The sequence below is a fragment of the Streptomyces sp. NPDC056628 genome (assembly GCF_042792555.1).
Classification (GTDB): Bacteria; Actinomycetota; Actinomycetes; order Streptomycetales; family Streptomycetaceae; genus Streptomyces.
The window spans coordinates 54,737-111,041 of sequence record NZ_JBHTWG010000004.1 but is presented as its reverse complement, the minus strand read 5'-3'; the positions used below and the strand labels follow the sequence as shown (position 1 = coordinate 111,041).

The 56,305-nt window shown below is 71.5% G+C and carries 50 protein-coding genes, 2 tRNA genes, 1 pseudogene and 1 riboswitch (2 of these 54 cut by a window edge); of the genes and pseudogenes, 21 read left to right on the top strand and 32 right to left on the bottom strand.

What is annotated here, in order from left to right; all coding sequences use genetic code 11:
* Nucleotides 1–269 carry the 3' portion of an SsgA family sporulation/cell division regulator gene (locus ACFRAC_RS08090; protein WP_382922312.1) on the top strand. 169 nt of this gene lie to the left of the window's left edge, so the window shows 269 of its 438 coding nt (coding positions 170–438); its start codon lies beyond the left edge, outside the window; its stop codon occupies nucleotides 267–269.
* 73 nt (nucleotides 270–342) lie between these two features.
* Here the strand turns inward: ACFRAC_RS08090 and ACFRAC_RS08085 are convergent, their stop codons facing one another.
* A complete protein-coding gene (locus ACFRAC_RS08085) occupies nucleotides 343–1,845 on the bottom strand; it encodes a YibE/F family protein (RefSeq protein WP_382922310.1) in 1,503 nt (500 codons plus the stop codon).
* A 71-nt stretch (nucleotides 1,846–1,916) separates the two neighbouring features.
* Nucleotides 1,917–2,106, top strand: a riboswitch (TPP riboswitch).
* Between ACFRAC_RS08085 and thiC the strand changes: the two genes are divergently transcribed.
* Nucleotides 2,099–3,901, top strand: coding sequence for a phosphomethylpyrimidine synthase ThiC (gene thiC, locus ACFRAC_RS08080; protein WP_382922308.1), 1,803 nt, complete (start codon nucleotides 2,099–2,101; stop codon nucleotides 3,899–3,901). It overlaps the preceding riboswitch by 8 nt.
* A 273-nt stretch (nucleotides 3,902–4,174) precedes the next feature.
* Here thiC and ACFRAC_RS08075 read toward each other — a convergent pair whose 3' ends face one another.
* The 3 genes from ACFRAC_RS08075 to ACFRAC_RS08065 all read right to left on the bottom strand — a co-directional run bounded on the left by ACFRAC_RS08075 (nucleotide 4,175) and on the right by ACFRAC_RS08065 (nucleotide 7,684).
* Nucleotides 4,175–5,044 (bottom strand): hypothetical protein, encoded by an 870-nt coding sequence (locus ACFRAC_RS08075; RefSeq protein WP_382922306.1) that lies wholly within the window; start codon nucleotides 5,042–5,044, stop codon nucleotides 4,175–4,177.
* A 191-nt stretch (nucleotides 5,045–5,235) separates the two neighbouring features.
* Nucleotides 5,236–6,327: a metallophosphoesterase gene (locus tag ACFRAC_RS08070; RefSeq protein WP_382922305.1), complete on the bottom strand. Its 1,092-nt coding sequence runs from the start codon at nucleotides 6,325–6,327 to the stop codon at nucleotides 5,236–5,238.
* Between the two features lie 244 nt (nucleotides 6,328–6,571).
* The gene (locus tag ACFRAC_RS08065; RefSeq protein ID WP_079034052.1) at nucleotides 6,572–7,684 is read right to left on the bottom strand and encodes a LacI family DNA-binding transcriptional regulator; all 1,113 of its coding nucleotides are present in this window, start codon (nucleotides 7,682–7,684) and stop codon (nucleotides 6,572–6,574) included.
* Nucleotides 7,685–8,112: 428 nt separating this feature from the next.
* Between ACFRAC_RS08065 and hisC the strand changes: the two genes are divergently transcribed.
* The 5 genes from hisC to ACFRAC_RS08040 all read left to right on the top strand — a co-directional run bounded on the left by hisC (nucleotide 8,113) and on the right by ACFRAC_RS08040 (nucleotide 16,561).
* Nucleotides 8,113–9,192 (top strand): histidinol-phosphate transaminase, encoded by a 1,080-nt coding sequence (hisC, locus tag ACFRAC_RS08060; protein WP_382922304.1) that lies wholly within the window; start codon nucleotides 8,113–8,115, stop codon nucleotides 9,190–9,192.
* Nucleotides 9,193–9,341: 149 nt separating this feature from the next.
* A complete protein-coding gene (locus ACFRAC_RS08055; protein ID WP_382922302.1) occupies nucleotides 9,342–10,850 on the top strand; it encodes a cytochrome ubiquinol oxidase subunit I in 1,509 nt (502 codons plus the stop codon).
* A gap of 20 nt (nucleotides 10,851–10,870) precedes the next feature.
* Complete coding sequence (gene cydB / locus ACFRAC_RS08050; protein ID WP_382922300.1) at nucleotides 10,871–11,875, top strand: cytochrome d ubiquinol oxidase subunit II; 1,005 nt, start codon at nucleotides 10,871–10,873, stop codon at nucleotides 11,873–11,875.
* 12 nt (nucleotides 11,876–11,887) lie between these two features.
* Nucleotides 11,888–15,385 (top strand): thiol reductant ABC exporter subunit CydD, encoded by a 3,498-nt coding sequence (cydD, locus tag ACFRAC_RS08045; protein WP_382922298.1) that lies wholly within the window; start codon nucleotides 11,888–11,890, stop codon nucleotides 15,383–15,385.
* 102 nt (nucleotides 15,386–15,487) lie between these two features.
* Nucleotides 15,488–16,561 (top strand): peptidoglycan DD-metalloendopeptidase family protein, encoded by a 1,074-nt coding sequence (locus tag ACFRAC_RS08040; protein WP_382922296.1) that lies wholly within the window; start codon nucleotides 15,488–15,490, stop codon nucleotides 16,559–16,561.
* 6 nt (nucleotides 16,562–16,567) lie between these two features.
* Here ACFRAC_RS08040 and ACFRAC_RS08035 read toward each other — a convergent pair whose 3' ends face one another.
* The 5 genes from ACFRAC_RS08035 to ACFRAC_RS08015 form a co-directional block, all read right to left on the bottom strand.
* Nucleotides 16,568–17,476, bottom strand: a complete 909-nt coding sequence (locus ACFRAC_RS08035; protein WP_382922294.1) for an HAD hydrolase family protein — start codon at nucleotides 17,474–17,476, stop codon at nucleotides 16,568–16,570.
* 146 nt (nucleotides 17,477–17,622) lie between these two features.
* Nucleotides 17,623–18,525, bottom strand: a complete 903-nt coding sequence (locus ACFRAC_RS08030; protein ID WP_382922292.1) for an LLM class flavin-dependent oxidoreductase — start codon at nucleotides 18,523–18,525, stop codon at nucleotides 17,623–17,625.
* Nucleotides 18,526–18,566: 41 nt separating this feature from the next.
* Nucleotides 18,567–19,013 (bottom strand): hypothetical protein, encoded by a 447-nt coding sequence (locus tag ACFRAC_RS08025; RefSeq protein WP_382922290.1) that lies wholly within the window; start codon nucleotides 19,011–19,013, stop codon nucleotides 18,567–18,569.
* 47 nt (nucleotides 19,014–19,060) lie between these two features.
* The gene (locus tag ACFRAC_RS08020; RefSeq protein WP_382922288.1) at nucleotides 19,061–19,609 is read right to left on the bottom strand and encodes an RNA 2'-phosphotransferase; all 549 of its coding nucleotides are present in this window, start codon (nucleotides 19,607–19,609) and stop codon (nucleotides 19,061–19,063) included.
* A gap of 158 nt (nucleotides 19,610–19,767) precedes the next feature.
* Nucleotides 19,768–21,525, bottom strand: a complete 1,758-nt coding sequence (locus ACFRAC_RS08015) for an SDR family oxidoreductase (RefSeq protein WP_382922286.1) — start codon at nucleotides 21,523–21,525, stop codon at nucleotides 19,768–19,770.
* 317 nt (nucleotides 21,526–21,842) lie between these two features.
* Here ACFRAC_RS08015 and ACFRAC_RS08010 point away from each other — a divergent pair, with 317 nt between their 5' ends.
* The 5 genes from ACFRAC_RS08010 to ACFRAC_RS07990 all read left to right on the top strand — a co-directional run bounded on the left by ACFRAC_RS08010 (nucleotide 21,843) and on the right by ACFRAC_RS07990 (nucleotide 25,727).
* Nucleotides 21,843–22,820 carry an ABC transporter ATP-binding protein gene (locus tag ACFRAC_RS08010; protein WP_382922703.1) on the top strand — a complete coding sequence of 326 codons (978 nt, stop codon included), beginning with the start codon at nucleotides 21,843–21,845 and terminating at the stop codon, nucleotides 22,818–22,820.
* A complete protein-coding gene (locus ACFRAC_RS08005) occupies nucleotides 22,810–23,742 on the top strand; it encodes an ABC transporter permease (RefSeq protein ID WP_382922284.1) in 933 nt (310 codons plus the stop codon). Before ACFRAC_RS08010 ends, ACFRAC_RS08005 begins: the two co-directional genes overlap by 11 nt.
* Nucleotides 23,739–24,650, top strand: a complete 912-nt coding sequence (locus ACFRAC_RS08000) for an ABC transporter ATP-binding protein (protein WP_382922282.1) — start codon at nucleotides 23,739–23,741, stop codon at nucleotides 24,648–24,650. The genes ACFRAC_RS08005 and ACFRAC_RS08000 overlap by 4 nt, the downstream gene beginning before the upstream one ends.
* A 9-nt stretch (nucleotides 24,651–24,659) precedes the next feature.
* Entirely contained in the window at nucleotides 24,660–25,379 is a 720-nt protein-coding gene (locus ACFRAC_RS07995; protein WP_361347835.1) for an ABC transporter permease, read from the top strand.
* Nucleotides 25,380–25,642: 263 nt separating this feature from the next.
* Nucleotides 25,643–25,727, top strand: a tRNA-Ser gene (locus ACFRAC_RS07990).
* Nucleotides 25,728–25,776: 49 nt separating this feature from the next.
* On the opposite strand, the gene ACFRAC_RS07985 is transcribed toward ACFRAC_RS07990, so the two are convergent.
* From ACFRAC_RS07985 to ACFRAC_RS07945, 9 genes are all read right to left on the bottom strand, one after another.
* Nucleotides 25,777–26,568 carry an HAD family hydrolase gene (locus ACFRAC_RS07985; protein WP_382922701.1) on the bottom strand — a complete coding sequence of 264 codons (792 nt, stop codon included), beginning with the start codon at nucleotides 26,566–26,568 and terminating at the stop codon, nucleotides 25,777–25,779.
* Between the two features lie 65 nt (nucleotides 26,569–26,633).
* Entirely contained in the window at nucleotides 26,634–27,911 is a 1,278-nt protein-coding gene (gene serS, locus ACFRAC_RS07980; RefSeq protein WP_382922279.1) for a serine--tRNA ligase, read from the bottom strand.
* 564 nt (nucleotides 27,912–28,475) lie between these two features.
* Nucleotides 28,476–29,408, bottom strand: coding sequence for a prephenate dehydratase (gene pheA, locus ACFRAC_RS07975; RefSeq protein ID WP_382922277.1), 933 nt, complete (start codon nucleotides 29,406–29,408; stop codon nucleotides 28,476–28,478).
* A gap of 136 nt (nucleotides 29,409–29,544) precedes the next feature.
* Nucleotides 29,545–30,846: an iron uptake transporter deferrochelatase/peroxidase subunit gene (gene efeB, locus ACFRAC_RS07970; protein WP_382922276.1), complete on the bottom strand. Its 1,302-nt coding sequence runs from the start codon at nucleotides 30,844–30,846 to the stop codon at nucleotides 29,545–29,547.
* 8 nt (nucleotides 30,847–30,854) lie between these two features.
* On the bottom strand, nucleotides 30,855–32,819 hold the full coding sequence (locus ACFRAC_RS07965; RefSeq protein ID WP_382922274.1) for a copper resistance CopC/CopD family protein: 1,965 nt from the start codon (nucleotides 32,817–32,819) through the stop codon (nucleotides 30,855–30,857).
* A 13-nt stretch (nucleotides 32,820–32,832) separates the two neighbouring features.
* Nucleotides 32,833–33,279: a copper chaperone PCu(A)C gene (locus ACFRAC_RS07960; RefSeq protein WP_382922272.1), complete on the bottom strand. Its 447-nt coding sequence runs from the start codon at nucleotides 33,277–33,279 to the stop codon at nucleotides 32,833–32,835.
* Nucleotides 33,276–33,929 (bottom strand): SCO family protein, encoded by a 654-nt coding sequence (locus ACFRAC_RS07955; protein WP_382922270.1) that lies wholly within the window; start codon nucleotides 33,927–33,929, stop codon nucleotides 33,276–33,278. The genes ACFRAC_RS07960 and ACFRAC_RS07955 overlap by 4 nt, the downstream gene beginning before the upstream one ends.
* Nucleotides 33,930–34,019: 90 nt before the next feature.
* The gene (locus ACFRAC_RS07950; protein WP_382922268.1) at nucleotides 34,020–34,754 is read right to left on the bottom strand and encodes a YcnI family protein; all 735 of its coding nucleotides are present in this window, start codon (nucleotides 34,752–34,754) and stop codon (nucleotides 34,020–34,022) included.
* Nucleotides 34,755–34,967: 213 nt separating this feature from the next.
* Nucleotides 34,968–35,813, bottom strand: coding sequence for a hypothetical protein (locus ACFRAC_RS07945; protein WP_382922266.1), 846 nt, complete (start codon nucleotides 35,811–35,813; stop codon nucleotides 34,968–34,970).
* A 222-nt stretch (nucleotides 35,814–36,035) separates the two neighbouring features.
* Here ACFRAC_RS07945 and ACFRAC_RS07940 point away from each other — a divergent pair, with 222 nt between their 5' ends.
* Complete coding sequence (locus tag ACFRAC_RS07940; protein WP_382922264.1) at nucleotides 36,036–36,485, top strand: ATP-binding protein; 450 nt, start codon at nucleotides 36,036–36,038, stop codon at nucleotides 36,483–36,485.
* A gap of 9 nt (nucleotides 36,486–36,494) precedes the next feature.
* Here the strand turns inward: ACFRAC_RS07940 and ACFRAC_RS07935 are convergent, their stop codons facing one another.
* The 4 genes from ACFRAC_RS07935 to ACFRAC_RS07920 all read right to left on the bottom strand — a co-directional run bounded on the left by ACFRAC_RS07935 (nucleotide 36,495) and on the right by ACFRAC_RS07920 (nucleotide 42,324).
* Nucleotides 36,495–37,730 (bottom strand): MFS transporter, encoded by a 1,236-nt coding sequence (locus ACFRAC_RS07935; protein WP_382922262.1) that lies wholly within the window; start codon nucleotides 37,728–37,730, stop codon nucleotides 36,495–36,497.
* Between the two features lie 54 nt (nucleotides 37,731–37,784).
* Complete coding sequence (locus ACFRAC_RS07930) at nucleotides 37,785–39,131, bottom strand: PLP-dependent aminotransferase family protein (RefSeq protein WP_382922260.1); 1,347 nt, start codon at nucleotides 39,129–39,131, stop codon at nucleotides 37,785–37,787.
* A 77-nt stretch (nucleotides 39,132–39,208) separates the two neighbouring features.
* Nucleotides 39,209–40,666, bottom strand: a complete 1,458-nt coding sequence (locus ACFRAC_RS07925) for an aminopeptidase P family protein (protein WP_382922258.1) — start codon at nucleotides 40,664–40,666, stop codon at nucleotides 39,209–39,211.
* 146 nt (nucleotides 40,667–40,812) lie between these two features.
* Nucleotides 40,813–42,324, bottom strand: coding sequence for a PP2C family protein-serine/threonine phosphatase (locus ACFRAC_RS07920; RefSeq protein WP_382922698.1), 1,512 nt, complete (start codon nucleotides 42,322–42,324; stop codon nucleotides 40,813–40,815).
* A gap of 502 nt (nucleotides 42,325–42,826) precedes the next feature.
* On the opposite strand from ACFRAC_RS07920, the gene ACFRAC_RS07915 reads away from it, so the two are divergent.
* Both ACFRAC_RS07915 and ACFRAC_RS07910 read left to right on the top strand, forming a co-directional pair.
* Entirely contained in the window at nucleotides 42,827–43,486 is a 660-nt protein-coding gene (locus ACFRAC_RS07915) for a bifunctional DNA primase/polymerase (protein ID WP_382922256.1), read from the top strand.
* A gap of 55 nt (nucleotides 43,487–43,541) precedes the next feature.
* Nucleotides 43,542–44,192, top strand: a complete 651-nt coding sequence (locus ACFRAC_RS07910; RefSeq protein WP_382922254.1) for a hypothetical protein — start codon at nucleotides 43,542–43,544, stop codon at nucleotides 44,190–44,192.
* 242 nt (nucleotides 44,193–44,434) lie between these two features.
* Here ACFRAC_RS07910 and ACFRAC_RS07905 read toward each other — a convergent pair whose 3' ends face one another.
* The 3 genes from ACFRAC_RS07905 to ACFRAC_RS07895 form a co-directional block, all read right to left on the bottom strand.
* Nucleotides 44,435–45,400 carry a DUF5926 family protein gene (locus ACFRAC_RS07905; RefSeq protein ID WP_382922252.1) on the bottom strand — a complete coding sequence of 322 codons (966 nt, stop codon included), beginning with the start codon at nucleotides 45,398–45,400 and terminating at the stop codon, nucleotides 44,435–44,437.
* 137 nt (nucleotides 45,401–45,537) lie between these two features.
* Complete coding sequence (locus tag ACFRAC_RS07900) at nucleotides 45,538–46,176, bottom strand: ATP-binding protein (RefSeq protein WP_382922250.1); 639 nt, start codon at nucleotides 46,174–46,176, stop codon at nucleotides 45,538–45,540.
* Nucleotides 46,177–46,327: 151 nt separating this feature from the next.
* Complete coding sequence (locus ACFRAC_RS07895; RefSeq protein ID WP_382922248.1) at nucleotides 46,328–47,155, bottom strand: glycerophosphodiester phosphodiesterase; 828 nt, start codon at nucleotides 47,153–47,155, stop codon at nucleotides 46,328–46,330.
* 269 nt (nucleotides 47,156–47,424) lie between these two features.
* On the opposite strand from ACFRAC_RS07895, the gene ACFRAC_RS07890 reads away from it, so the two are divergent.
* The gene (locus ACFRAC_RS07890; RefSeq protein WP_382922246.1) at nucleotides 47,425–48,885 is read left to right on the top strand and encodes a S1C family serine protease; all 1,461 of its coding nucleotides are present in this window, start codon (nucleotides 47,425–47,427) and stop codon (nucleotides 48,883–48,885) included.
* A gap of 84 nt (nucleotides 48,886–48,969) precedes the next feature.
* Nucleotides 48,970–49,056: transfer RNA gene (locus ACFRAC_RS07885), tRNA-Ser, on the top strand.
* Between the two features lie 263 nt (nucleotides 49,057–49,319).
* Here the strand turns inward: ACFRAC_RS07885 and ACFRAC_RS07880 are convergent.
* The 3 genes from ACFRAC_RS07880 to ACFRAC_RS07870 form a co-directional block, all read right to left on the bottom strand.
* Nucleotides 49,320–49,409, bottom strand: a complete 90-nt coding sequence (locus ACFRAC_RS07880) for a hypothetical protein (protein ID WP_382922696.1) — start codon at nucleotides 49,407–49,409, stop codon at nucleotides 49,320–49,322.
* 124 nt (nucleotides 49,410–49,533) lie between these two features.
* Nucleotides 49,534–50,370: a hypothetical protein gene (locus ACFRAC_RS07875; RefSeq protein ID WP_382922244.1), complete on the bottom strand. Its 837-nt coding sequence runs from the start codon at nucleotides 50,368–50,370 to the stop codon at nucleotides 49,534–49,536.
* Nucleotides 50,371–50,996: 626 nt separating this feature from the next.
* Nucleotides 50,997–51,236, bottom strand: a complete 240-nt coding sequence (locus ACFRAC_RS07870) for a hypothetical protein (protein ID WP_382922242.1) — start codon at nucleotides 51,234–51,236, stop codon at nucleotides 50,997–50,999.
* Nucleotides 51,237–51,380: 144 nt separating this feature from the next.
* Here ACFRAC_RS07870 and ACFRAC_RS07865 point away from each other — a divergent pair, with 144 nt between their 5' ends.
* Complete coding sequence (locus ACFRAC_RS07865) at nucleotides 51,381–51,719, top strand: cyclic-phosphate processing receiver domain-containing protein (protein WP_382922240.1); 339 nt, start codon at nucleotides 51,381–51,383, stop codon at nucleotides 51,717–51,719.
* A 160-nt stretch (nucleotides 51,720–51,879) separates the two neighbouring features.
* Nucleotides 51,880–52,290: a carboxymuconolactone decarboxylase family protein gene (locus ACFRAC_RS07860; protein ID WP_382922238.1), complete on the top strand. Its 411-nt coding sequence runs from the start codon at nucleotides 51,880–51,882 to the stop codon at nucleotides 52,288–52,290.
* Nucleotides 52,291–52,498: 208 nt separating this feature from the next.
* On the opposite strand, the gene ACFRAC_RS07855 is transcribed toward ACFRAC_RS07860, so the two are convergent.
* From ACFRAC_RS07855 to ACFRAC_RS07840, 4 genes are read right to left on the bottom strand one after another with little or no spacing between them, the layout of a single operon-like run.
* The gene (locus ACFRAC_RS07855; RefSeq protein ID WP_382922236.1) at nucleotides 52,499–52,846 is read right to left on the bottom strand and encodes a MerR family transcriptional regulator; all 348 of its coding nucleotides are present in this window, start codon (nucleotides 52,844–52,846) and stop codon (nucleotides 52,499–52,501) included.
* A 25-nt stretch (nucleotides 52,847–52,871) separates the two neighbouring features.
* A complete protein-coding gene (locus tag ACFRAC_RS07850) occupies nucleotides 52,872–53,813 on the bottom strand; it encodes an aldo/keto reductase (protein WP_382922234.1) in 942 nt (313 codons plus the stop codon).
* A gap of 54 nt (nucleotides 53,814–53,867) precedes the next feature.
* The gene (locus tag ACFRAC_RS07845; protein WP_382922232.1) at nucleotides 53,868–54,299 is read right to left on the bottom strand and encodes a hypothetical protein; all 432 of its coding nucleotides are present in this window, start codon (nucleotides 54,297–54,299) and stop codon (nucleotides 53,868–53,870) included.
* Nucleotides 54,300–54,358: 59 nt separating this feature from the next.
* Nucleotides 54,359–55,225: a bifunctional DNA primase/polymerase gene (locus ACFRAC_RS07840; RefSeq protein WP_382922230.1), complete on the bottom strand. Its 867-nt coding sequence runs from the start codon at nucleotides 55,223–55,225 to the stop codon at nucleotides 54,359–54,361.
* 375 nt (nucleotides 55,226–55,600) lie between these two features.
* Here ACFRAC_RS07840 and ACFRAC_RS07835 point away from each other — a divergent pair, with 375 nt between their 5' ends.
* Nucleotides 55,601–55,927 (top strand): hypothetical protein, encoded by a 327-nt coding sequence (locus tag ACFRAC_RS07835; RefSeq protein WP_382922228.1) that lies wholly within the window; start codon nucleotides 55,601–55,603, stop codon nucleotides 55,925–55,927.
* A gap of 221 nt (nucleotides 55,928–56,148) precedes the next feature.
* Nucleotides 56,149–56,305: pseudogene (locus ACFRAC_RS07830) on the top strand (bifunctional MaoC family dehydratase N-terminal/OB-fold nucleic acid binding domain-containing protein); its annotated part runs 731 nt beyond the window's last position; the annotation flags it as partial.

The window sequence follows — 56,305 nt, the reverse complement described above, 5'->3', positions numbered from 1 at the left end:
TGCTGGTCGACGGCGTGGGCACGCCCTGCGGCGAGGGCGATGTACGGGTCTCGCCGGCCGGCTCCGACACCTTGGGCGACGTGCTGATCCGGCTCCAGGTCGGCCCGGACCAGGCGCTGTTCCGCTCCTCCGTCGCACCGCTCGTGGCGTTCCTGGACCGCACCGACAAGCTGGTGCCGCTCGGGCAGGAGGGGGCGCTCGCCGGCTTCGACGCGTATCTCGACGAGGCCCTGGACCGCATCCTCGCGGAGGAGCAGAGCGCGGGCTGAGGCGTCACGACGGCCGGGGGCGGGAGTGGCGTAACGCTTCAGCGGAGGTCGGGGGCGGCTCAGAGGCCCTGCCTCACCGCTTGCGCCGCCGCCCCCGCCCACCCCGCCCCGTGGCCGGTGCGGGGCCCGCCACGGCCGGACGGGCCCCCACGGGCGCCGTGCCGGGCTCGGGCCGGTCGGCCGACACCACCAGGGCCGCCAGGGCCGTCGTCACCGGCACGGAGGCGACGAGGCCGATGGAGCCCACCAGCGTCCGCACGATCTCCTCCGCCACCAGCTCGCTGTTGGCGACCGTGCCGACGCCGCTCTGGGCGATGGAGAAGAGCAGCAGCAGGGGCAGCGCGGCGCCCGCGTAGGCGAGGACGAGCGTGTTGACGACCGACGCGATGTGGTCGCGCCCGATGCGGATGCCCGCCCGGTACAGCCCGCGCCAGCCCATCGTCGGATTGGCCTCGTGCAGCTCCCAGACCGCGGACGTCTGGGTGACCGTCACGTCGTCGAGCACACCGAGCGAGCCGATGATGATCCCGGCCAGCAGCAGACCGCTCATGTCGATCGACGGGTACAGGCCGTGGATGAGGCCTGTGCTGTCGTCGGTGTTGCCGGTGAGCGCTGCCCAGTCGATGAACACCGAGCCCAGGAGCCCGATCAGCAGAAGCGAGGTGAGCGTGCCGAGGACCGCGACCGACGTACGTGCCGACGGGCCGTGACACAGGTAGAGCGCGATCAGCATGATGGCGCTCGCCCCCACCACCGCGACGACCAGCGGGTTCGAGCCCTGAAGGATCGCCGGCAGGATGAAGAAGTTGAGCAGCAGGAAGCTGATCGCCAGTGATACCAGGGCCATGACGCCCCGCAGCCGCCCGACGAGCACGACGGCGACGGCGAAGATCCCGGCGAGCGCCGAGAGCGGGACGCGCCGGTTGACGTCGGCGACGGCGTACTGGAGGTCCTTGGGGGCAGAGGGCTCGTAGGCGACCACGACCTCCTGACCTTCGCTCAACTGCCGTGACTGGTCGGGCTGGACGATCTCCGTGAACGTACGGCCCTTGTCCTTCCCCGTGTCGACGCGGATCGTCGCCTTCTTGCAGGTACCGCTCTCCTCCCGCGCCGCGGAGAAGCCCTCGCCGGTGGAGGAGCCTTCCGCGGCGGCGGTGTCCGCGGGCGGCGGGGCTCCGCCGGCGCCCACCTCCTTGCAGCTCAGCTCGACCACCTTCGTGACCGTGGCCTGCTGGGTCTGCCGGTCGAAGCCGACCCCGGTGCGCTCGTGCGCCGGGGCACCGCCCGGCCAGAGCACCGCGAGGCCGACCACCACGGCCGCGGCGAACGGGATCAGGACGGCCGCGATGACCTTGCGCAGATGCCGGGAGACAGGAGCGGCCGGACCGTGGGAATGGCTGTGGGAGTGCCCGTGCCCGGATCCATGCCCGTGTTCGTGCCCGCTGTCGGGCCCGTCCCCGGGCGCTCCCGAACCCCGCCGCTCGTCACGGTCGTTGTGCCGCGCGGGGCCGTTTCCCGGGCCTTGGCCGCGGCGCGGTTCGCGCGGCGGGTACGGAGGTTCATGCATCGTGGTCACCGATCGATCATCGCAAGAACGGAGAGGGCCCTCTGTTCAGCGCGCCCGAACTGGCGCTAGCGTGGAACCACCTTTGTACACGCGGGAGCTCGGAGCACCGGGCTGAGAGGGCGCTGACCTCCGTCCCAGCGATGTTTCACATGAAACATCACTCGTCACGAGTGACGTTCCACATGAAACGTCGGCAGACGGATACCGCTGCGTCGACCGCCGAACCTGTTACCGGGTAATGCCGGCGTAGGGAGTAGGTCTCATGACCATCAAGGACGCGCGCACGCCTGCCTCGAACCAGGACGAATCGCCCCTGCAGGGCGAAGTCTCCGCAGAGGCCGGGAAGTCCATCGGCTGGCACAAGGCGTACACCGAGGGCTCACGCCCCGATCTGCGGGTGCCGGTCCGCCAGGTGCACCTCACCAACGGGCAGTCGGTCCCGCTGTACGACACGTCGGGCCCGTACACCGATCCAGCCGCCGAGACCGACGTCCGCCGCGGGCTGCCCCCGCTGCGGGAGAACTGGATCGTCACCCGCGGGGACACCGAGGAGTACGCGGGCCGGCCCGTCCGGCCCGAGGACGACGGCATCAAGCACACAGCGCCGCGAGGGGGTCTGCGCAACCTCGACGCGGTGTTCCCGGGACGGCCGCGTCAGCCCCGGCGCGGCCGCGACGGACAGGCGGTCACCCAGCTCGCGTACGCCCGCCGCGGGGAGATCACCCCCGAGATGGAGTTCGTGGCGATCCGGGAGAACGTCGACCCCGAGGTGGTCCGTGCGGAGATCGCCGCGGGGCGGGCGGTCCTGCCCGCCAACGTCAACCACCCGGAGATCGAGCCGATGATCATCGGCAAGCGGTTCCTGGTGAAGGTCAACGCCAACATCGGCAACTCCGCCGTGACCTCCTCCATCGAGGAGGAGGTCGAGAAGATGACCTGGGCGACCCGCTGGGGCGCCGACACGGTCATGGACCTCTCCACCGGCCGCAACATCCACACCACGCGCGAGTGGGTGCTGCGCAACTCCCCCGTCCCCATCGGCACGGTGCCGCTCTACCAGGCGCTGGAGAAGGTCGACGGCAAGGCTGAGGAACTGACCTGGGAGATCTACAAGGACACGGTCATCGAGCAGGCCGAGCAGGGCGTGGACTACATGACCGTCCACGCGGGCGTGCGCCTGCCGTACGTGCCGCTCACGGCGAACCGCAAGACGGGCATCGTCTCCCGCGGCGGCTCGATCATGGCCGCGTGGTGCCTGGCGCACCACAAGGAGAGCTTCCTGTACGAGAACTTCGAGCAGCTCTGCGAGATCCTCGCCGCCTACGACGTCACCTACTCGCTGGGCGACGGCCTCAGGCCGGGGTCGATCGCGGACGCCAACGACGAGGCGCAGTTCGCGGAGTTGCGGACGCTCGGGGAACTCAACACCATCGCCAAGCGTTTCAACGTACAGACCATGATCGAAGGCCCGGGACACGTCCCGATGCACAAGATCAAGGAGAACATCGACCTTCAGCAGGAGATCTGCGATGAAGCTCCGTTCTATACGCTCGGCCCGCTGACCACGGACGTCGCGCCGGCGTACGACCACATCACGTCCGGCATCGGTGCCGCGATGATCGCCTGGTGGGGCACCGCCATGCTCTGCTACGTGACGCCCAAGGAGCACCTGGGCCTGCCCAACCGTGACGACGTCAAGACCGGCGTCATCACCTACAAGATCGCCGCGCATGCCGCGGACCTCGCCAAGGGCCACCCCGGGGCGCAGGAGTGGGACGACGCGCTGTCCGACGCCCGCTTCGAGTTCCGCTGGGAGGACCAGTTCAACCTGGCGCTCGACCCGGACACGGCCCGCGAGTTCCACGACGAGACCCTGCCGGCCGAGCCCGCCAAGACGGCCCACTTCTGCTCCATGTGCGGGCCGAAGTTCTGCTCCATGAAGATCTCCCAGGACATCCGCCGCAGGCACGGCGGCTCGCAGGAGGAGATCGAGGAGGGCATGGCTCAGAAGTCCAAGGAGTTCGCGGCGGCGGGCAACAGGGTGTACCTGCCGCTGGCGGACTGATCGGTACCTTCAGGGGGCGACCTGCGGCTGCTTCATGAGTCGCGGGTCGTCCAGGCCCGTGTGAGTAACGAGCGACTGGCCCGGCACATGGATGCGTCGGGAAGGAGCGCCCCGGACCTTCGTGCCGCGTCCCGTCGGGGGATGCACGAGGAACTCTCCCTGGAACCGCACGCTGTAGGGCTGCTCGGCTTGCGCCTCCCCCGAAAAGTCTGCCTCGGGGTCGTCGCAGGAGGTGCCTGTGAGGGCCTCGTGCGGCGGGGCGCAGGCCGGGGGTCACTCCGGCTGGTGTTCCGGGCCTCCGAAGTCCGGGCTGGTGTAGTCCGGGCTCGAGAAGCGCGGACGGTGGCCCCCGGCGGGGCCGTCGTCCGGGCTGCTGAACCCGGGGCGGCCGTAGCCGAGGTTCGGCATCCGGCCCGCCGGAGTCGACGGTGAGGTGGGGTGCAGGGCGGCGGCCGTGCCGGGGTCGGCCAGCGCTTCCCGCAGGAAGGGCAGGATGCCGCGTTCCAGCAGGGCCTCCCGCCAGGCCTCCCTGGCCAGGATCACTTCCTCGCTCAGCGCGCCGTAGGGCGCGCCGTCGAGGGCGGGCCGGTTGCGCAGGGCGGTCAGCAGGAGCCCGACGGCGGCGACCAGGATGGCCGCCGCAGCGATGGCACCGAACACCCATCCCGTGGTGAGCATGGTCTGGGCGAAGGCCTGCTCGGGATTGAACATCTTCAGGATGTATCCGACGAGCAGGAATATCGCCGCGGCGGTGCCGGCGAGGACGGGTGCCAGGACCGCGAGGACGGCGACGAGGCCGGGTCCCGCGGTCTCGGCGACCTCTCCCACGCTGGTGGCGAGTCCCATCGCGCCCCCGCCCGGCTCGCTGGAGCCGGTCTCACGGGACGACGACGGGCTGGACGGCGCCGGCTGGCGCAGTTCCTCACGGACCTTCACGTAGTGCTGGTACTCGGTCGCCGCGGCCGCCGTGATGAGCGCGGTGGCGTTCAGCGCCATGGTGCGCAGTTGTTCGGGGTTGAGCCGCTGTCCGACAGCGGCCAGTTCCGGGCGGTGTGGGGCGGAGCGCAGCGCCTCGTCGAGGGTCCGCTCGTACTCCTGGCGGTCCTCGCTGAGCAGGTGCTGCGGAACGCTGTTCATGTGCATCCCCCGATGCTCCGTAGGGCTTGGGGCTCGCATGCCAACGAGCCGTCGGGCAGAAACGGAGGGGAGCCTGCTACGGATAAGGCGATGGTAGAGCGGCGACGGCACACGGTGACAGGGGGTTTGCCAAAATTGGGCCCCGGCCCGCGCCTCTTTGCGCCCCCCGCGACCGGGGGACGCGCACCGGAGAACGGTCAGATCTGCAGGGGAAGTTGCTGGACCAACAGCTTTCCGGCCATGGTCACGCCGCCGTCCATCGCGATCGCGAGCCCGTCCGCGTAGACGTGCGGGCCCTCGACCAGCGGCCCGGAGTTGTCCTCGCCGTCCTCGGAGCCGACCTCGCCGAGCAGATACGGAATCGGGCTGTGGCCGTGAACGATGCGGGTGCCGCCGTACGTATCGAGCAGGGAGCGCACGGCCTGCGCGCCGCCCTCGTCACGGAAGGAGAAGCGCTTGGTGAACTTGCGGAACAGGTCCCAGACCTCGTCGGCGTCGTTGCGGGTCAGCGTCTCGCGGACGGTGTCGTTGACCTCCTCGATGGACCGGCCGTAGTCGAGATAGGCGGTGGTGTCGGAGTGCACCAGCAGATGCCCGTCCACCTCCTCGACGGCGTCGAGCCGGGACATCCACTGCAGGTGGTGGTCCTGGAGGCGGTCCATGTCGGTCTTCTGCCCGCCGTTGAGCAGCCAGGCCGCCTGGAAGGTGGCGGTGCCCGCGCCCGAGTTGACGGGGGTGTCGCCGAACCGCTTGGCGCCGAGCAGCAGCAGCTCGTGGTTGCCCATGAGGGCCTTGCAGTAGCCGCCGGAGGCGGCGGCCTCCGCGGACAGCCGCATCACCAGGTCGATGACGCCGATGCCGTCGGGGCCGCGATCGGTGAAGTCGCCGAGGAACCACAGTCGTGCGGTGCCCGCGCACCAGTTGCCTGCCGAGTCGATGAGGCCCTTCTCCTGGAGGGCGGCCGTCAGCTCGTCCAGGTAGCCGTGCACGTCACCGACGACGAACAGCGGCCCGGGACCGTCGGCGGACTGCTGGACCGGGACGGAGACGGGCTCGACCTGCACCTGGACCGTGTCGCCGCGCTGGATGACCGGCAGGTCCCGCTCGGTGGGCGTGTAGCCCTCGGGGCAGGTCTTCGGGTACGTCTCGGCGGGAGGCGGCGGCACCACCTCGCCGGGGTGCGTGCTGTGGACGTACGGACCGGTCTCGTGCACGTAAGCGGGCACCCGGAAGTCGCGCAACGTCGCCGTCCGCTCCACCTCGGGTCCCTGACCGGCCCCCTGAGTCATCAGACCCCTCCACCATCGCGCCGCAGCTGCACCGCTTCGGACTGCCTGGTCGCAGCGGCCCGCGGTGTCGTGGGCCCATCATAGGAATGCCGGTCGCGCCATGTGATGACCCAGGGGTGGTGAATCGGAGCAGGACTCCCGTCCGGTGCGGCTTTCGCCCCGATCGGGCAGGAAAACGCCTACTCGACGAACCGCCCCGGACGCGCCCCCCGGACCTGTGTACGACGTGACCTGGGGCGTGTTCCTATCGGTTCTCGGGGGACCTCGGCGGGCTGACCGTCGTGCGCGGCGGGCGGCGCTGGGACGAGGTGCGCACGATCAGCTCCGTCGGTATCACCTGCTCGACCGGCTGCTCCGAGTCGACTCCCTCGATGGCGTCGATGAGGAGCTGCACGACGGCCGTGCCGATGCGGCGCGGCTTGAGGGAGAGCGTGGTGATGGGCGGCTCGGTGTTCGCGTACACCGTTGATTCGCTGCAGCACACCAGAAGCAGGTCGTCCGGTACGCGCAGGCCGTAGCGACGGGCGGCGGCGAGCAGATCCGTGCCGTTCGGGTCGAACAGGCCGTAGACCGCGTCGGGCCGGTCCGGCCGGGCGAGCAGCCGGTCGGCGGCGACGGCGCCCGCGCACGGGTCGTGCGCCGGGTAGGCCTCGTACACGGGGTCCTGGCCGACCCGCTCGCACCAGCGCAGGTACGCGGTGGTCGACAGATGGGTGTACGTGTCCGTGGTCGTGCCGGTGAGCAGGCCGATGCGGCGGGCGCCGGCGTCGGCCAGGTGGTCGAGGATGCCGAGGACGGCGGCCTCGTGGTCGTTGTCGACCCAGGCGGTGACCGGCAGCGAACCGGCCGGACGGCCGTCGGAGACGACGGGCAGTCCCTGGCGCACCAGCTCGCTGACGACCGGGTCCTGGTCGGACGGGTCGATGACGACGGTGCCGTCCAGGGCGACGTTCGACCACACGTCGTGGCGCGAGGTCGCCGGGAGGATCACGAGGGCGTAGCCGCGGGCGAGTGCGGCCGAGGTGGCGGCTCGGGCCATCTCGGCGAAGTACGCGAACTCCGTGAAGGTGAAAGGTTCATCCCCGTACGTGGTCACGGTCAGGCCGATGAGGCCCGACTTGCCGGTACGGAGGGTGCGGGCGGCGGCCGACGGGCGGTAGCCCAGCCGGTCGGCGACCTCGCGGACATGGCGTCGGGTGGCGTCGGGGAGCCGGCCCTTGCCGTTGAGGGCGTCGGAGACGGTCGTGATGGAGACCCCGGCGGCGGCGGCCACGTCTCTGATACCCGCCCGGCTGGACCGGCCGCCCCGGCGAGAGGTTTCCGCGCGGCTCACCTGGTGCTTCCCTGCTGCTGTCATGGCGAGCCGATAGTAGGGCTCATCGGGTGGGGTAGTGCGGACGCATATGCACGCGTTGACAGACACGTTTCTGCATGGTCATCCGAGGTCAATCCCCTTGGAAAACAAGAGAGTTGAACGATCCAATAGTAGGACGTGACGTGTCGGCGGGTGTGGGCCTGCCCCATGCCCGATGTTTCGAAGAGGTCTCAACTCACCTGCACGAGGGATGCGCGCCACGGCGCGAGCTACCGGCGCATAGATATATGTGTGGCGCGCCCCTGGTTTCGTACGCCTTCGTACGACGATGCCCTGGATGCAGGTGCCGACGCGGCCGTCGGGCAGCCGGACCGGCTCACCTGTACGCATCGGAGCCGAATCCTCATAAGGTGAGGAGTATTGGAGCCGGCGGTGGTGATGGGCCGCCGGTGGTCGCGAGGAGGACTGCGGTGAGCGAGACGAGCCCCAAGCTGCGCGCCGAGCTGGAGGGGATCCCCACCTACAAGCCGGGCAAGCCCGCCGCGGCCGGTGGCCCGGTGGCCTACAAGCTGTCCTCCAACGAGAACCCTTATCCGCCCCTGCCCGGTGTGATGGAGACGGTGGCGGCCTGCGCCGCGTCGTTCAACCGCTACCCGGACATGATGTGCACCGGGCTCATGGACGAGCTGTCCGAGCGCTTCGCCGTGCCGGTGTCGCACCTGGCCACCGGCACCGGCTCGGTCGGTGTCGCCCAGCAGCTCCTCCAGGCCACCTCGGGACCCGGCGACGAGGTCGTCTACGCCTGGCGGTCCTTCGAGGCGTACCCGATCATCACGCGGATCAGCGGCGCCACGCCCGTCCAGGTGCCGCTGACGGCGGGCGACGTGCACGACCTGGACGCGATGGCCGACGCCGTCACCGACCGCACCCGGCTGATCTTCGTGTGCAACCCGAACAACCCGACCGGCACGGTCGTGAAGCGGGCCGAGCTCGAGCGGTTCCTCGACCGGGTTCCCCGGGATGTCCTGGTGGTACTGGACGAGGCGTACCGCGAGTTCATCCGCGACCCCGAGGTCCCGGACGGCGTGGAGATCTACCGCGACCGCCCGAACGTCTGCGTCCTGCGGACCTTCTCCAAGGCGTACGGCCTCGCCGGTCTGCGCGTCGGCTTCGCCATCGCCCGTGAGCCGGTCGCGGCGGCTCTGCGCAAGACGGCGGTCCCGTTCGGCGTCAGCCAGATCGCGCAGGAGGCCGCCATCGCCTCGCTGCGCGCGGAGGACGCCCTGATCGGCCGCGTGGGCTCGTTGGTGTGCGAGCGCAACCGCGTCGTCAACGGTCTGCGCGGGCAGGGCTGGACGGTGCCCGAGACCCAGGCCAACTTCGTCTGGCTGCGGCTGGGGGAGCGCACGGTCGAGTTCGCGCAGGCGTGCGAGCAGGCGGGCGTGGTGGTCCGGCCGTTCCCGGGCGAGGGTGTCCGGGTGACGGTCGGGGAGACCGAGGCGAACGACATCTTCCTGAAGGTGGCGGAAGACTTCCGCAAGGAGAAGTAGCGGCCGGAGGGCCTGGCCGGGCGGCTGCGCCTGGCCAGGCCCACGGGTTGACCGCGGGTAACAGGACCCCCCGATGAAAGGGAACACGCGTGCTGCATAATGGCTTGTGAATGTGAACGCTTTCACAAGCGTAGGTAAGGAGCGGCGACGTGAACCTGGCTCTGGCGCCGGAGACGCTGGCGCGATGGCAGTTCGGCATCACCACCGTCTACCACTTTCTGTTCGTCCCGCTGACGATCTCGCTGGCCGCTCTCACGGCCGGACTGCAGACCGCCTGGGTGCGCACGGAGAAGGAGAAGTACCTCAGGGCGACGAAGTTCTGGGGCAAGCTCTTTCTGATCAACATCGCGATGGGCGTCGTCACGGGCATCGTGCAGGAGTTCCAGTTCGGCATGAACTGGTCCGACTACTCACGCTTCGTCGGTGATGTCTTCGGCGCTCCCCTCGCGTTCGAGGCCCTGATCGCCTTCTTCTTCGAGTCCACCTTCATCGGGCTGTGGATCTTCGGCTGGGACAAGCTGCCGAAGAGGATCCACCTGGCCTGCATATGGATGGTCTCGATCGGCACGGTCCTGTCGGCGTACTTCATCCTGGCGGCCAACTCCTGGATGCAGCACCCCGTCGGCTACAAGATCAACGAGGCGAAGGGGCGGGCCGAGCTCACCGACTTCTGGCTCGTGCTGACCCAGAACACCGCGCTCGCCCAGGCCTTCCACACCCTGTCGGCGGCGTTCCTCACCGGTGGCGCCTTCATGGTCGGCATCTCCGCCTTCCATCTCCTGCGCAAGAAGCACATCCGCGAGATGAAGACCTCGCTGCGGCTCGGCCTGGTCACCGTCGCGATCGGCGGTCTGCTGACCGCCGTCAGCGGAGACGTGCTCGGCAAGATCATGTACGAGCAGCAGCCGATGAAGATGGCCGCGGCCGAGGCCCTGTGGGACGGTGAGCGGCCGGCGCCCTTCTCGGTCTTCGCCATCGGTGACGTCGACAAGGGCCACAACAAGGTCGCCGTGGAGATCCCGGGCCTGCTGTCCTTCCTGGCCAAGGACGACTTCACCTCGTACGTCCCGGGCATCAACGACATCAACAAGGCCGAGCAGGAGAAGTTCGGGCCGGGCGACTACCGGCCCAACATCCCGGTCGCCTACTGGGGCTTCCGCTGGATGATCGGCTTCGGCATGGCCTCGTTCACGATCGGCCTGGCCGGCCTCTGGCTGACCCGGAAGAAGTTCATGCTGCCGCAACACCTGCGGGTCGGTGACGACGAGGTGCCCCATCTGGTGCTGCTGCCCCACAAGGCGCTCAGCCCGAAGCTGGCCACCTGGTACTGGCGCATCGCGGTCTGGACGCTGGCCTTCCCGCTGATCGCCAACTCCTGGGGCTGGATCTTCACCGAAATGGGCCGCCAGCCGTGGGTGGTCTACGGCGTCCTGCGCACCCGTGACGCGGTCTCCCCCGGTGTCTCCCAGGGCGAGGTCCTCACGTCGATGATCGTCTTCACCGCCCTCTACGCCGTCCTCGCGGTCGTCGAGGTCAAGCTCCTCGCCAAGTACATCAAGGCCGGCCCGCCGGAGCTGACCGAGGCCGACCTGAACCCGCCCACGAAGATCGGCGGCGACTCCCGGGACGCCGACAAGCCGATGGCCTTCTCGTACTAGGCCGAGGGAGCTGCACAGTCATGGAACTGCACGACGTCTGGTTCGTCCTGATCGCCGTCCTGTGGATCGGCTACTTCTTCCTGGAGGGCTTCGACTTCGGGGTCGGCGTCCTCACCAAGCTGCTCGCCCGCGACCGGCCCGAACGACGGGTGCTGATCAACACGATCGGTCCCGTCTGGGACGGCAACGAGGTCTGGCTGCTCTCGGCGGGCGGCGCCACCTTCGCCGCCTTCCCCGAGTGGTACGCCACGCTCTTCTCCGGCTTCTATCTACCGCTGCTGCTGATCCTGGTCTGCCTGATCGTCCGGGGTGTCGCCTTCGAGTACCGGGCGAAGCGGCCCGAGGAGAACTGGCAGCGCAACTGGGAGCAGGCGATCTTCTGGTGCTCCCTGCTCCCGGCGTTCCTCTGGGGCGTGGCGTTCGGCAACATCGTGCGTGGCGTGAAGATCGACCAGGGGCATGAGTACGTCGGTGACGTCCTGGACCTGCTCAACCCGTACGCCCTGCTCGGCGGTCTGGTGACGCTGACCCTGTTCACCTTCCACGGTGCCGTGTTCACGGCGCTCAAGACCGTGGGGGAGATCCGGGAGCGGGCACGTGCCCTGGCCCTGCGGGTCGGTCTCGTGACCGCCGCGCTGGCCCTGGTCTTCCTGCTGTGGACGCAGGTCGAGAACGGGGACGGGCGGAGCCTGGTCGCGCTGGTCGTGGCCGTCGCCTCCCTGGTCGCCGCGCTCGTGGCCAACCAGGCGGGGCGCGAGGGATGGTCGTTCGCCCTCTCCGGCATCACGATCGTGGCCGCCGTGGCGATGCTCTTCCTGACGCTCTTCCCGAACGTCATGCCGTCGTCGCTGAACGGCGAGTGGAGCCTCACGGTCACCAACGCCTCGTCGAGCCCCTACACCCTGAAGATCATGACCTGGTGCGCGGTGATCGCCACGCCGCTCGTCATGCTCTACCAGGGCTGGACCTACTGGGTCTTCCGCAAGCGGATCGGTACGCAGCACATCGCCGAACCCGTGCACTGAGGTGTGTTTCACGTGAAACCAATCGACCCACGTCTTCTGCGGTACGCACGCGCCACCCGTCTGTTCCTGATCGCGGTCGTCGCGCTGGGTGCCGTGGGAGCGGGTCTGCTGATCGCCCAGGCGATGCTCATCGCCGAGATCGTGGTGGGCGCGTTCCAGCACGGTCTCCCGGCCGCCGAACTGCGCACTCCCCTGGCGCTGCTGGTGGCGGTCGCCGTCGGTCGTGCGGTGGTCGCCTGGCTCACCGAGCTCGCCGCCCACCGGGCGAGCGCGGCGGTGAAGTCGGAACTGCGGGCGCGGCTGCTGGAGCGGGCGACCGAGCTGGGACCCGGCTGGCTGGGCGGACAGCGGACCGGTTCGCTGGTCGCCCTGGCCACCCGTGGGGTCGACGCCCTCGACGACTACTTCTCCCGCTACCTCCCCCAGCTCGGGCTGGCGGTCGTCGTCCCGGTGGCGGTGCTGGCGCGGATCGTGACCGAGGACTGGGTGTCGGCGGCGATCATCGTCGGCACCCTGCCGCTCATCCCCGTCTTCATGATGCTGATCGGCTGGGCGACACAGTCCCGGATGGACCGTCAGTGGCAGTTGCTGTCGCGGCTGTCCGGCCACTTCCTGGACGTCGTCGCGGGTCTGCCCACCCTGAAGGTGTTCGGCCGGGCCAAGGCACAGGCCGAGTCGATCCAGCGGATCACCGGCGAGTACCGCCGCGCCACCATGCGGACGCTGCGGATCGCCTTCATCTCCTCCTTCGCCCTGGAACTGCTGTCGACGCTGTCGGTGGCCCTGGTCGCCGTGACCATCGGCATGCGGCTCGTGCACGGCGAGATGGACCTGTACGACGGCCTGCTCGTCTTGGTGCTGGCCCCCGAGGCCTATCTGCCGCTGCGTCAGGTGGGTACGCAGTACCACGCGGCGGCCGAGGGGCTGTCCGCCGCCGAGGAGATCTTCGCGGTCCTGGAGACCCCCGCGCCGGCCACGGGCGGAGCCGAGGTCCCGTCGGGCGCGGTGACCTTCGACGGCGTCCGCGTCCGCTACCCCGGCCGGTCCACGGACGCCGTGCCGGGCGCGTCCTTCACGATCGCGCCCGGCGAGACGGTGGCCCTGGTCGGGCCGAGCGGCGCGGGCAAGTCGACGCTGCTGAACGTCCTGCTGGGCTTCGTACGGCCCACCGAGGGCCGCGTCCTGGTCGGGGGAGCCGACCTCGCCGGACTCGACCTGGCGCAGTGGCACGCACACGTCGCCTGGGTGCCGCAGCGCCCGCACCTGTACGCCGGAACCGTCGCCGAGAACGTCCGGCTGGCCCGTCCCGACGCCGACGACGACGCCGTACGGCAGGCCCTGCGAGACGCCGGGGCGCTGGAGTTCGTCGACGCGCTCCCCCAGGGCGCCGCGACCCTGCTCGGAGAGGACGGGGCGGGGCTGTCCGCCGGGCAGCGGCAGCGGCTCGCGCTGGCGCGCGCCTTCCTCGCGGACCGGCCGGTGCTGCTGCTCGACGAGCCCACGGCGGCCCTGGACGGGGCCACCGAGGCCGGCATCGTGGAGGCCGTGCGCCGGCTCGCCGTGGGCCGGACGGTCCTCCTCGTGGTGCACCGCCCGGCGCTGCTCGGCGTGGCCGACCGGGTCGTGCGGCTGGCGGAGCCCGAGACGCCCGCCCGGACGGGCGGCCCGCACCAGGCGGCCGTCGGCGGTCCGGCCGAGCAGTCCCTCCCGGCGGTGTCCCGGGCCGCCGCCCCCGAGGCGCCCCGGGACACCGCCGTCGGGCGGGGCGTCCTCGGCCGGGTGCGCGCGATGTCCGGACCCCGGCGCGGCCGGCTGGCCCTCGCCGTGCTGCTGGGCAGCCTGGCGCTCGGCAGCGCCGTCGGGCTCATGGCCACCTCCGGCTGGCTCATCTCACGCGCCTCGCAGCAGCCGCCCGTGCTGTATCTGATGGTGGCGGTGACGGCGACGCGTGCCTTCGGCATCGGACGGGCCGTGTTCCGCTACGCGGAGCGGCTGGTGTCGCACGACGCGGTGCTGCGGATGCTCGCCGACACCCGGGTCGCCGTGTACCGGCGGCTGGAGCGCCTGGCGCCCGCCGGGCTGCGCCGCACCCGGCGCGGTGATCTGCTGTCCCGCCTGGTGGCGGACGTCGACGCGCTGCAGGACTACTGGCTGCGCTGGCTCCTCCCCGCGGGCGCGGCCGTGATCGTCTCCGTCGGAGCCGTCGGCTTCACGGCGTGGCTGCTGCCCGAGGCCGGTGCCGTGCTCGCGGCCGGCCTGCTCGCGGCCGGTGTGGGCGTCCCGCTCGTCACGGGCGCCGTGGCCCGCCGCGCCGAGCACCGGCTGGCCCCGGCCCGGGGCGTGTTCGCCACCCGCGTCACGGACCTGCTCACCGGCACCGCCGAACTGACCGTCGCCGGGGCGCTGCCCGGCCGCACCGCCGAGGCCCGCCGGGCGGACGGGGCGCTCACCCGGATCGCCTCGCGGGCCGCCACCGCGACCGCCCTCGGCGACGGGCTCACCGCGCTGGTCTGCGGCCTCACCGTCGCCGCCACCGCGCTCGTGGGCGCCCAGGCGGTCGCTGCCGGACGGCTGGGCGGAGTGACGATGGCCGTCGTCGTCCTCACACCGCTGGCCGCCTTCGAGGCCGTCCTCGGGCTGCCGCTCGCCGTGCAGTACCGGCAGCGGGTGGGCAGGAGCGCCGAGCGGGTCCTCGAGGTGCTGGACGCCCCGGAGCCGGTACGGGAACCGCGGGCGCCGCGGCAGGCGCCCGCCATGCCCTTCCCGGTCGTGCTCAGCGGCCTCGGCGCACGCCACGCGGGCCAGGAACGGGACGCGCTCACCGGCTTCGACCTCGTGCTCGAGGAAGGGCGCCGCGTCGCCGTCGTCGGCCCGTCAGGCTCGGGCAAGACGACGCTGGCGCAGGTGCTGCTGCGCTTCCTGGACGCGGACGCCGGCGCGTACACGCTGGGCGGCACCGACGCGGCCGCGCTGGACGGGGACGCCGTACGCCGGCTCGTCGGGCTGTGCGCCCAGGACGCGCACCTCTTCGACAGCTCCGTGCGGGAGAACCTGCTGCTGGCCCGGAAGGACGCCACGGAGGCCGACCTGCGGGACGCGCTGGAGCGGGCCCGGCTGCTCGACTGGGCCGACGGGCTGCCCGACGGCCTGGACACGCTCGTCGGTGAACACGGGGCGCGGCTGTCGGGCGGCCAGCGGCAGCGGCTCGCACTGGCCCGCGCGCTCCTCGCCGACTTCCCCGTCCTCGTCCTGGACGAGCCCGCCGAACACCTCGATCTGCCGACCGCCGACGCCCTCACCGCCGACCTGCTCGCCGCCACCCAGGACCGCACGACCGTGCTCATCACCCACCGGCTGGCCGGGCTCGACGCCGTCGACGAGGTCGTCGTCCTGGACGCGGGACGGGTGGTGCAGCGGGGGCCGTACGCGGAACTGGCGGCCGTGGACGGGCCGCTGCGGGCGATGGCCGAGCGGGAGGCGGCGGCCGACCTGCTCGTGGGAGCGGTGTAGCGCCGGGGCCGGCGTCCGGACTGCCCCGTACGCAGCAACGGGTCCCCCGGCCGGCGGACCTGAACAGGACCCGGCTCCGGCTGTGGGTCCAGGATCGCTGACATGCGTTCACATCGCCGTCGTCCCCGGGTCGTTCCGGTGCTGCTGTGCGCGCTCGTCCTGCTGATGTCCCGGCCCGCCGTCTCCGTCGCCGACGACAAGGACTCCCCGGGTGGTGACGGCCCCGGCGCGCTCGGGCTGAGCGCCCAGGTGGTGCGGCTGTACGAGGACGCGGCGCTGGCGACACGGCGGTACGAACGCGGACGGCAGGAGGCCGAGGCACACCGCGCCCAGGCGCTGCGGATCGAGAAACTGCTCGATCGTGAGCGGCGGGAGCTCGGTGTGCTGCGCGAGGACCTGGGGCGGATCGCACGGGCCCAGTACCGCAGCAGCGGCGGGATGTCGCTGACGGCGCAGATCGTCCTCGCGTCGAGCCCCGAGGAGCTGATGCGCGGTCAGCATGTGTTCTCACAGACCAATCTGGCCGTGAACAACGCCATCGAGAAGAGCCGGCGCGCCGAGCACCGGCTGGTGAAGGACGAGGCCAGGGCCGCCGCCGCGTGGGAGGGTCTGGAGAAGCGCAACACCGAGCTCGCCGAGCTGAAGAAGACGGTGGAGCGCACCCTGGACGAGGCGCGGTGGGAGTTGCAGGGGCAGGCGGACGCCGCCGTGGCGGCCGGGTCCTGCCCCGGCGCCGTGCGGCTCGACCAGAAGCGGAAGAAGCTCTCCACCGCGTGGGTCACCCCGGTCGAGTCCTACACCCTGTCGGCGTCCTTCGGCAGCGGCGGGCAGCGGTGGGCCCACCGGCACACCGGGCAGGACTTCGCCGTGCCGATCGGCACCCCGGTGCGGTCGGTCGCGGACGGCCGGGTGGTCAAGGTGTCGTGCGGTGGGGCCTTCGGCATGGAGGTCGTCGTCCTGCACACCGACGGCTACTACACGCAGTACGCGCACCTGGCCTCCGTCGCGGTCGACCAGGGCGAGCGCGTCGACGCGGGCCAGTGGATCGGGCAGTCGGGCACCACCGGCAACTCCACTGGACCGCACCTGCACTTCGAGGTGCGGATCACCCCGGAGCTGGGGTCGGCGGTGGACCCGGTGCCCTGGCTGCGGGAGCGGGGCGTGCGGCTCGGCTAGCGCGCGTCAGGCGTGTTCCGCCAGCAGCTGCTCGATGACGACGGCGACGCCGTCCTCGTTGTTGGCGACGGTCCGGCCGGAAGCGGCGGCGATCACGTCCGGGTGCGCGTTGCCCATCGCGTAGGAGCGGCCCGCCCAGGTCAGCATCTCGACGTCGTTCGGCATGTCCCCGAAGGCGACGACCTCCTCGTGCGAGATACCGCGCTCGGCGCAGCACAGCGCGAGGGTGCTGGCCTTGGAGACGTCGGGGCCGCTGATCTCCAGCAGGGCGCTGGGGCTGGAGCGGGTGACACCGGCCCGGTCCCCGATCGCGACCCGGGCGAGGGTCAGGAAGGCGTCGGGGTCCAGCGTGGGGTGGTAGGCGAGGATCTTCAGCACCGGCTCGGCGGCACCGGGGCCGTCCGGCGCCAGGATGTCCTCGGCCGGGGCCAGCGCGTCCGGGGTCTCCATGTGCAGCTTGGGGTAGTCCGGCTCCTGGTGGAAGCCGTAGGTCTGCTCGACCGCGTAGACCGTGCCCGGCGCCGCGTCCCGCAGCAGCCGTACGGCGTCCAGCGCGTTCTCCCGGGCCAGCTCGCGGACCTTCACGAACCGGTGGGTGCCGGGACCGCCGTGCAGGTCGACCACGGCGGCGCCGTTGCCGCAGATCGCCAGGCCGTGTCCGTGGACGTGGTCGCTGACGACGTCCATCCAGCGCGCGGGACGGCCGGTCACGAAGAACACCTCGACGCCCGCCTTCTCGGCGGCGGCCAGCGCGGCGACCGTGCGCGGGGAGACCGACTTGTCGTCCCGCAGCAGCGTGCCGTCCAGATCGGTGGCGATGAGCCGCGGGCGGACGACGGGCCCGCCGTCCTGCCCGAGCGAGGTCGAGAGCGCGGGGGACGCCGGGTTCTGGGGCTGTCGAGTCGCTGAGGTCACCTGGTCATTCTCCCGCATATGCCTGCACGCCCGTGCAGGAGTCCGCACATCTGATGCGGTACGTGAGGAGATACCGCCCCCGCGGGCACCGGCTGGACCGCCCGCACCCGCACTGTCGCCCGGCCGTGCGCCCTGGTCACCCGGCCTCACCGGAGCTGGGCCTCCGCCTCCATGGCGATCTGCTCGAAGACCTTCACGTCGGCCGCGAAGTCCGAGTCCGGGATCGGCCAGTGCACCACGATCTCCGTGAATCCCAGCTCCTGGTGGCGGCCAGCGAAGTCCACGAACGCGTCCAGCGACTCCAGCGGACGTGCCCGGTCCGGGGTGAACCCGGTCAGCAGCACCTTGTCGAGCCCGCCCGGGTCCCGGCCGGCCTCCGCGCACGCGTCGCCCAGCTTCTCGATCTGCCGGCGAATGGCTTGAACCGACTGTTCGGGAGTGCCGTGCTCGTACAGCTTCGGATCGCCCGTGGTGACCCACGCCTGCCCGTACCGCGCCGCCAGACGCAGCCCGCGCGGCCCGGTCGCGGCCACCGCGAAGGGCAGCCGGGGGCGCTGCACACAGCCCGGGATGTTGCGGGCTTCGTGCGCCGAGTAGAACTCGCCCCGGTACGACACCGAGTCCTCGGTGAGCAGCCGGTCCAGCAGCCCGACGAACTCGGCGAACCGGTCGGCGCGCTCGCGCGGGGTCCAAGGGTCCTGGCCCAGCGCGGTGGCGTCGAAACCGGTGCCGCCGGCGCCCACCCCGAGGGTGACCCGGCCGCCCGAGAGGTCGTCGAGGGAGATCAGCTCCTTGGCGAGGGTCACCGGGTGCCGGAAGTTCGGCGAGGTCACCAGCGTGCCCAGCCGGAGCCGGTCGGTGACGGCCGCGGCGGCGGTCAGCGTGGGCACGGCGCCGAACCACGGCCCGTCCCGGAAGCTGCGCCAGGACAGATGGTCGTAGGTGTAGGCCGCGTGGAAGCCGAGCTGCTCCGCCCGCTGCCATGCCTCGCGGCCCCCCTCGGACCAGCGGCGGTACGGGAGGATCACGGTGCTCAGGCGCAGACTCATGCCTCGAGCGTATGCGGCCTCATCGGTTTCACGTGAAACGGTCACCGCACGCGCGCGCTCAGCCACGGAGTGAGACCGAGCGGCGGCAGGAACTCCCGGTGCGTGCGGTCGCCGGGCAGAGGCACGATCAGGAAGTGTCCGGGCGGGAAGCGGCGGGCCCGGACATGGGCGAGGCCGTCGTAGAGGGACCGCACGAAGGCGGGCACGTCGTCGCGGGCGACGTCCGGGCAGTCGACGCCCTCGACGGTGACGAGCGCGTCGTCGTCCGGATAGAGCCGCACGCTCACGCGGGGGGAGCCACCCAACTCGACGTACGCCTCGTGCGGCAGCGATCCGTCCGGGTCCGTGGTCACGCCGACGCCGGCGGCACTGCGCCGGGAGGTCTGGTCGGCGCCGATGTCATGAGTCACCTCGATGGCACGGTCGTACGCGGCGGCGAGGGCGCGCAGCGCGGTCACGGCGGACTCGGTGGTGGGGAAGTGGCCCATACCACCGATCATGCAGGAGGAGCCGGCCGCGCGGGGGCGGGTCGGGGTCAGTGTGCCTCGGGGAACCGCAGGTACTCCGGCGGCACGGCCTTCGTCAGCCAGACCCCGTTGGCGCTGACGTGGAAGACGTGCCCCTCGCGGTGCATCGCGCCGGTGTCCACGGAGAGCACGACCGGGCGGCCGCGCCGGGCGCCGACGCGGGTGGCGGTGCCGCGGTCGGGCGACAGGTGCACGTCGTGCCGGTTCATGGGCCGCAGCCCCTCGGCGCGGATCGCGTCCAGGCGGTCGGCCACGGTGCCGTGGTAGAGGTACGGAGGTGGAGTCGCCGGGGGCAGCCCCAGGTCGACCTCGACGCTGTGTCCCTGGCTGGCGCGGATGCGGGCGCCGTCCACGGCGAAGCGCTTCTTGTCGTTGGCCGCCACGACGTGGTCCAGCTCTTCGCGGGTGAAGGGGAAGCCGTGCGCCCCCGCGGCGGCGATCAGCGTGTCGATCTCCACCCAGCCGCCCTCGTCCAGCGTGAGGCCGATCCGCTGCGGCTGGTGGCGCAGATGCTTCGACAGATACTTGGACACCTTCACGATGCGTCTTTCGTCCATGCCCACCAGCGTGCCGGGAACGAGACGAATCACGCGAACGATTTCGCGCAGGAGGTTTGGTCCACAACCAAGTGCGGTTATCCACAGCGGAATTGACGAAGCTGTGGAGAAACAACCGCCCGGACCGCAGGTGTGGGGAAGCGGAACCGGCCACCCGCCTACAGCCGCGGTTTCACGCGCGCGATCCTGCGCAGCGCCCTCGGGGCGAACCGCGCCAGCAGATACGTCCCCCGGGCCTCCGGCGTCACCGGGACCACCGCGTCACCCCGCACCACCGCCCGCAGGATCGCGTCCGCGACCTTCTCCGCCGGGTAGTTGCGCAGGCCGTACCAGCGCGCCGACCTCTTCCGGAGGCGCTGCTCCTCCTCGGCGTCCACCCCGGCGAAGCGCGCGGTCGAGGTGATCGGCGTGTTCACGAACCCCGGGCAGATCGCCGTCACGCCGATGTCCTGTCCCGCCAGCTCCGCGCGCAGGCACTCGCTCAGCATCAGCACGGCCGCCTTGGAGGTGCTGTAGGCGGGCAGCGCCCTCGACGGCTGGTAGGCGGCGGCGGAGGCGACGTTGACGATGTGGCCGCCCTGCCCCCGCTCGGCCATCTGCTTCCCGAACAGCCGGCAGCCGTGGATGACGCCCCACAGATTGACGTCCAGGACTCGCTTCCAGTCCTCCGGGGTCGTGTCGAAGAAGGAGCCCGCCAGCCCGATCCCGGCGTTGTTCACCAGGACGTCCACCACGCCGTACTCGGCGGCGACCTTCGCGGCCAGCTTCTCCATGGCCGGCCCGTCGGAGACGTCGGCCGTCTCCGCCCAGGACGCGGGCGCGCCCATCAGCCGGGCCGTCTCGGCGGTCGTCGCGGCGGACTCGGCGTCCCGGTCCACGGCCACCACGCGTGCGCCGGCCTCGGCGAACGCGAACGCCGTCGCCCGCCCGATGCCGCTGCCCGCGCCGGTGACCAGCACGAGCTGCCCGCCGAAGCGGTCGGCGTGCCGGCCGGTCGCCGGCACCGCCTTGGGCCGCCCGTCCTCCACCGACGTCACGAACTCCGTGATCCAGTCGGCCAGCCGGTCGGGGCGGGTGCGCGGTATCCAGTGCCGGGCGTCCAGGGTGCGCCGGGTCAGCCGCGGCACCCACTCCTCCAGGCCGTCGTACAGCCGCTCCGACAGGAAGGCGTCCCCGAGGGGCGTGATGAGCTGCACGGGCGCGTGCGCGTAGGCGTCCTCGCGCGGGCGGCGCAGCCGCGCCCGGACGTTGTCCCGGTACAGCCACGCCCCGTGGGCTGCGTCGGACGGCAGCGACGGGGTCGGGTAGCCGTCGCCGGAGACCTTCTCCAGGCGCTTCAGGATGCGCGGCCAGCGCCTGCCGAGGGGGCCGCGCCAGGCCAGCTCGGGCAGCATCGGTGTGTGCAGCGCGTACACGTACCAGGACTTGGCGCCCTGCCCGAGCAGCTGCCCGAGCCGGCGCGGGGTGGGACGGCGCAGACGCCGGTCGATCCAGTGGCCGAAGTGGTCCAGGGACGGCCCCGACATCGAGGTGAAGGACGCGATGCGGCCCTCGGTGCGCCCGGCGGTGGCGAACTCCCAGCCCTGCACCGAGCCCCAGTCGTGCCCCACCAGATGCACGGGCCGGTCCGGGCTGACCGCGTCCACGACGGCCAGGAAGTCGTCCGTCAGCTTCTCCAGCGTGAACCCGCCGCGCAGCGGACGCGGCGCCGTGGACCGGCCGTGGCCCCGGACGTCGTACAGCACGACGTGGAAGCGCTCGGCGAGCCGCACGGCGACCTCGGACCACACCTCCTTGCTGTCCGGGTAGCCGTGCACGAGGACCACCGTCGGCCGGGCGGGGTCGCCGAGCTCGGCGACGCACAGCTCGACCCCGCCGGTCGCCACCCGGCGCTCACGCGCGCCCTGAAGGGTCACTTCTCCTCCGCCCCGCGCCGCACCCGCGGCAGATCGTCGTCCGGCCCGCACGCCCCCGCGAGCCCGGCGGGAACGCACGCGGTCCCGGTCGCCGTACGTGCCCGTAACGTGACACCCGCGAATCTGACACCTGTTGGAGATCGCGTCAATAGCGCCGTCCGAGCCTGTGGAAAAGCCGCGCCTTGGGGAAAATCAGGGCTCGGGGCATTCGACCTCAGGGTGATCCCCAGGGCCGCGTAGTCCTGGAGTCTGACCCCGAAACAGCTCTGCGGGGTGACGACCGGCGTGGTGCGGGTCACTACCTTCGGGGTGTGACTGTGATCGCGACCGAAAGCCTGAGCAAGCGGTTCCCCCGGGTGACCGCGCTTGACCGGCTGACCATGGACATCGGGCCCGGGGTGACCGGACTCGTCGGGGCCAATGGAGCCGGCAAGTCCACCATGATCAAGATCCTGCTGGGTCTGTCCCCCGCGACCGAGGGCCGTGCCGAAGTGCTCGGACTCGACGTCGCGACCAAGGGCGCCGCCATCCGCGAGCGTGTCGGCTACATGCCCGAGCACGACTGCCTGCCCCCCGATGTGTCGGCCACCGAGTTCGTCGTGCACATGGCCCGCATGTCCGGCCTGCCGCCGACCGCCGCGCGCGAGCGCACCGCCGACACCCTGCGCCACGTCGGCCTGTACGAGGAGCGCTACCGCCCCATCGGCGGCTACTCGACGGGCATGAAGCAGCGGGTCAAGCTCGCGCAGGCACTCGTGCACGACCCGCAGCTGGTCTTCCTCGACGAGCCGACCAACGGCCTCGACCCGGTCGGCCGCGACGAGATGCTCGGGCTGATCCGGCGCATCCACACCGACTTCGGCATCTCGGTCCTGGTCACGTCCCACCTGCTGGGCGAGCTGGAACGCACCTGCGACCACGTCGTCGTCATCGACGGCGGCAAGCTTCTGCGCTCCAGCTCCACCACCGACTTCACCCAGACCACCACCACCCTCGCCATCGAGGTCACCGACAGCGACGAGCACCCGGACGGCACCCGCGCGGTGCGCGACGCGCTCCACGCGCGCGGGGTCGACGTCCTGGACGGCAGCGGCGGCCTCCCCGGCGCCGGGCACATCCTGCTGCTCACCGCGGCGGGCGAGGAGACGTACGACCTGGTGCGTGACGTGGTCGCCGACCTCGGCCTCGGACTGGTCCGCATGGAGCAGCGCCGGCACCACATCTCCGAGGTCTTCCAGGACGGCGACCAGGGCGCCGGCGAACAGCGGAAGGAGGCGGTCGGCCATGGCGGTTGAGCAGCCCATGCGGACATCGGCCCCGCAGCCGGGTGACCAGACCCGGATCCACAACATCGGCTACCGCAGCTACGACGGCCCGCGCCTCGGCCGCTCGTACGCCACCCGCTCGCTGTACTCGCAGTCCCTGCGCGGCGCCTACGGCCTCGGCCGCTCGGTGAAGTCCAAGGTGCTGCCGATGCTGCTGTTCGTGGTGATGTGCGTGCCCGCGGCCATCATGGTCGCCGTCGCGGTCGCCACCAAGGCCAAGGACCTGCCGGTCGACTACACGCGCTACGCGATCATCATGCAGGCCGTCATCAGTCTGTACGTCGCCTCGCAGGCACCCCAGTCCGTCTCCCGCGACCTGCGCTTCAAGACGGTGCCGCTGTACTTCTCGCGGCCCATCGAGACCGCCGACTACGTCCGGGCCAAGTTCGCGGCGCTGGCCTCCGCGCTGTTCCTGCTGACCGGCGCCCCGCTGATCGTGCTCTACGCGGGCGCGCTCCTGGCCAAGCTCGACTTCGCCGACCAGACCAAGGGATTCGCGCAGGGGCTGGTCTCCGTGGCACTGCTCTCGCTGCTGTTCGCCGGCATCGGCCTGGTCATCGCGTCGGTCACCCCGCGCCGCGGCTTCGGCATCGCCGCCGTGATCGCCGTCATGACCATCTCCTACGGCGCGGTCTCCACGCTCCAGGCCATCGCCGACGCCCAGAGCCTCGGCGAGGGCGGCCACAGCGAGGCCATCGCCTGGATCGGGCTGTTCTCGCCCGTCACGCTCATCGACGGCGTGCAGTCCGCCTTCCTGGGCGCGACCTCGGCGTTCCCGGGCGGGATCGGCCCCGGCACCGGGGAGGGCGTCGTCTACGTCGTCGTCGTCCTCGGCCTGATCGCCGCCAGCTACGGCCTCCTGATGCGCCGCTACAAGAAGGTGGGACTGTGACCACGCTCCAGATCGACCACGTCTCCCGCTGGTTCGGCAACGTGGTCGCCGTCAACGACATCACCATGACGATCGGCCCCGGCGTCACCGGCCTCCTCGGCCCGAACGGCGCCGGAAAGTCCACCCTCATCAACATGATGGGCGGCTTCCTCGCCCCCTCCAACGGCACCGTCACCCTCGACGGGCAGCCGGTCTGGCGCAACGAGGCCATCTACCGGCACATCGGCATCGTCCCCGAACGCGAGGCGATGTACGACTTCCTCACCGGCCGCGAGTTCGTCGTCGCCAACGCCGAACTGCACGGGCTGGGCGCCAAGGCCGCCCAGAAGGCGCTCGCCACGGTCGAGATGGAGTACGCGCAGGACCGCAAGATCCAGACGTACTCCAAGGGCATGCGCCAGCGCGTGAAGATGGCGAGCGCCCTCGTCCACGCCCCCTCGCTGCTGCTGCTCGACGAGCCGTTCAACGGCATGGACCCCCGTCAGCGCATGCAGCTGATGGACCTGCTGCGCCGCATGGGCGACGAGGGCCGCACCGTGCTGTTCTCCTCCCACATCCTCGAAGAGGTCGAGCAGCTCGCCTGGCACATCGAGGTCGTGGTGGCCGGACGGCACGCGGCCAGCGGCGACTTCCGCAAGATCCGCCGCCTGATGACCGATCGCCCGCACCGCTATCTGGTGCGCTCCAGCGACGACCGCACCCTCGCGGCCGCGCTGATCGCCGACCCGTCGACGTCCGGTATCGAGGTGGATCTGACCGAGGGCGCGCTGCACATCCAGGCCGTCGACTTCGGCCGGTTCACCGCCCTGCTGCCCAAGGTGGCGCGCGACCACGGCATCCGCCTGCTCACGGTCTCGCCGTCCGACGAGTCCCTCGAGTCCGTCTTCTCGTATCTGGTCGCGGCGTAGGAGGCCAAGATGTACGACCCCACAGTCGCCCGGCTCACCTATCGAGCCCTGCTCGGCCGGCGCCGGGCCCTCATCCTGGGTGCTCTGCCGCTCCTGCTCATCGTGATCGCCGTGGCTGTCCGCGGTCTCGCGGGAGCGGACGACCAGACCGCGTCCGACCTGCTGGGCGGGCTCGCGCTCGCCACCATGGTGCCGATCATCGGCGTGATCGCCGGCACCGGCGCCATCGGCCCGGAGATCGACGACGGCTCGGTGGTGTACCTGCTGTCCAAGCCGGTGAAGCGGCCCACGATCATCTTCACCAAGCTGATCGTGGCGATCGCCGTGACGATGGTGTTCTCGGCCCTGCCGACGTTCATCGCGGGCTTCATCCTCAACGGCAACGGCCAGCAGATCGCCGTCGCGTACACGGTGGCCGCGCTCGTCGCCTCCATCGCCTACGCCGCGCTGTTCCTGCTCCTCGGCACGGTCTCCCGGCACGCCGTGGTCTTCGGCCTCGTCTACGCGCTCGTCTGGGAGGCGCTGTTCGGTTCCCTGGTGCCGGGTGCGCGCACCCTGAGCGTCCAGCAGTGGTCACTGGCGGTGGCGGAGAAGGTCGCCGGCGGCGAGATGGTCACCTCGGACGTCGGCCTGACGACGGCCACGGTGCTGCTGGCGCTGGTGACCGTGCTGGCCACCTGGTACGCGGGCCAGAAGCTGCGCTCCCTGACCCTCGCCGGCGAGGAGTGAGCGCGTCCCGCGGCTTATTCGGTGGCGCCCGGGTCGGCGTCCCGGCACGATAGTGGTGCCGAGGACGCCGGCCGGGTCCGGCGCCACCGTCTGGGAGAGGAGCTGAGCGATGTCCCTGCACGACAGTCCGTTCAGCTCCCGTCAGGGCGGCCCGCGGCGGGTTCCGGTGTAGTCACCCCACCGTCGAGCCCGCTTCCGTACGGGAGCCGCCCGGGGCGGCCGCTTCGAGCACGCGATGTCGCTCTCGCGTGGGCCGCCCACCCGGAGGATTGGCCGAGAGGTAAGGCACCGGCTTGCTGAGCCGTGGTCGGGGGAGACCCCGCGCACGTTCGATCCGTGCATCCTCCGCAAGAACCGCTACGGGCGACCGGTACCCGGCAGGATCCAGTACCGGGACTCAGCCCAGCAGACGCTCCAGGACGACCGCGATGCCGTCCTCCTCGTTGGAGGCCGTCACCTCGTCCGCGACCGCCTTGAGCTCCGCGTGGGCGTTGGCCATGGCCACGCCGTGCGCGGCCCAGGCGAACATCGGGATGTCGTTCGGCATGTCGCCGAAGGCGATGGTGTCCGCGGCCTTCACACCCAGCCGACGGGCCGCCAGGGACAGCCCGGTCGCCTTGGACAGCCCCAGGGGCAGCAGTTCCACGATGCCCTCACCGGCCATCGCCACCGTGACGAAGCCGCCCGCCGCCCGGCGGGCCGCCTCGGCCAGCTCGTCGTCCGACAGCTCGGGGTGCTGTATGTAGATCTTGTTCAGCGGGGCGCTCCACAGGTCGGACGCGTCCGTGAGCGGCGTCGAGGGCAGCGCGCCCGTCAGCGCGTAGCCCGGGCCGACCACCACGTCCCCGTCCAGGCCGTCGCGGCTCGCCGCCAGGTACAGCGGGCCGACCTCGGCCTCGATCTTGGCCAGCGCGACACCCCCGAGCTGCCGGTCCAGCGTCACGGACGTCAGCAGGCGGTGCTCCCCGGCGTGGTACACCTGCGCGCCCTGCCCGCACACCGCGAGGCCCTGGTACCCGAGGTCCTCCAGGATGTGCCGGGTCCAGGGGACCGCGCGGCCGGTGACGACGAGGTGCGCGGCGCCCGCCTCGGTGGCCGCGGCGAGCGCGTCGCGGGTGCGCCGCGAGACCGACTCGTCGGAGCGCAGCAGCGTCCCGTCCAGATCGGTGGCGATCAGCTTGTACGGCAGACCGTCGCGGCCGGCCCGGAGACCGGCCGCGACGCCCTCGGTGTCGTCGGCGCAGGCGGTGCCGCTCACTTGGCCACCGGCTCCAGGACCTCGCGGCCGCCCAGGTGGGGGCGCAGGATCTCGGGGACCCGGACGGATCCGTCGGCCTGCTGGTGGTTCTCCAGCAGGGCCACGATCGTGCGCGGGACGGCGCACAGGGTGCCGTTGAGCGTGGCCAGCGGCCTGATCTGCTTGCCGTCACGGAGGCGGATCGACAGGCGGCGGGACTGGAACTCGCCGCAGTCCGAGGTGGACGTCAGCTCGCGGTACTTGCCCTGCGTCGGGATCCACGCCTCGCAGTCGAACTTGCGGGCCGCCGAGGAGCCCAGGTCGCCCGAGGCGACGTCGATGACGCGGAACGGCAGCTCCAGCGACGTCAGCCACTGCTTCTCCCACTCCAGCAGGCGCCGGTGCTCGGCCTGGCTGTCTGCCGGGTCGACGAAGGAGAACATCTCCACCTTGTCGAACTGGTGCACGCGGAAGATGCCCCGGGTGTCCTTGCCGTGCGAACCGGCCTCGCGGCGGAAGCAGGGCGAGAAGCCCGCGTAGCGCAGGGGCAGCTTGTCGGCGTCGAGGATCTCGTCGCGGTGGTAGGAGGCGATGGCGACCTCGGAGGTGCCCACCAGGTAGAGGTTGTCCTTCTCCAGGAAGTAGACGCCTTCGGCGTCCTGTCCCAGATAGCCGGTGCCGGCCATGGACTCGGGACGCACCAGCGCGGGCGTCACCATCGGCGTGAAGCCGGCCGCCGTGGCCTGGGCGATCGCCGCGTTCACCAGGGCGAACTCCAGGAGGGCGCCGACACCGGTGAGGAAGTAGAAGCGGGAGCCGGAGACCTTGGCGCCGCGCTCGACGTCGATCGCGCCGAGCAGGGAGCCGAGCTCCAGGTGGTCCTTCGGCTCGAAGCCCTCGGCGGCGAAGTCTCGGATCTCGCCGTGGGTCTCCAGCGTGACGAAGTCCTCCTCGCCACCGACCGGGACGTCGGGGTGCACGAGGTTGCTGAGCTGGGCCAGCAGCTCCTGGGTCTCGGTGTCCGCGGCGTCGCGCTCGGCGTCGGCGGCCTTGACGTCGGCGGCCAGCTGGCTCGCCTTCTTCAGCAGCTCCGCCTTCTCGTCCCCGGATGCCTTGGGGATGAGCTTGCCGAGCTGCCTCTGCTCGGCGCGGAGTTCGTCGAAGCGGACGCCGGACGACCTGCGCCGCTCGTCGGCGGACAGGAGGGAGTCGACGAGCGCGACGTCCTCTCCACGGGCGCGCTGCGAGGCGCGCACTCGGTCAGGGTCCTCACGGAGCAGGCGAAGGTCAATCACGTGCCCCAGGCTACCGGGGCGCGGTACGCGCTCACGACTCACTATTCCGATACGCGTCTTACGTTGCGTTATGAGGGGATTGCGCGCCGTGTCAATAAAGCGCGCCCAGCTCTCTGGAAGAAGCACTTGTGTGGCGGGCCGTTGACCGGATTCCCTTGCGCGTAGCGGTACTTGGAGGGCTCTTGTCCACAGGGACCCCCAGACTCCGAAAAGTTATCCACAGGGTGTGTGGAAGAACTGTGGATGTCGGAATTGATCACTCCGTAAGACGATGATCTCATCGAGGAATCCCAGGACAAACCTGCCCTACCCACACCTTTGGAGGGAAAATGATCGCTCCAAAGGGTGGCGCAAGGGGAAGGGGTGGACGAAGGGTGATATGCGTGAAGGTGGACGCAGAGGGGCGCTGAGGGCAGATTTATCGACAGACTCACCCTTGTCTGTCGACTTGTCCCCAGGTCGAGATGCGGACCTGTGGAAAACTTCTGTGGATAACGACGATCAGCAGGTAGGACCGGCCGAGAGCAGTCGGGGGGCCGGCGGCCGGCTCATGACCGCCGCCGCTCAGAACCGCCCGTCCTGGCAGCGCGCCACCCAGTCCGCCGCCGCCACGAACTCCTCGTCCGACGTCCCCAGGCGCGGCGGCTCCACGTCCGAGGGCCGCAGGTCCGCCCGCGGATACGAGCCCAGGAACCGCACCTGCAGACAGATCCGCTTCAGCCCCATCAGGGCCTCCGCGACCCGGCGGTCGGAGATGTGCCCCTCGGCGTCGATGCAGAAGCAGTAGTTGCCGATGCCCGCGCCCGTCGGACGGGACTGGAGCAGCATCAGGTTGATCCCGCGGGTGGCGAACTCGCCGAGCAGGTCCCGCAGCCCACCGGGATGGTCGTCCCGCTGCCACAGCACCACCGACGTCTTGTCCGCTCCGGTCGGCGCGGCGGGCCGGGCGGGGCGGCCGACCAGCACGAACCGCGTCTGCGCGTTCTCCGCGTCGTGGATCTCCGTCTCCAGCGCCACCAGGCCGTACCGGGCGGCGGCGAATTCACCGGCGAAGGCGGCGTCGTACTGGCCCTCCTGGACCAGACGCGCGGCGTCCGCGTTCGACGCGGCGGACTCCCAGTGGGCGTCCGGGAGGTTGTTCTTCAGCCAGTTGCGGACTTGGGGCTGCGCCGCCGGATGAGCGGAGACCGTCTTGATGTCCGACAGCTCGGTGCCCGGCCTGACCAGCAGCGCGAAGGTGATCGACAGCAGCACCTCGCGGTAGATCGTCAGCGGCGCGCCCGCGACCAGCTCGTCGAGCGTGGTCGTGATGCCGCCTTCCACGGAGTTCTCGATCGGCACGAACGCGGCCTCCGCCTCGCCGACGCGCACGGCGTCGAGCGCGGACTGCACGGACACGTACGGGATCAGCTCCCGGGTCGCGGCCTCGGGAAGCGTGCGCAGGGCGACCTCGGTGAAGGTGCCCTCGGGGCCCAGATAGGCATAGCTCGCTGGCATGACCTCACCCTAATGGGCCTGGCGAAACCGGGCGTGCGCCTTCCGGCACCGGCCACCCGCGAGGGCGACGCGCGCACCGCCGGTCGCCGTACTCGGCCCGGGGCCCGCCGAGGGCGATCCCGCCTCCGGCCCGTCCTCACCCCTCCAGCAGCCGCTGCCCCACGTACTCCCCCTCGGCCGCCCCGCCCGGCACCGCGAACAGTCCGCTCGCCTCGTGCCGGACGTACCGCGACAGCGCGTCGCCCCGGTCGAGCTTGCGCTGGAGGGGGACGAAGCCGCGCAGCGGGTCGGCCTGCCAGCAGATGAAGAGCAGACCGGCGTCCGGCACTCCGTCCGCGTCGATGCCGTCGTGGTAGGAGAACGGCCGGCGCAGGATCGCCGCCCCGCCGTTCTGGTCGGGCCGGGTGATGCGCGCGTGGGCGTTGAGCGGCACGACCAGGTTCCCCGCCCGGTCCGTCTTCTCCAGGTCCATCTCGGCCGTCTCGGTGCCGCCGGTCAGCGGGGCACCGTCGGCCTTGCGGCGCCCGATGACGTCCTCCTGCTCCTTGACGGAGAGCTGTTCCCAGTCGTCGAGCAGCATCCGGATCCGGCGTACGACGGCGTAGGAGCCGTTCGCCATCCACGCAGGGTCCTGCGAGCCGGACTCCGGGACGAAGATCCGCCGGTCGAAGTCGGCGTCCGCCGGCTTCGGGTTGCGGGTGCCGTCCACCTGGCCCATGAGGTTGCGTGCCGTCATGGGGTGCGCGGTGGCGCCGGGGGACCGGTTGAATCCGTTCATCTGCCAGCGGACCCGTGCGGCCTGGCCCGCGTCCTTCTGGACGGCCCGCAGCGCGTGGAAGGCGACCAGCGCGTCGTCGGCGCCGATCTGTACCCACAGGTCGCCGTTGCCGCGTGCCTTGTCCAGCCGGTCGGAGGAGAACTCCGGCAGCGGATCAAGGGCGACCGGGCGCTGCTTCCCGAGTCCGGTCCGGGCGAAGAAGCTGTGCCCGAAACCGAAGGTGATCGTCAGGGAGGACGGTCCGGCGTCCAGGGCGACCCCCGTGTCGTCCTGCCGGGCGGCCTCGCCCGCCATCAGCCGCCGGGCCGTCTCCGACCAGCGGCGCAGCAGCGCCGCCGCCTCATTGCGCCCGGCGCCCGGCACCAGGTCGAAGGCGACGAGGTGACCGCGTGCCTGGAGTCGCTGCACGATGCCGGGCTGATGTTTCCCGTGAAACATCACCTCTCCGGCCCCGAGCGAGCTGAGCGGGGCCGCGACGGCCGGACGGGCGGCGTATCCGGTCGCCCCGCCGGCCACGCCGAGCACCAGACCGGTCGCCCCGGCGGTCCCGAGTAGCCGGCGCCGCGAGAGCCCGCCCGTGGCCGGGCTCCCGGTGGCGCCCGCGTCAGGGGCAGCGGCGTCCGCCTGCGTACGGGCCTGGGGGAGGGACTGGTCGGTCATGGTGGGGTTCAGCCGATCTGCGCGTTCTTGGAGACGGTCGCCTGGTCGATGTCGGAGGTGCGCACGGTCACGGCGACCTTCCAGTCGCCGGCCATGGGGATCTGCACCCCGCTCGCCGACCAGTGTCCGGTGGAGATGTGGTCGGGGACGACGGGCAGCGGCCCGATGTCCTGCGACTCCAGGGTGAAGGCGATCTTCACCTCGGGGACGTCGAAGGCGCGTCCGTTGGGCCGCTGCACGTAGACGTGCATCTCGTTGGAGCCGGCGCGCGCGGGATCGAGGTCGATCCGCACGACGCCCTTGCCGTCCTCGCCGCCGGTGTCGAAGGACATGTCCAGGGTGAGCGCCCCGGCGGCGTTCGCCTCGGCGGTCGCGGACGAGGAGGCCGCCGCGGCCTGCTCCTCGGTACGGCCGGGCTCGGTCGACGTCAGCATGGTCGTGACGGCGAGCAACGCGACGGCGACACCCGCCTCGGCGAGCACCGAGCGGCGCAGCCCGGAGCGGTACGGGTCGGCGTCGCGCTCCCGCTTGCGCCGGGCGGTGTCGACGGCGGCCCGCTGCCGGGCGAGTTGCGCGGCCCGTTCGGAGTCGCCGCCGGCGTCGGCGGAACCGGCTCCGGAGGCATCGCCCGCACCGGTCCCGGACGCGCCCTTCACCGCGGTGGACGTCCCGGCACCGGTGGTGACGTGCTCCTTCTCGGCCTCATCAGCCGTCACCTTCTCGGCATCCGCTTCCGCCACGCCGGACTCCGCCAGCCGTGCCGTCCACCGGCGCGAGATCCACGCGATGCCGACCAGCAGCACCACGAGCCCGATCTTGATGAGCAGCAGCTGCCCGTACCGGGTGCCGGTGAACGCCGACCACGATCCGAGCTGCCGCCACGACTGGTAGATCCCGGTCGCGGCGAGCGTCAGCACGCTGCCGAACGCCAGCTGCGAGAACCGCCGTACGGCCGCCCCGTCGACGGGCGTCTCCGCGGGCGCCCGGTACAGGGCCACCAGCAGCGCGGTCAGCCCGCCCAGCCAGCCCGCGACGGCCAGCAGGTGCAGGACGTCGACCGGCATGGCCAGCCCCGGCTGGAGCCCGGTCGAGGCGTGCTCGGACATCGCCCAGCTCGCCGCGAGCCCCGCCGCCACGACGGTCCCGCCGATCGCGAGCCCGAAGGTGAGGTCCCGCTTCTCCTCGTCGTCCCGCTTGTCGTACGCCCCGAACAGCACCGCGATGAACAGCGCCGCCGCGGCGAGCAGCAGCAGCCGCGAGACGAGGGCCGCGCCGGTCTTGGTCTGGAGGACCTGCCCGAGCAGATCCAGGTCGAAGATGTCACCGACCTTCCCGCTGCCGGTGTAGGAGCCCCGCACGAGCAGCAGCCCGAGCGTGGCCGCCGTCAGCGCGAGCCAGCCGGACACCACGAGCCGCTGCATCGACCGCACGGCCGTCCCGCGCCGCCAGCAGCCGAGCACGAACGCCGCGCCGCCGGCCAGGACGATGAACCCGGCGTACGACACGTACCGGCCGAAGCCGTAGAGCACGCCGACGACTCCGCCGCCCGCGCTCTGCCCGTCGACGGCGACGGAGGTCTTCGAGGGCGCGCCGATCGAGAAGGTGTAGGCCCCGGCGACGGGATGGCTGTCCTCGGACACCACCTGGTAGGTGACGGTGTACGTGCCGTCGGGCAGGCCGCCGTGCAGCTTCACGGCGTAGGTCGTCCCGCCGGTGCCGACGGGGTCGGCGCGGTCCACGCGCTTGCCCTTGGGGTCGAGGACCCGCAAGGAGTCGTCGGACAGGGCGACCTTCTCGGAGAAGGTCAGCGAGACCTGCTGCGGGGCCTTGTCCACCACCGCCTCCTGCCGTGGGTCGCTGCCGGTCAGCGCGGCGTGCGCGGAGACCGGGCCGGCGCCGGCGAGGAGCAGACCGGCGGCGGCGAGGAGCAGCAGCACCAGCGTCCGGACCCGGGGGGCGATGGTTGACGTCAAGGCGATCTCTCCCTCAGTGTCCGGTCTTCGGGTTGTACGTCGCGGACTTCACCGGAATCCCGACCGTGACGGTGCCCGAGTCCGCGAAGTGGAGCTCCACGGTCACCTTCTCGCCCTGCTGGGGCTTCCGCTTCAGCTTTTCGAACATCAGATGGTTGCCGCCGCTGCGGAACACGAGGGTCCCGTGCGCGGGGACCGTGAGGTCCTTGGCCTGACGCATCGCGGAGTCGACCGTCACGTGGGCGGTCACCTCGCCGATGTCGCTGGTCACGGACGTCAGCTCGTCCTCCGTACCGCCCGAGTTGGTCACCGTCAGGAAGCCGGCCGCCATCGAGCCGGACACCGGCTGCGGCATGTAGGCGCCGCTGACGGACAGGTCGGCCGCCGAGTCCCCGGAGCCGCAGCCCGCGAGGAGCATCGCCCCGGCCAGGATCGCGACGGGTGCGACGCGACGGCTCACGGCCGGGCCCCCTTGATGAGCACGGGGAGGTCCTTGGTGTAGTCGTCCACCGAGGCGTCCTCGGTGTAGAGGACGTACCCGGCGTCGGTCTTCGGGGAGAACGCGACGACCTGGGTGCCGTGGGTGGAGACGACCTTGCCGTTCTTGTCCTTGTGCGGCGCCTCGATGGAGATGCCGAGGGTGCGGGCGCCGGCCTGGATGGTGTCGAAGTCACCGGTCAGGCCGACGACCTGCGGGTCGATGCCCTTGAGCCAGGTGCCGAGCGCGGCGGCGGTGTCCCGCTCGGGGTCGGTCGTGACGAAGACGACGCGCAGTTCGTCCTGCTGGGCCTTGGGCAGCTGCTTCTTGGCCACGGCGATGTTGCTCATGGTGGTCGGGCAGACGTCGGGGCAGTTGGTGTAGCCGAAGTAGATCAGCGTCGGCCTGCCCGCCGTCTCCTTGCGCAGGTCGTATTTCTCGCCGTGGGTGTCGGTGAGGACCAGGTCCGGCTTCTCGAACGGCTTGTCGAGGACGATGGCGGCCTTGTCGGAGCCCGCCTCCTCGGAGACCACGGTCACCGGCGAGGCGTCGTCGTCACCGCCGCCGCAGGCGGTCAGGGTCAGGGTGGCGGCGGCGAGCAGGGCCGCCGCCGCGAAGGTCTTCTTACGCATGTGCAGTCTCCCGGGGGACGCCCCCGGGCCCCGGCCGGCGTGTGCCGGACGGGGACCCGGGGACGACCCGAGGTATGGGTTCGGGGTGGGTCAGGCGGTGGTGCGCCGCCGGCCGGCGAGCACGCCGTAGGCCACGCCCAGCGCGCCGACGGCGATGCCGACCACGGCCAGGACGCGGGCGGTGGTGTCGCTGCTGTCGGCGGGCTCGGCGGCGGACGTCCTGGCGGAGGCGGCCTCGGCGTCGTGGGCGCTCTTGCCGCCGGAGGCCGAGCCGTGGTGGCCGCCCTCCTCGGCGGCGGACAGCTGGAGCACGGGCGCCGGGTTCTCGGGTTCCTCCTGGCCCTCCTGCGGCACCTCGATCCAGCGGACGACCTCCTTGTCGGAGTACGTCTGCACCGCCTTGAAGACGAGCTGGTCGGTGTCCTCGGGGAGGGTGCCGACGGACAGGGGGAACTTCTGGAAGAAGCCGGGCTCGACGCCCTTGCCGTCCGCGGTCCAGGTGACCTTGCTGACCGCCTCGGTGATCTTCCGGCCGTGCAGCTCCAGCGGCTTGTCCAGCGTGGACTTGGTGACCTCGGCCTTCCAGCCGGGGACGGGCTGCGGCATCACGGACGCCAGCGGGTGGTCGGTCGGGAAGGTGACCTCGAGCTTGGTGGTCGAGGCGTTGTCGCGCTCGTTGGGCACCTTGAAGTCGACGACCGCGTAACCGCCCTTGGCGGCCTCGCCCTCCGGCTGCACGCTGACATGGGCGAACGCGGGCGCGGACAGGGCGAGCACGGCGGTGCCGGCGAGGGTGCCGGCGGCGGCGAGACGAGAGGCCTTCATTCGGAGCACTCCACTGTGAGTGAGATACGGGATTTCCGGTGGTGAAGAGGATTACGCGTGCGCGGAGGTGCCTGATCACGGGGGGATCGGCGGGAAACCGGTCACCGGGACCGGCGTGCCGGACCGCCCCGCGGCCGGGGAACGGGCGCACGCGCGCGTGCCGCACGACGGCGGCCTCTTCGCACCCGTGGGTGGAGTGGTGGTCGCGTCGTGTCAGGCGGCGAGGCAGAGCGCGGCGGTGGCCGGCGGGCCGCGCCTGATCACGGTGTGCTGGAGCACGACGGTGCGCGGGGCGGGCAGAGCGTGTCCCTCGGCCCGCGGAGGGCGCGGGCCCGCCACGGGCGCTCCCGGCAGCCCGGCCCGCAAGGCGCGCACCAGCGCGAGCGCCCCGCGCAGGGAACGTACGACGGCGCCTTCGGCAACCGCGTGCGCCGACAGCGCGGACATCTCGGCGATCCGCAGCACTGCCAGGTCCCCGCGCCGCAGCAGCCATCCCGCCACGAGCGCCGCGAGCAGGTGGCCGAGCAGCATCGGCAGGGACGGCAGCAGCGAGAAGGACGTCGCGTCCACGGCCGACGCCATGGAGTCCGCGTGGACGTGCGCGGCCCGCGCCCCGGCGCCCGGGCCGATCCGGGCGTGGGTGAGGATCCGCTCGGCCTGGACGGGACTGATCGCCGCGGCGGCGGTGCCGCACACGAGCCGCGCCGCCTGCTGGACGAGCGCCGCGTCGGACACCGGTCCGGAACCGGAGGCCGCGGAGGACGCCCCGGCCGTCACCGTGCCGTGCTGTCCGAGCCCGAACAGCGTGTGCAGGACGGTCTGTCCGCCGGCGAGCAGCGCGGCCGTGGCGGGCAGCGAGCGCACCCGGCCGGTGAGCGGCACCGTGACGAGGACGACCCCGAGGAACCCGGCGCCCAGCGTCCACAGCGGGATCGCGGCGCACGAGCCGAGCGCGTGCCCGACCCCGGCCAGCACGACGCAGACCGCGGCGAAGACCGCGGCCCGCAGTACCCGGAGATCGCTTCCGGCGCGCCCTGTGCGCGGGTGGGGGGCAGACATGGCGGGCTCATCATCCCACTGGCCCAACGGCCGCCATACGGCAGGTCCGCAAGATGACATACGGCCGAAAGCTCACGTTCTGGTGTGGCCCGCCACCACATACACCGATTCACGCATAGACGCATCGACCATATGGGCGGCATCACGTCACGGATGTGCTTACGGGCGGTCACACGCGGCAATACGTATCGGTATGTCGAGCCGCAGCCAGGAGGCTGGAGCATGAGCATCTGGTGGTCACTCCATCTGCGGCGCGACGCCGCGAGCGTGCCACTCGCCCGGCGCCTGCTCATGGGCACCATGGAGACCGCGGGGGTGGACTCCGACGTCTCCTACGACCTCTCCGTCGCCCTCAGCGAGGCCTGCGCCAACGCCGTCGAGCACGGCGGCGCCACCGCCCCGGACGGCGCGCCCCAGGCGTACCGCGTCACGGCCTACCTCGACGGAGAGCGGTGCCACATCGAGGTCGCCGACTCCGGCCCGGGCTTCACCCCGCCGCGCCGGGTCGCCCGCCCGGTCGCCTCGGACGCCGAGCACGGCCGGGGGCTGTGCCTCATCGAGCAGCTCGCGGACCACGTCCAGTTCGGCAGCCAGCCGGGCCGCGGCGGGGCCGTGGTCAGCTTCGAGAAGATCCTCAAGTGGAAGAAGGACCCGGCCCTGATGCCTGTCTGAGCCACCCCGTCACGCCACCGGCACGACCGCCGGCTCCCCCGCCCGCCCGGGCTCGCGCCGGCCGAGGGCGTGCCGTGTCGCCGGACCCATCGCGTACGACGCGGCCAGCATCACCGCGCCCAGCGTCAGCCAGCCCGGGGTCCCCCAGTCCACGAGCAGCGACGTCAGCAGGAGCGGGCCGAGGGTCCGGGCGACGGTGACGCCGGTCCCGAACAGGCCCTGGTACTCGCCGGTGCGTCCCTGCGGGGCCAGGTCGAACGACAGTTGCCACGACCCCGCCGACTGCCCCATCTCGGCGATCACCTGGAGCACCGCCCCCAGCACCAGTACGCCGGCGCCGATCCACAGCGGGGCCCCCGCGCTCAGGGCGAACGCCCCGCACGCGGCGAGCATCACCCAGCCGGCCCGCCGGATCGCCCGCGTCGCCGTGGCCGGTCCCGTGACCCCGCGCGCCACCCGCACCTGAAGCGCCATCACGGCACCGGTGTTGAGCACGAACAGCGCCGAGACCATCCAGGCGGGGGCGTCGGTCCGCCGCGTGATCCACAGCGGCAGGACGAGACTGAGCAGCGGAAGCCGCAACAGCAGCACGGTGTTGAGCAGCGCGAGCACCGCGTACGGCCGGTCGCGCAGCACCCCGAGCCCTCCGGGACGCCGGCCGGACCCGGCCCGTACGGCGGGCAGGCGCAGCAGCAGCCCCGCGCACAGCAGGAAGCTCAGCCCGTCCAGCGTGAACACCGCCAGGTACGCCGTCCGCGTCCCGGCGTGCAGCGCGAGCCCGCCGAGCCCGGCCCCCACGGCCAGACCGGCGTTGAGCGTCGACTGCAGATGGGCCAGCAGCCCCGTGCGCTCCCCGGCGGACACCAGCCCCGCGAGCAGCGCCTGGCGGGCCGCCGCGAGGCCGGACTGCGCGGCGGCGTACGCGCAGGCGACCAGGACGAACGGCAGGAAGCCGCGCACGATCGTGAAGGACGCCACGGCCGTCCCCGTCGCCAGGGCCAGCAGCACCGCCGTCCCGCGCGGTCCGCGCCGGTCGGCGAGCCGGCCGAGCGGCACCCCGGCCAGCGAGCCGACCGCCCAGCCGACGGTCAGCCCGAGGCCCACGCGCGCGGGGCCGAGCCCCACGATCTGGGTGAAGTACAGCGCGGACGTCGTGTAATAGGCGCCGTCGCCGACCGAGTTGCTCAACTGGGCCAGGGCGAGGACGCGCCGGGGACCGGCGGGCGGGAGAAGACGGGTGGTCATGACACGACCGTAGAGAGGGAGTGGGCCCGGGAAGAGGCCCATTCCAAGGGCTTCTCAGGGGCCCAATCCGGCCTCGTCCAGAACCCGCGCCAGCACCTCCAGCGCTCCCCGGTAAGCCCCCTCCCGAGGTGTGCCGTACCCCACGACCAGCCCCTGCGGCCTGCCCGCGTCCGGTGTGTGCCAGTGGTCGCCCAGCCGTCCCACCGCGAGTCCGTGCGCCCGCGCCCGCGCCAGCACGCGCTCCTCGTCGTCGACCTCCACGAGGGCGTGCAGCCCGGCCGCGATCCCCCGCACCCGGGTGCGCGCCCCCAGCCGGTCCAGGAGCTGGTCCCGGCGCCGCCGGTAACGCAGTCGGCAGGACCGTACGTGCCGGTCGTAGGCGTGGCTGTCGATCAGCTCGGCGAGCGCCAACTGCCCGAGGGACTCGGTGTGGTGGTCGCTGTGCAGCTTGGCGTCGGCCACCGCGTCCACGAGGTGCGGCGGCAGCACCATCCAGCCGAGCCGCAGCGCGGGCCCGAGCGTCTTCGAGGCGGTCCCCAGATACGCCACCTGGCCCGGCGCCATGCCCTGGAGGGCGCCGACCGGCTGCCGGTCGTAGCGGAACTCCCCGTCGTAGTCGTCCTCCACGATCAGAGCGCCCCGCGTGCGGGCCCACTCGGTGAGCGCCCGCCGCCGCTCCGGGTGGAGCGTCACCCCGGTCGGGTACTGGTGCGCGGGCGTCAGGACGACGGCCGCGCACTCCCCGGGCACGCGCGCCCCGCGCCCGTCGACCTCCAGCGGCACCACGGCACCCCCGTGCCGCCGTACGACCTCCCGGTGGAACGGCAGCCCGGGGTCCTCCAGGGCGAGCGGGCCGCCGTCGAGCACCCGGGTGAGCAGCGCCAGCCCCTGCACGTACCCGGAGGTGATCACGATGCACTCCGGGGGAGCGACCACACCGCGGGCCCGGCCCAGATAGCCCGACAGCGCGGTCCGCAGCTCGATCCGCCCCCGCGGGTCGCCGTAGTCGTAGGCGAGGGAAGGCGCCCTCGTGACCGCCGAGCGCAGCGCACGCAGCCAGGCCGCCGCCGGGAACGCCCCGACGTCCGGGCTGCCCGGCCGCAGGTCGAACCGCGGCGCGGGCGCCGGCGCATGGGCCCCGGCAGGCCCCGCCTCGACGGGTGGCAGCGCGGCGACCCGCGTACCCGAGCCCTGGCGGGCGGTCAGATATCCCTCGGCCACGAGCTGGTCGTAGGCGGCCTTCACGGTGTTCCGCGAGACACCGAGCTCCCCGGCGAGCTGCCGGGTGGCGGGCAGCCGCTCCCCGGGCGCGAGCCGCCCGTCCCGCACGGCGCTCCGCAGGGCACGCTCCAGCCCCGCCCGGCGCCCCTCGCCCGCGGCGACCGCGAGATGCAGGTCCAACCCCCACCCCCACCAGCGACGACGGCCGGGCACCCCGTGGGGCACCCGGCCGTCCTGTGTCCGTCCGCCTCCGGACCTCAGCCCTTCAGCGCGGCCATCCAGCTCTCGACCTCGTCCGACCGCCGCGGCAGCCCGGCGCTCAGGTTCCGGTTGCCGTCGGCGGTGACGAGGATGTCGTCCTCGATCCGCACGCCGATCCCGCGGTACTCCTCCGGCACGGTCAGGTCGTCGGCCTGGAAGTACAGGCCCGGCTCGACGGTCAGGACCATGCCGGGCTCCAGCGTGCCGTCCACGTACGACTCCACGCGCGCGGCGGCGCAGTCGTGCACGTCCATGCCGAGCATGTGCCCGGTGCCGTGCAGCGTCCAGCGGCGCTGCAGCCCGAGCTCCAGCACCCGCTCGACCGGGCCCTCGACGAGCCCCCACTCGACCAGCCGCTCGGTCAGCACCCGCTGTGCGGCGTCGTGGAAGTCGCGGTACTTCGCGCCCGGCTTCACGGCCGCGATACCGGCTTCCTGGGCGTCGTACACGGCGTCGTAGATCTTCTTCTGGATCTCGGTGTACGTGCCGTCGACGGGCAGCGTCCGCGTGACGTCGGCGGTGTAGTACGTGTGCGTCTCGACACCCGCGTCCAGCAGCAGCAGGTCGCCGGAGCGCACGGGTCCGTCGTTGCGCACCCAGTGCAGCGTGCAGGCGTGCGGGCCGGCGGCGCAGATGGAGCCGTAGCCGACGTCGTTGCCCTCGACGCGCGCGCGGAGGAAGAACGTTCCCTCGATGTAGCGCTCGGAGGTCGCCTCGGCCTTGTCGAGGACCTTCACGACGTCCTCGAAGCCGCGCACGGTGGAGTCGACGGCCTTCTGCAGCTCGCCGATCTCGAAGTCGTCCTTGACCAGCCGCGCCTCGGACAGGAAGACCCGCAGCTCCGCGTCCCGCTCGGCGGTGACCTTGTCGGTCAGCGCGGCCTCGATGCCGGCGTCGTACCCGCGCACGACCCGGACCGGGCCGGTGGCCTCGCGCAGCTTCTCGGGCAGCTCGCGCACGTCGGAGGCGGGGATGCCGTACAGCTTCTCCGCCTCGGTGAGGGAGTGCCGCCGGCCGACCCACAGCTCGCCCTGGCCGGAGAGCCAGAACTCGCCGTTCTCGCGGTCGGAGCGCGGCAGGAGGTAGATCGTGGCCTCGTGGCCGCCGGTGACGGGCTCGAGGACGAGCACGCCGTCCTCGGTCTGGTTGCCGGTGAGGTACGCGTACTCGACGGAGGCCCGGAAGGGGTACTCGGTGTCGTTGGAGCGCGTCTTCAGGTTGCCCGCCGGGATCACCAGGCGCTCGCCGGGGAACCGCTCGGACAGCGCCGCGCGGCGGGCGGCGGTCTCGGCGGCCTGCGGGATCGGCTTGAGGTCGTGCAGCTCGGTGTCGGCCCAGCCGGACTTCATGTTCTCGGCGAGCTCGTCGGACACGCCCGGGTACAGGCCGTTCTTGCGCTGCTTGATCGGCTCTTCCGTCTCTTCCGGGGTCTCCGGGGTGAGCTCGTCGGCCACGGTCATCCTCCTCGATACGGCATTCGACCCCGTCCATCGTACGGTCGCGGCCGCCCGGTCCGGAGAGTGCGGGACGAGCCGTCCGCCGCTGCTATGGCGCAGGCCACGCGCCTGTTATGGGGCGGTCACCGTGGGCCCGCGGGGCGTCACGCGAAGCGAGCGGCCAGCAGGACGACGTCCTCGTCGCTGTCGGTGTGGTCCAGCCCCTCGGGCAGGACGGTCCGCAGCACGTGGTCGGCGACCGCCTCCGGGTCCTGCCGCAGCGCCCTGGGCACCCTGGCGGCCGCCGAGTGCAGCCGGGCGAAGGCGCGGTCGGTGGGGTCGCCGGTCCGGTGCAGCAGCCCGTCGGTGTAGAGCAGCACCGTCTCCCCGGCCTCCACGGTCAGCTCCACGCTGGGCGCCTCCCAGCAGGCCAGCATCCCGAGCGGCGCGGACACGGACGTCTCCACGAACTCCGTGCGCCGCTCCCCGATGAGCAGCGGGGGGCTGTGGCCCGCGCCGGCCAGCGTGATCTTGCGCAGGGCGGGCTCGCAGTAGGCGAACAGCGCGGTCGCGGACCGGGCCGGCTCGGTGAGCCGCAGCAGGAGCTCCAGGTCGGACAGGACCGCCACCGGGTCCTCGCCCTCCATGACGGCGTACGCCCGCAGGCTGGCCCGGAGCCGGCCCATCGCGGCGACGGCGCTCGGGCCCGACCCGGTCACCGAGCCGACCGCGAGGCCCAGCGCGGCGTCCGGCAGCGGCAGCGCGTCGTACCAGTCGCCGCCGCCACGCGGCCCGGTGCCGTGCCGCACGGCGAGTTGCACGCCGGCCGTCCGGGGCATCCGGGCGGGCAGCAGTTCCTCGGTCATGGTCCGCATGGCGGCGCGGGTGCGTTCGAGCTCGACGAGCCGGGCCAGGTGCTCGGCCGCGGACCGGGTGTAGAGGCCGACGAGGTGGCGCTGGCGCTCGGCCGGTTCGGCGGGCTCGTCGTACAGCCAGACGGCGGCACCGAGGCGCCCGGCGTCCTCGGAGGACAGCGGCAGGGCGTAGCTGGCGGCGTAGCCGAGGCGGGCGGCGACCTCGCGGTGGCGCGGGTCCAGTCCGTCCCCGGCGAGCAGGTCGGGCTCGGTGATCTCGCCGTCGCCGCCGGGCAGCCCGTCGAGGATCCGCCCGTACGCCATCGCGCTGCGCGGCACGGTCTCGATGTGCCCGAGGTCGGCGCGGGCGAGGCCCAGGCCGATGGTGGCGTCCGGCCCCTGCCCGTCACCCGGTTCCAGGACGACGAGACCGCGCCGGGCGCCCACGAGGGCGGCTCCGGCGCGCAGCAGTTCCCGGAGGGCATCGTCGAGCGTGCCGGTGCCGACCAGGCGCTCGGTGAGTTCGTGCAGGGTGGTCAGGTCCGACACCCAGCCGGCGAGACGGTCCTGGAGCAGGGTGCCCGGCGCGTGCGGTGAGGCGACCGCCGGGGCGCCCGTGGCTGCGGGTGTGGGCGGGACAGTGTGTGCGGGTGAGGGAACCGTTGAATCGATTCCGGCCACTTTCGGAGGGTGAGGGGCGTTCATGGCGTCCGGCTTTCCGACCGGTGCGTACTGCTCAAAAGCATCGCAAACCCCCATGTCATTCTGCGCCGCCGGCAGTGTCTCCACATGTACACGCACTCGTGAGGGGATGTCCAGCATTGTCCTGCGGGGATTCCTGGTGTCCATGGGAAGCGTGGGCATTCCGCGCACACCTCTTGCGTCGAGGCGAAGTTGGCTTGAAACTGCCTCAGGGAACGGGGTATTGCGGTCGACTGGTTTCACTCCACGGAGCGTCACAGCGGTCGTTATGGGTACGTAATCGGTGAAGACCAGGGGTGGTTGACGACCACCCGGAACCTGGTGACGGAGCCGAGCGTCCTAGCCACCGACGATCGTGCCCCATCCTCCCGTGGCGGAGGCGAAGAGAAATACGCGCGACGCAAAACGCCAGACTTCGCCACCCCACGCCATGCCCATGCTTCTGGTAGACGCAGTATGGACGCGGCCGCCACGGATGCAGTCCACGTTCGGCCCATAGGGGTGTCCCTTGCCCGGAGCAGGGATGTGATGCGCCAACAGGTACGCACAGTGAAGTGATCGACACATGGTGTGATGTGGTCCTCGGTGTTGCCAGCGGTGCAACGGAAAGGAACGAGCGCTCATGCGCGAGATCCTCGGAAGGCGACGCAGGCTCCTGCGCGGCGACGGGAAGTCTGAGCTGATCAGCGCGGCCCTGACCTTCGCGACGCAATGGCGATGGCCCGTGCTGCCGGGCGTGACGGCACCCCCGCAGGGGCGTGCCCGCTGCGGCTGTCCCGACCCCGAGTGCACGGTCCCCGGAGCCCATCCCTTCGACCCCGGCCTCCTCGCGGCCACCACCGACGAGCGCATGGTGCGCTGGTGGTGGGCCAACCGGCCGACGGCGCCGATCATCCTCGCCACGGGCGGGACCGCGCCCTGCGCGGTCAGCCTGCCCGCCCTGCCGGCCGCCCACGCCCTGGCCGCGCTCGACCGGACGGGCATGCGGCTCGGCCCGGTCGTCACCTCGCCGGCCCGCTGGTCGATTCTGGTGAAGCCGTACTCGATGGAACAGCTCGGCGAGCTGCTGTACGCCAAGGACTTCGTCCCCGGCTCGCTGCGCTTCCACGGCGAGGGCGGCTATCTCGCCCTGCCGCCCTCCGAGACGGGGCAGGGGCCGATCACCTGGCAGCGCGCCCCACTGCCCGGCTCCGCCTCGCCGTGGGTGCCCGACGTGGAGGCCGTGGTCGACGCGGTCGTGGAGGCCCTCACTCGTACGGGTGTGAGCGCGCCCGAGTTGTAGGGCTGTCCGGCGCGCGCGGACCGTGTACGGGCACCTGATCGTTAGATTCCGCCCTATGCCGCGTCATTCCAGGGGAAATAGGGCACCGTCGTCGCATCGCCGCGGGCCCCACCAGCGAAGAGTCCGTCTGATCGCCCTCGCGTCCGTCGCGGCGGCCGCGATCGCCCTGCCACTGGCCTGGGCAGCCGCCGGCCAGGTCGTCGAGGCCGGCCGGTCCACGGCCGACGTGCCCGCGAAGGACGCCCCGGCGCGCTCCTCGCGCGGCGGTGCCGCACACCAGTCCCCCCGCTCCGACGCGAAGGCGCCGTCGGTCGAGCCGTCCGGCCTGCTCGGCCTGGGCGTCGCCACGGCCGTGCGCTGCGGACCCGAACTCACCTCGCCCGAGGGCGTCGAGGCGCAGACCTGTGTCCTCACGCAGGGCGAGGAGACCTGGGCGCGCACCTACTACCGCAACGCCACCGGCGGTGCCCTGGACTCCGTGCTCAGTCTGATGGGGCCCGAGGGGCGCACGATCCGGATGCGCTGTGCGGTGGGCGCCGGGGACGAGCCGGGGACCTGCGAGACGCCCCGGCAGCGCGCCCGCGCGGGAGCCGACGGCTACACGGCGGTCACCGAGTTCGCGGAACGGGCCGGACGCCGGGCGCTGTTGCTGCGTTCCGCCAGCAACTCCGCGCCCGCGTCGGCGGGGTCGACCACGGGCGGTTGACACCTGGCGGCATTCCGTAAAGGGCCGCGCACATGGAAAGACCCGGTTGCTGGCGACGGGGGATGCACCAGCAACCGGGCTACTGGAACGGTAACAAGAAGTCGGCGGTTCGCAAATTCGATCCGGGCTTTCCAGTCACGGATTCCCTTGCCCCGCAGGGGAGTTGTGATCGGATTCACCCCTCGCGGGCGGGCGCGTCCCGCTGAACCGCCGTTCAGCCGGGGGCGGGCCCGCCCTCCTGGTCAGCTGAGGGTGACCTGCCGGTTGGTGAGCCCGCCGCGCGCGCGCCGCTCGTCCGGTGTCAGCGGAGCGTCGGTGGCCAGGGCGCCGGCCAGCCGCTCGGCGAACTCGGCCGCCGGCTTCTCCACGTCCTCCGCGCCGACACCGCTCGGCAGGTCCCAGACGGGCACGGTCAGGCCGTGAGCACGGAAGGAGCCCACCAGACGGGTGCCCTCGCCGAGGCTCGACGCGCCCGCCGCGTGCAGCCGCGCGAGCGCGTCCAGAAGCTGCTCCTCGGGGTGCGGCATGACCCAGCGCAGGTGGTTCTTCTCCGGGGTCTCGCACCAGTAGGCGGAGTCCACGCCGGTCAGCTTCACGGTCGGGATGGCCGCGGCGTTGGCGCGCTCCAGGGAGGCGGTCACCTCGGCGGTGGTGTTCTCCGCGTCGGGGACCCAGAACTCGAAGCCCGAGTGCACAACTGGCTCGAACGCGCCTTCGGGGTCGAGCAGGTCCTGCAGCCGCGGGCCGTCGGCCGGGGCGCGGCGGCCCTGGACCGGGGTGCCCGGCTGGGCGGCGAGGGCCTGCTGGAGGGTGTCGGCGAGGTCGCGGCTGATGTCGCCGGAGGCCGTGTCGTTCTGCAGGCCGAGGAGGACCGAGCCGTCGTCGCGGCGCAGCGCCGGCCAGGCCATCGGGAGCACGGTGGCCAGGGTGACGGACGGGACGCCCTCGGGGAGGCCGCCCTTCAGGGGCAGCTCGGCCGTGGCGGCGGGCACCAGCTCGCGCAGGGCGACCCAGTCGCACTCGCCCGGCAGCCCCTCGAACGGGCGCTGCACCAGCTCGGTCACCGCCTGCGCGGCGGCCCGGCCGTGACAGGCCTTGTAGCGCCGGCCGCTCCCGCAGGGGCAGGGCTCGCGTGCGCCGACGACCGGGACCTCTCCGTCGGCGATCTGCGGGCGCTTGGCCTTGGTCTGGGGTCGCTTCTTGGCCATCGTGGGTGTCTCCCGGTTACGGCGTCTGGTACGGGCGCGAGCCTAGCCGTTTCCGCCATGGTCGACGGGAGCCTGTGGACGGAGGACGCGGGCGTGCCGGGAGGAGGGGCGGTCCGCGGCCGTGGGCCGACGGGACGTCAGTCCAGGTCGTCGAAGGCGCCCGTGAAGTCCAGGCCGGGGATGGCGCTGACCGCCGGGGCGGTGACGCGCGTAGCGAAGTCGTCGCGCCGGTGCCCGGCGTGCGCGGCTCGGACGTCGTCGTGGACGACCACCCAGACCGTGACCTCGCCGTGGACGTCGTCGCGTACGCCCCAGTCGTCGGACAGGGCGCCGATGATGTTCAGCCCGCGGCCGCCGTGCGCGGTGACCGAGGGCGTCGCCGGAGCGGGGCGGGTGGGCCCGCCGCCGTCCGTCACCTCCACGGTGAGCCTGCCGCCGCTGTCCACCCGCCAGGCCGCGCGGACGTCGCCGTCCCCCGCCAGGGAGTCGCCGAGCGGCCGGCCGTGTTTGCACGCGTTGCTCAAGAGCTCGGACAGAATCAGTACGGCGTCGTCGATGACCGATTCCGGGACCCCGCCGCTGCGCAGCTGCGCCCGCATCCGGTGCCTCGCCTTCCCCACGCCCGCAGGACCATGGGGTACGGCCATGCTCGACGACGTGGGCACCTCCTGTGCCACCACCAACGCCACCCCCGAGACCTCCTTCGCCCCACGCCACGGAGTGGATGCCCTCTTGGCCTGGACCGGAAACCGGCCAAACAAGGTCCGGTGACGCATTCGCGCGACCGAACACGCAGCGAACGCGCCGGAGCACTCCCTGTCATGGGATGGCTGGAATCCGACGGTGTGGCTGAGAGTGGAGGATGAGGCCGCTGGGGCCACCGGGTCAAGAGGTCGTACGGGGATTGTGCCGGCCCCCGCGGGAGGCTCAGCGTCCGAGCTGGTCCAGCACCGCGCGCGGGCGGTTGGTGATGATGCCGTCGACGCCCAGCTGGACGCACAGATCGACGTCCTGGGGCTCGTTCACGGTCCACACGTGCACCTGGTGGCCGGCCGCCTTCAGGCGCCGCACGTACGCGGGGTGGCTGCGCACGATCCGGATCGAGGGTCCGGCGATGTGCACGCCCGCGGGCAGCCGACCATCCCGCAGCCGGGGCGAGACGAACTGCATCAGGTAGACGGTCGGCAGGGTCGGCGACGCGGCGCGCACCCGGTGCAGTGAGCGTGCCGAGAAGCTCATGACCCGTACCGGGGACTCGGCCGGGGCGCCGGGCGCGTCCAGTCCGAACCGTTTCAGCAGGTGCAGCAGGCGCTCCTCGACCTGGCCCGCCCAGCGGGTGGGGTGCTTGGTCTCGATCGCCAGCTCCACCCGGCGTCCCGCGTCGGCGACGAGCTCCAGCAGCCGTTCCAGAGTGAGGACGGAGGTGTCCTCCGGGTCCTCGGGCCGGACCTCCCAGTCCGGCTCCTCCGCGCGGTTCTTCCACGAGTCGCGGTTCCGGCGGGAGCCGAAGTCCAGGGCGGCCAGCTCGGCGAGCTCCAGGGCGGACACCGCGCCGCGGCCGTTCGACGTGCGGTTGACGCGGCGGTCGTGCACGCAGACGAGATGGCCGTCTGCGGTGAGGCGGACGTCGCACTCGAGGGCGTCGGCGCCGTCCTCGATCGCCTTCCGGTACGCGGCCAGGGTGTGTTCGGGGGCGTCCTCGGAGGCTCCGCGGTGGGCGACGACCTGGATCTGGTGCTGCCGTGCGTGGGTCACCGCGTCATGGTGCCACCGCGCGGGGGTACACGTGCGACCGCGGTGGTCGCGTCAAGGCTGGGATTGCGCCCGTCTAGTGAGAAATGACCTATATAAAGAGTGGCCGTGGACCCACAGGCACCGCTTATGGTGCTCTGACGGCCGTTGGGAAAAGCTGACCGCATACAAATAGGCATGCACAGCCGAGCGCACCGACCGCCGAGGATCAAGCGTGACGGGCGCGCCCGCGTGCGACCGAAGACACCTGCCGTGGATCGAGGAGAGAAGCTGTGAGCACCGAGAACGAGGGCGCCGCGGTACCCCCGGCCCCGTCCGCACCCCCCGTACCGGTGGATGCTCCCGCTGCTCCGGCCTCCCCGGAGCACCCCGCTCCCGAGGGCGCGACGGCGCCGCTCCCGCCGGTTGCGGCCGGCAGCCCGTACGCCGCCGGCGCCCAGGCACACGGCGGGGCCGACGGCTTCCACACCCCCGCCTCGCCCGCCCCGGACGCCGCCTGGCCGCCCCCGCCGCCCTCGGGCACGTCCCCGTACGGCGACGGCGCGGGCGGCGTCATAGGGGCCGGCGGCATGGGCGCCGGTGGCTGGGGTGCCACATACCAGCAGCCCGCGCCGAAGCCGGGCCGCGGCAAGGGCGGCATGCTCGCCGCCGTCCTCATCGCCGCGCTGGTCGCGGGCGGCCTGGGCGGTGGCCTCGGCTACACCCTGGCCAAGAACGACGACAACACCTCCTCCACGACCGTCTCCGCCCCCGACGGCGGCTCGGTCAAGCGCGACCCGGGCACGGTCGCGGGCGTGGCCGCCAAGGCGCTGCCCAGCACCGTGACGATCCAGGCCGAGAGCAGCAGCGGCGAGGGCGGCACCGGCACCGGGTTCGTCTTCGACACCGAGGGCCACATCGTCACCAACAACCACGTCGTGGCCGACGCGGTGGACGGCGGCAAGCTCACGGCGACGTTCCCGAGCGGCAAGAAGTTCGACGCCGAGGTCGTCGGCCACGCGCAGGGCTACGACGTCGCGGTGATCAAGCTCAAGAGCGCCCCGTCCGATCTCAAGCCGCTCACCCTGGGCGACTCCGACAAGGTGGCCGTCGGCGACGCGACCATCGCCATCGGCGCGCCCTTCGGCCTGTCGGACACGGTCACCACCGGCATCATCAGCGCCAGGAACCGCCCGGTGGCCTCCAGCGACGGCACCGGCAGCAACGCCTCCTACATGAGCGCCCTGCAGACCGACGCGTCGATCAACCCGGGCAACTCCGGCGGCCCGCTGCTGGACGCGCGGGGCAACGTGATCGGCATCAACTCGGCGATCCAGTCCACCGCCAACGGCATGGGCGGCACCGCCCAGTCCGGCTCCATCGGCCTCGGCTTCGCCATCCCGATCAACCAGGCCAAGTACGTCGCCCAGCAGCTGATCAAGACGGGCAAGCCCGTGTACGCCAAGATCGGCGCCTCCGTCTCCCTGGAGGACACCAGCGACGGCGCCAAGATCACCGACCAGGGCGCCGGCGGCTCGGACGCGGTCGAGCCGGGCGGTCCCGCCGCCAAGGCCGGCCTCAAGCCCGGTGACGTCATCACCAAGCTCGACGCCACGGTGATCGACTCCGGCCCCACCCTGATCGGCGAGATCTGGACCCACAAGCCCGGCGACAAGGTGACGATCACCTACGAACGGGACGGCCGCACCCGCACGGTCGACCTGACCCTCGGCGCCCGCACCGGCGACAGCTGATCCCCCGCCCGGGCCCCACACACCCCGCGCACCGCACCAGGCCGGTACGCTGTACCCGCTCCGCCCCGGGCGGGCCGGAGCACGGGTGGGTTGCCCGAGCGGCCTAAGGGAACGGTCTTGAAAACCGTCGTGGCAGCGATGTCACCGTGGGTTCAAATCCCACACCCACCGCGTGGATCGAAGGCCCCTGACCAGGAACATCGGTCGGGGGCCTTCGCCGTGCACGCTGCTCGTACGTGACCGTGATCTCCCGTGAGTTCCCGGCCTGTCGGACACGGAGGGGACACAGGCTTCAGTCCCCCCTGGAACCACAGATAGCTGCCTTGAGTTCCGGCGCACTGCTCCAGCAACTCTGCAAGGCCGTCCAACGCCGCGAGCTGAGGCTCATGCCTCCTGCTCGTTCATCAGAGCATCCGCGAACGGATCCACGGCGGTCAGTCTCCCGGGCACTCCGGGCAGCCGGAGCGATCCATCCCGGCCAACGCGGCGCCAGTTACGCGTTGGCCGTGCTGAGTGCAGCTCATCACCACGGGTTCATGATGCCTGCTACAGAGGCTCAGCATCTGACCCTTAAGGTCCGACGCGCATCCGATCAAGCGTCACCTGAGTCGCGCGGGCAATCCGCTGCGGATGCTGCGCCCCGAAACCTCACGCGACGATGATGTCCCAGCGCCCGAACTGGTCGGGGTGGAAACTAACCAGCTGTTTGTATTCGCCCGCGGAATTCACTTCACCCGATGCCGCTCGCGTCGGGGTTCCTCCGTTATAGAGGAAGAGTCGACTGCTTCCAACCGACACGACCTTCCACCAGTCGCCGCCCGGAAGCACCACGGTATCGTGCTGGTGTACGTAGTCGCCGGACGCGTCAAGCTTCCCGCACGAGGCCTTGTGCACATTGACGTGGTAGAAGAAAAGTTGCGTGCGGTTGACGGGTGCTATGTCGGTCCAGCGCCCGAACTGGTCGGCTTGAAAGTCTTTCAGGTTCGTGTAGTTGCCTGCGAGATCGATCTCACCGGATGCAGCTTGTGTGCCGGTTGGCTCCTCGCCAAAGTTGCCGTTGTAGAAGAACAGGCGGCCGCCAGCGAGGGGAACGATGTGTGTCCACGACGAGAACTGCCCTTGCGGGAAGTCCCTGAGGTTGATGTAGTTGCCGTCCTCATCGAGCTTTCCGATCGCGGCAGCACCTGTGTCCGAGTAGAAGAAGAGTCGGGCGCCGTCGAGGGGCACTATGATGGACCAGTGACCAAATTGGTTGGTCGGGAAATCCACGAGGTTGGTGTATTCGCCGTCGGCATCGAGCCTGCCTGATGCAGCTTGTGTGCCTTGCTCGCCGTTGTTGTAGAAGAAGAGTTGGCCACTGTCAAGGGACGCGATGTGCGTCCACTTGCTGAACTGCCCCTGTGGAAAGTCCCTGAGGTTGATGTAGTTGCCGCTGGCATCCAGTTTTCCAGAAGCGGCGGCACCTGAGGTCGAGTAGAAGAACATGGTGTCCACTCTTCCGTTTGGGCAAGTTGGACAATGCGTACCTCAAGTATGGCATTGACGTAAAGCTGCTGCGAGTTGGGCAAGAATTTGAATAGGAAACCTGCAAGTCCATTCAATCGTTGAAGTCGTGACTGGCGTCGATTCCTTCGACCCTCTGGCTGTAAGGGGTGAACGGCGGCTGCACGTCGAGGTCAACGGAATGGCTTCGGCAGGACGCGAAGTGACTCTCACGCGGCAGCGGTCGAGGAGCAGCGGAGGTACCCACCCGGACAACGCGTTGGTCGTCGTGCATTCGAACCAGGCGACGACCTACGACCGCTAGCCACAAGAGCCCTGGAGGGGTAACTCTTGAGGGGCTCATGGGCCATGTGTGGGCCAGAAAGGCCAGCGAGTGTTTCGCGGGGGCCCGCCGTGCAGGTCAGAGGCTGTGGGCCCCGCGATCGCTCATCGGTCTTGAGAAAACCGTCGTGGCGCGAGTCACCGTGGGTTCAAATCCCACACCCACCGCAGATGAACGGCCCTTGACCAGGAACTTCGGTCGGGGGCCTTCACCTTGCGTGGTGCCCGCCAATGACCGTGATTCCCCGTGAGTTCCCGGTCGATCGGGCACGGATGGGGCACGGGCTTCAGTGGCCCTGAAACCACAGATAGCTGCCTGGGGTGCCGGCGCACTGCTCCAGCAACCTTGCAAGATCGTCCAAGGCAGCGAGCTGACGCTCATCGGTGCACCGTTGCCGTAGATCGGGGATCTCACCGAGAGCAAGGACAGCCTCCTGCTCGTTCATCAGGGCATCCCCGTACGGATCCACAGCGGTCAGCCGCCCCGGCACTCCGAGCAGCCGAAGCGAGCCGATCGCATCGGCCAACGCATCCCCGTGCCCGTACGAACCCTGAAGCAGCGTCGCTCGGGACTTGCGTCAGTTACGTGTCGGTCGTGCTGAGTGCAGCTCCACGTCGATTCCCAGGTGCGCACAATGCCTGCTGCGGTAACCCGCCGCGATAATGGCCGGGTGACAGAAAAGCCGCCGGTGCATGCGCCCGTCATCCTCGGTATAGACGACCTACGGCCGCTGCCGTGGACCACACACATCGCGCGCAGCAGCGGCGAAGGTATCAAGCTCCTGCAAGAGCACCGCGACATCTTCATCGACGAACTCTGGCTCGACCACGACCTCGGCGGCGACGACAGCATCTTGCCCGTGGTGACCCTCATGGAGGAAGCCGCTTTCAACGGGCGGCCCTTCCGGATCGGCATGGTCTTCGTACACAGCGCCAACCCCATCGGCTCCGAGACCGTCGTCCGGTCGCTCACACGCTGGGGCTACTCGGTTCAGCGGGCGAGGGCCTAGGTCGAGTCCGCATAGTCCCGCTTGGCTGTCCGTCGAGGTTCGGCGGTGTCTGTTGCTGTCCGGTCTTTTGATGTCAGGCACCGGTGTCGGCGAAAAGGGGCCCTCTTCGGGCGTCGTGACGGTCCAACAGCCTTAAGGCGGCAGTGCGCAGAATGGCGGCATGACGGAACACAGCGCTGACTACACGCGCGCTCTGAACAACGCCGAGAAGATCCTTGGTTTCAGCCTGGCGCAGTATGTCGATCCAAGGCCGACGGAACCCGCCAACGCCTACGACTTCACACGGATCGCGACCGAACACGCCTTCAATGACGTATGGACTCGCAGCGAGCACCTCGACCTCCGCACCCGCGCCCTCATCTCGGTCACCATCACGGCGAGCCTGGGCATCCTCGAGCCGCTCCGGGGCCAGCTGCGTATCGCTCTGCACAACGGCGTGACCAAAGAGGAGATCGTCGAAGCCTTCATCCAGATGGCCGTCTACGCGGGTGTGGCTCGCGCGTTTGAAAGTTACGCCGTGGCACGCGAGATCTTCGCCGAACATGGCGAAGCGGACCCGCCTGAGAGCTGAAGCCCCGACGTCGGCCGCGTCCGCTGGATAACGGCAGTACACGACCGGTCCTCGCCTCCGGCCGCACGGCTGTCGCGGCCGCGACCGGATCGTCGAGAGACCGACCGCGACGCCTGAGCGGCGTCATGAGCGGGGCGACGATCAACAACAGAGCTGAGGATCGTCTGAGGTATGTGGCACGGGTGCGCATCTGCGGCCCCGCCCGTGCTCAGCTGTAGTAGGCGATCTTGTCGTCCAGGACGCCGATGGCCCGGCGCAGGGCGTCCGCGCGTTGTTCCAGGGCGGCGCGGCGGTCGCGGAGGAAGGCGACGCGGTGGTGCGGGGGATGGTCGGCGCGGAGCATCGCGACGAACTCCCGCAGGTCCGCGATGCCGAGGCCCGCGTCGCGGAAGCAGGTGACCAGGCCGATCCAGAACAGGTCGTCCTCGGTGTACTCCCGGTGCCCGCCGGCGGAGCGCCGGATCGGTCCGATGAGGCCTTCGCGCGCGTAGTACCGCAGGGTGTCGAGGGAGACGCCGGTGCGTTCGGCGGCCGCCGCGGGGCTGACGGTGGTCATGGGGTCTGGCTCCTCGGGCAGGGGGTCACCGGGCTTCCTCGAAGCGGGTCATGTGCGCGTCCGTGAGGCGTACGGGGCGGGCCGCGAGCGCCTCCTCGAGTTGTTCCACCCGGCTCACGCCGACGATCGGATCGATGCCCTGCCGCATCAGCCACGCCAGGACGACCTGGTTCCGCGTGGCCGAGAGCTCCGCGGCGACCTCGTCCAGGACGGCCAGCACCCTGGCGGTTCCAGGGTGATCGTAGGCCGACGGCAGGGGCTTGTCCGGACGTACGTAGGAACCCCAGATCAGCGCGCTGTACGCCCACACGGCGAGCCCCTCGGACCGCGCGAGGTCCAGGTCCTCGGCGGTGAGCAGACGGTGGCCGGCCTCCGGGAGGGGGGTGAGGGGGCGCGGCTGGGCGAGGGAGTGGCGCAGTTGCAGGGCCGTGTACGGCTCCACGCGCCGCTCCCGCGCCAGGGACCGGGCGCGTTCGACCCGCCAGGCGGCGTGGTTCGCCGCCCCGACCCGCAGGGCCACCCCCTTGGCGACGAGCTCGCCGAACGCGCCGACCGTCTCCTCCAGCGGCACGACGCGGTCCTCGGCGTGCGCCCACAACAGGTCGACGTGGTCGACGCCCAGCCGTCCCAGGCTCTCCTCCACACCGGCGTGGACGGCCCGGGCGGACAGTCCTTCGGCGCTCTGCGGCCAGGAGTGAGGGACGAGCGGGTTCTGCCGGACCTTCGTCGCGATCCGCACCGCGTCGCGCGCGCCCGGGCGGGCCCGCAGCCACGCGCCGATCACACGCTCGCTCGCGCCGCCGACCCCGCTGGGGTCGTTCCAGAAGGAGTAGCAGTTGGCGGTGTCCAGCCAGACACCGCCACCGGCGACGAAGGCGTCGAGGATCGCGAAGGCCCGGTCGGCGTCGACGCGGGTGCCGAAGTCCATGGTGCCCAGGACGATGTGAGGAGCGTTGGTCGTCGTCATGCGGCTCATGCTGGTATCTGGAGCGCGCTCCAGGTCAAGAGGGCTCCCGCCCGCCTACAACTCGTAGTCCTGCGCCAGCCCATCCCAGTCGACCCCCCGCAACGACTCCTCCGCGTCCTCGCCGGACGGCACCCGGGGTGTGGGCTGGAACCAGACGACCGTGAGGGACGAGCGGTGCAGGACCGGGTCGTGGGCCGGGTCGAGGGCCGTCGAATGGAAGCGGCCGACGCAGGCCACGGGCGGCAGGATCTCGACCGGGCCGAAGGGTCCCGCCTGCTGGTCGGGGCGCTCCAGCTGTGGCGGGGCGAGGTGGACCGGGGTCTTCGGATCGGTCCGCCGGGCGGTGTTCAGGAGGCCGCGGATCCTCATGTCGTTGACGAGCTTGCAGGGGTAGCCCTCCAGCATGCCGCCGTACGTCGAGGTCAGCTGGAGTTCGGCGAGGTCGAGGGAGCGGCCGGACGTGAGGATCACACGGGTCAGGGACATGGGCGGCACTGTAGGGCGGGGTGGGGGCCGGGTCGCCTGACTTTCGCCGTGCGACGGCGTCAGGGGTGGTGGCCCGTGAGGCGGGCCGCCGAGGCGAGCGTGGCGCGGGCCTCCCGCTCGGTCAGGCCGGTGTCGAGGGCCGCCTCGACGAGCGGTTCGACCAGGGCGGGCCCGATGCCGTCCTCGTAGGCCCGGCAGGCGGCCCAGAACAGGCGGGTGTTGCGCTGGCCCTCGTGGGCGGCCAGCACGAACTGGACGAGGCCCTGCCCGTGGCCGCCGGCCGACGGGGGCGTGGGGTGGTGCGTGCGCGGCGGCGGGAGCAGCAGGCGCAGCAGCGCGCGCGGGCAGGGTGCCGGGCCGATGTGGGCGGTGCCGGGGGCGGTGCGGTAGACGCCGTGCTCGGTGCGGGAGCCGGGGCCGACCAGGTAGCCGCCGGCGCCGCGGATGTCGATGCCGGGCGCGAGCCGGCCCGCGGAGTTCGGCACCACCACGTCCGGCGGGCCGGTCAGCCACAGGTGGCGGCCGCCGCTCGGCGTCAGGACGACGACGGTCGGCGGGATGGTGAACAGGTGCCGCAGCGCCAGTTCGCGCAGGGCCGCCGAGGAGTCCGCGTCGGACTTGGTGTCCAGGTCGACGCCGATCAGATGGTGCGGCGGCAGTCCGCAGGCGATGCCGTAGCCCGTGGCCCAGGGGGCGGCGGCGAAGAGCTCGCGGATGCGGGCGGGGTCGGTGGAGGCGTCGTAGACCCCGTGGCCGGGGCGGCCGCACGCGCCGTGGCAGGGCGTGGGCGAGGGGGCGTCGCGGTGCGGGGAGCGCAGGGCCGGGAGCTTCGTCCGGGACAGGGGGATGACGGCCAGTCCGCGTTCGGCGGCTGACAGGGCGTGTGCGAGGGCCAGCGTCGTGGCCTGCCGGTCGGTGGTGGCCATGCTTCTATGTTCGTACGAGTGTTCGAAAAATGGAAGAGGGGGCGGTGTGTGCCGACGGGTGACACGCCGGTCGTGACGAGTGGTTCGCGCGGCTGATGGAACCTTTCGCCCCTTGCAGGGCTTGAGACCGGACTGTCCTGGGTGTCCCGAGTAGGCGCTAAGTGTGGTGAAAGGGGTTTATCGACTTGTCATCACGCTTGAGGGCGAATAGGGCCTTCCGGGGTGGTTCGCCGGGGTTCCGGTGGGCAACTCTGATCTCGCGACGTCGTGCAGGACTCCGGGGCGGTCGGCCAACTGCCCGAGGAAAAGCAGTACTTCACGCACCACCAAAGCGTCCGGCGGGGAGCCTGGGCGCACCTGTTCTGGAGGAACAACATGGCAAGCATCCGCACCGCCCGCGTCGTCGCCGCCGTCACCGCACTCCCGCTCGCCGCCGCCCTGTTCGCCGGGGTGGCCAGCGCGGACAACGGCGCATTCGCGGACGACGGATCCAGCGCGGCCGTCTCGACCGCCGTCCAGGGCCTCCTCGGCAGCGGGGTCGGCGGCGACAACTTCGGCACCTCGTCGACCACCCAGCAGCAGGCGACCGGGTCCGGAGCCTCGAACCAGAGCAACACGGCGCAGGTCAACGGCTCGTCGTTCTCCTCGGTCAACCAGGGCGACGACAACACGTCCGTCACCTTCACCCCGCTCTGGTGGTGAGCTGAGAGGGCCGGTGCCCCGGTGCTCAGGCACCGGCCCTCTCCGTCCGTGGGTGTGCTTGTGGGGTCTCACATGGCTGCGCGGCGGTGCTCCGGTACCGCCGCGCAGGCGTGTGCGCACCCCGGCGCACCCCGGCCCACCCCCGTGCCCTTGACAGCCCTCCGTATCTGACGGACAGTCAGAAACCTTCGGAGGCCTCGGCGGAGGACCAGGAGGCGGCGGTGGGCGGCGACTTGGCGGCGCGGCTGAAGGCGTACGAGGGGCGGCCGGCCGCCACGGCGCGTGCCGGCAAGGACCCCGTGAACGCGCCGATGATCCGGCACTGGTGCGAGGCGATGGGGGACACCCATCCCGCGTACACCGGCCCGGACGCCGTCG

Coding starts and splice junctions, on each gene's coding strand:
- thiC (WP_382922308.1), top strand. CDS start 2,099: ATGACCATCAAGGACGCGCGCACGCCTGCCTCGAACCAGGACGAATCG.
- ACFRAC_RS08075 (WP_382922306.1), bottom strand. CDS start 5,044: ATGCACATGAACAGCGTTCCGCAGCACCTGCTCAGCGAGGACCGCCAG.
- ACFRAC_RS08070 (WP_382922305.1), bottom strand. CDS start 6,327: ATGACTCAGGGGGCCGGTCAGGGACCCGAGGTGGAGCGGACGGCGACG.
- ACFRAC_RS08065 (WP_079034052.1), bottom strand. CDS start 7,684: ATGACAGCAGCAGGGAAGCACCAGGTGAGCCGCGCGGAAACCTCTCGC.
- cydB (WP_382922300.1), top strand. CDS start 10,871: ATGGAACTGCACGACGTCTGGTTCGTCCTGATCGCCGTCCTGTGGATC.
- ACFRAC_RS08040 (WP_382922296.1), top strand. CDS start 15,488: ATGCGTTCACATCGCCGTCGTCCCCGGGTCGTTCCGGTGCTGCTGTGC.
- ACFRAC_RS08030 (WP_382922292.1), bottom strand. CDS start 18,525: ATGAGTCTGCGCCTGAGCACCGTGATCCTCCCGTACCGCCGCTGGTCC.
- ACFRAC_RS08025 (WP_382922290.1), bottom strand. CDS start 19,013: ATGGGCCACTTCCCCACCACCGAGTCCGCCGTGACCGCGCTGCGCGCC.
- ACFRAC_RS08020 (WP_382922288.1), bottom strand. CDS start 19,609: ATGGACGAAAGACGCATCGTGAAGGTGTCCAAGTATCTGTCGAAGCAT.
- ACFRAC_RS08005 (WP_382922284.1), top strand. CDS start 22,810: ATGGCGGTTGAGCAGCCCATGCGGACATCGGCCCCGCAGCCGGGTGAC.
- ACFRAC_RS07995 (WP_361347835.1), top strand. CDS start 24,660: ATGTACGACCCCACAGTCGCCCGGCTCACCTATCGAGCCCTGCTCGGC.
- pheA (WP_382922277.1), bottom strand. CDS start 29,408: ATGCCAGCGAGCTATGCCTATCTGGGCCCCGAGGGCACCTTCACCGAG.
- efeB (WP_382922276.1), bottom strand. CDS start 30,846: ATGACCGACCAGTCCCTCCCCCAGGCCCGTACGCAGGCGGACGCCGCT.
- ACFRAC_RS07955 (WP_382922270.1), bottom strand. CDS start 33,929: ATGCGTAAGAAGACCTTCGCGGCGGCGGCCCTGCTCGCCGCCGCCACC.
- ACFRAC_RS07950 (WP_382922268.1), bottom strand. CDS start 34,754: ATGAAGGCCTCTCGTCTCGCCGCCGCCGGCACCCTCGCCGGCACCGCC.
- ACFRAC_RS07945 (WP_382922266.1), bottom strand. CDS start 35,813: ATGTCTGCCCCCCACCCGCGCACAGGGCGCGCCGGAAGCGATCTCCGG.
- ACFRAC_RS07940 (WP_382922264.1), top strand. CDS start 36,036: ATGAGCATCTGGTGGTCACTCCATCTGCGGCGCGACGCCGCGAGCGTG.
- ACFRAC_RS07935 (WP_382922262.1), bottom strand. CDS start 37,730: ATGACCACCCGTCTTCTCCCGCCCGCCGGTCCCCGGCGCGTCCTCGCC.
- ACFRAC_RS07920 (WP_382922698.1), bottom strand. CDS start 42,324: ATGCTGGACATCCCCTCACGAGTGCGTGTACATGTGGAGACACTGCCG.
- ACFRAC_RS07915 (WP_382922256.1), top strand. CDS start 42,827: ATGCGCGAGATCCTCGGAAGGCGACGCAGGCTCCTGCGCGGCGACGGG.
- ACFRAC_RS07910 (WP_382922254.1), top strand. CDS start 43,542: ATGCCGCGTCATTCCAGGGGAAATAGGGCACCGTCGTCGCATCGCCGC.
- ACFRAC_RS07905 (WP_382922252.1), bottom strand. CDS start 45,400: ATGGCCAAGAAGCGACCCCAGACCAAGGCCAAGCGCCCGCAGATCGCC.
- ACFRAC_RS07900 (WP_382922250.1), bottom strand. CDS start 46,176: ATGCGTCACCGGACCTTGTTTGGCCGGTTTCCGGTCCAGGCCAAGAGG.
- ACFRAC_RS07880 (WP_382922696.1), bottom strand. CDS start 49,409: ATGAGCTGCACTCAGCACGGCCAACGCGTAACTGGCGCCGCGTTGGCC.
- ACFRAC_RS07875 (WP_382922244.1), bottom strand. CDS start 50,370: ATGTTCTTCTACTCGACCTCAGGTGCCGCCGCTTCTGGAAAACTGGAT.
- ACFRAC_RS07860 (WP_382922238.1), top strand. CDS start 51,880: ATGACGGAACACAGCGCTGACTACACGCGCGCTCTGAACAACGCCGAG.
- ACFRAC_RS07855 (WP_382922236.1), bottom strand. CDS start 52,846: ATGACCACCGTCAGCCCCGCGGCGGCCGCCGAACGCACCGGCGTCTCC.
- ACFRAC_RS07850 (WP_382922234.1), bottom strand. CDS start 53,813: ATGACGACGACCAACGCTCCTCACATCGTCCTGGGCACCATGGACTTC.
- ACFRAC_RS07845 (WP_382922232.1), bottom strand. CDS start 54,299: ATGTCCCTGACCCGTGTGATCCTCACGTCCGGCCGCTCCCTCGACCTC.
- ACFRAC_RS07840 (WP_382922230.1), bottom strand. CDS start 55,225: ATGGCCACCACCGACCGGCAGGCCACGACGCTGGCCCTCGCACACGCC.
- ACFRAC_RS07835 (WP_382922228.1), top strand. CDS start 55,601: ATGGCAAGCATCCGCACCGCCCGCGTCGTCGCCGCCGTCACCGCACTC.